Origin of the sequence: Tardiphaga sp. 709, assembly GCF_032401055.1 — a bacterium.
Lineage (GTDB): Bacteria > Pseudomonadota > Alphaproteobacteria > Rhizobiales > Xanthobacteraceae > Tardiphaga.
In genome coordinates this window covers 4,449,869-4,507,539 of the sequence record NZ_CP135529.1, presented here as the reverse complement: position 1 = coordinate 4,507,539, position 57,671 = coordinate 4,449,869, and the positions used below count along the sequence as shown (strand labels likewise).

51 protein-coding genes and 2 pseudogenes (1 of these 53 cut by a window edge) are annotated in these 57,671 nt (G+C 62.6%); 20 read left to right on the top strand and 33 right to left on the bottom strand.

What is annotated here, in order from left to right:
* Positions 1-69 precede the first annotated feature (69 nt).
* Together queE and RSO67_RS21895 are read left to right on the top strand one after the other, a co-directional pair.
* Entirely contained in the window at positions 70-702 is a 633-nt protein-coding gene (queE, locus tag RSO67_RS21900; protein ID WP_315840554.1) for a 7-carboxy-7-deazaguanine synthase, read from the top strand.
* Positions 703-733: 31 nt separating this feature from the next.
* Positions 734-1,099, top strand: a complete 366-nt coding sequence (locus tag RSO67_RS21895) for a 6-carboxytetrahydropterin synthase (protein WP_315840553.1) — start codon at positions 734-736, stop codon at positions 1,097-1,099.
* A gap of 80 nt (positions 1,100-1,179) precedes the next feature.
* Here the strand turns inward: RSO67_RS21895 and RSO67_RS21890 are convergent, their stop codons facing one another.
* On the bottom strand, positions 1,180-1,629 hold the full coding sequence (locus RSO67_RS21890; RefSeq protein ID WP_315840552.1) for a PaaI family thioesterase: 450 nt from the start codon (positions 1,627-1,629) through the stop codon (positions 1,180-1,182).
* Between the two features lie 98 nt (positions 1,630-1,727).
* Positions 1,728-2,207 (bottom strand): MarR family winged helix-turn-helix transcriptional regulator, encoded by a 480-nt coding sequence (locus RSO67_RS21885; protein ID WP_315840551.1) that lies wholly within the window; start codon positions 2,205-2,207, stop codon positions 1,728-1,730.
* Positions 2,208-2,236: 29 nt separating this feature from the next.
* On the opposite strand from RSO67_RS21885, the gene RSO67_RS21880 reads away from it, so the two are divergent.
* The 3 genes from RSO67_RS21880 to RSO67_RS21870 all read left to right on the top strand — a co-directional run bounded on the left by RSO67_RS21880 (position 2,237) and on the right by RSO67_RS21870 (position 3,775).
* Positions 2,237-2,611, top strand: coding sequence for a nuclear transport factor 2 family protein (locus RSO67_RS21880; protein ID WP_315840550.1), 375 nt, complete (start codon positions 2,237-2,239; stop codon positions 2,609-2,611).
* A 107-nt stretch (positions 2,612-2,718) separates the two neighbouring features.
* Positions 2,719-3,441, top strand: a complete 723-nt coding sequence (locus RSO67_RS21875) for an aspartate/glutamate racemase family protein (protein WP_315844328.1) — start codon at positions 2,719-2,721, stop codon at positions 3,439-3,441.
* An 82-nt stretch (positions 3,442-3,523) separates the two neighbouring features.
* Entirely contained in the window at positions 3,524-3,775 is a 252-nt protein-coding gene (locus RSO67_RS21870; RefSeq protein ID WP_315840549.1) for a YodC family protein, read from the top strand.
* Positions 3,776-3,822: 47 nt separating this feature from the next.
* On the opposite strand, the gene RSO67_RS21865 is transcribed toward RSO67_RS21870, so the two are convergent.
* The 5 genes from RSO67_RS21865 to RSO67_RS21845 are packed head-to-tail and all read right to left on the bottom strand — an operon-like array spanning position 3,823 to position 7,523.
* Entirely contained in the window at positions 3,823-4,686 is an 864-nt protein-coding gene (locus RSO67_RS21865) for a serine hydrolase domain-containing protein (RefSeq protein WP_315840548.1), read from the bottom strand.
* Between the two features lie 14 nt (positions 4,687-4,700).
* Entirely contained in the window at positions 4,701-5,954 is a 1,254-nt protein-coding gene (locus RSO67_RS21860) for a CCA tRNA nucleotidyltransferase (protein WP_315840547.1), read from the bottom strand.
* Positions 5,951-6,214 carry a DUF6111 family protein gene (locus tag RSO67_RS21855; protein ID WP_089262546.1) on the bottom strand — a complete coding sequence of 88 codons (264 nt, stop codon included), beginning with the start codon at positions 6,212-6,214 and terminating at the stop codon, positions 5,951-5,953. The genes RSO67_RS21860 and RSO67_RS21855 overlap by 4 nt, the downstream gene beginning before the upstream one ends.
* On the bottom strand, positions 6,211-6,876 hold the full coding sequence (locus RSO67_RS21850; RefSeq protein ID WP_315840546.1) for a CoA pyrophosphatase: 666 nt from the start codon (positions 6,874-6,876) through the stop codon (positions 6,211-6,213). Before RSO67_RS21850 ends, RSO67_RS21855 begins: the two co-directional genes overlap by 4 nt.
* Positions 6,877-6,911: 35 nt before the next feature.
* Positions 6,912-7,523 carry a DUF1285 domain-containing protein gene (locus tag RSO67_RS21845; RefSeq protein WP_315840545.1) on the bottom strand — a complete coding sequence of 204 codons (612 nt, stop codon included), beginning with the start codon at positions 7,521-7,523 and terminating at the stop codon, positions 6,912-6,914.
* Positions 7,524-7,785: 262 nt separating this feature from the next.
* Between RSO67_RS21845 and RSO67_RS21840 the strand changes: the two genes are divergently transcribed.
* The 6 genes from RSO67_RS21840 to RSO67_RS21815 all read left to right on the top strand — a co-directional run bounded on the left by RSO67_RS21840 (position 7,786) and on the right by RSO67_RS21815 (position 17,641).
* Entirely contained in the window at positions 7,786-8,790 is a 1,005-nt protein-coding gene (locus tag RSO67_RS21840; protein ID WP_315840544.1) for a MoxR family ATPase, read from the top strand.
* On the top strand, positions 8,790-9,734 hold the full coding sequence (locus RSO67_RS21835; RefSeq protein WP_175368681.1) for a DUF58 domain-containing protein: 945 nt from the start codon (positions 8,790-8,792) through the stop codon (positions 9,732-9,734). Before RSO67_RS21840 ends, RSO67_RS21835 begins: the two co-directional genes overlap by 1 nt.
* Positions 9,734-12,547, top strand: a complete 2,814-nt coding sequence (locus RSO67_RS21830) for a DUF4159 domain-containing protein (RefSeq protein WP_315844327.1) — start codon at positions 9,734-9,736, stop codon at positions 12,545-12,547. Before RSO67_RS21835 ends, RSO67_RS21830 begins: the two co-directional genes overlap by 1 nt.
* Positions 12,548-12,556: 9 nt before the next feature.
* Positions 12,557-14,620: a hypothetical protein gene (locus tag RSO67_RS21825; protein ID WP_315840543.1), complete on the top strand. Its 2,064-nt coding sequence runs from the start codon at positions 12,557-12,559 to the stop codon at positions 14,618-14,620.
* A 165-nt stretch (positions 14,621-14,785) separates the two neighbouring features.
* Positions 14,786-15,163: a DUF2946 family protein gene (locus tag RSO67_RS21820; protein ID WP_315840542.1), complete on the top strand. Its 378-nt coding sequence runs from the start codon at positions 14,786-14,788 to the stop codon at positions 15,161-15,163.
* 123 nt (positions 15,164-15,286) lie between these two features.
* Positions 15,287-17,641 carry a TonB-dependent receptor gene (locus RSO67_RS21815; protein ID WP_315840541.1) on the top strand — a complete coding sequence of 785 codons (2,355 nt, stop codon included), beginning with the start codon at positions 15,287-15,289 and terminating at the stop codon, positions 17,639-17,641.
* A 76-nt stretch (positions 17,642-17,717) separates the two neighbouring features.
* Here RSO67_RS21815 and RSO67_RS21810 read toward each other — a convergent pair whose 3' ends face one another.
* Entirely contained in the window at positions 17,718-18,233 is a 516-nt protein-coding gene (locus RSO67_RS21810; protein ID WP_315840540.1) for an N-acetyltransferase, read from the bottom strand.
* A gap of 57 nt (positions 18,234-18,290) precedes the next feature.
* Entirely contained in the window at positions 18,291-18,779 is a 489-nt protein-coding gene (locus tag RSO67_RS21805; RefSeq protein WP_068733059.1) for an NUDIX domain-containing protein, read from the bottom strand.
* Between the two features lie 138 nt (positions 18,780-18,917).
* Here RSO67_RS21805 and RSO67_RS21800 point away from each other — a divergent pair, with 138 nt between their 5' ends.
* Complete coding sequence (locus RSO67_RS21800; protein WP_315840539.1) at positions 18,918-19,802, top strand: metallophosphoesterase; 885 nt, start codon at positions 18,918-18,920, stop codon at positions 19,800-19,802.
* Between the two features lie 5 nt (positions 19,803-19,807).
* Here the strand turns inward: RSO67_RS21800 and RSO67_RS21795 are convergent, their stop codons facing one another.
* The gene (locus tag RSO67_RS21795) at positions 19,808-20,356 is read right to left on the bottom strand and encodes a hypothetical protein (protein ID WP_315840538.1); all 549 of its coding nucleotides are present in this window, start codon (positions 20,354-20,356) and stop codon (positions 19,808-19,810) included.
* 244 nt (positions 20,357-20,600) lie between these two features.
* The gene (locus tag RSO67_RS21790; RefSeq protein WP_068733054.1) at positions 20,601-20,810 is read right to left on the bottom strand and encodes a hypothetical protein; all 210 of its coding nucleotides are present in this window, start codon (positions 20,808-20,810) and stop codon (positions 20,601-20,603) included.
* A 211-nt stretch (positions 20,811-21,021) separates the two neighbouring features.
* Between RSO67_RS21790 and RSO67_RS21785 the strand changes: the two genes are divergently transcribed.
* The 7 genes and pseudogenes from RSO67_RS21785 to RSO67_RS21755 all read left to right on the top strand — a co-directional run bounded on the left by RSO67_RS21785 (position 21,022) and on the right by RSO67_RS21755 (position 28,528).
* Entirely contained in the window at positions 21,022-22,467 is a 1,446-nt protein-coding gene (locus tag RSO67_RS21785) for a short-chain fatty acyl-CoA regulator family protein (protein ID WP_315840537.1), read from the top strand.
* Positions 22,468-22,514: 47 nt separating this feature from the next.
* A complete protein-coding gene (locus tag RSO67_RS21780) occupies positions 22,515-23,414 on the top strand; it encodes an HNH endonuclease (protein ID WP_315840536.1) in 900 nt (299 codons plus the stop codon).
* 69 nt (positions 23,415-23,483) lie between these two features.
* Positions 23,484-24,704 carry a lytic murein transglycosylase gene (locus RSO67_RS21775; RefSeq protein WP_315840535.1) on the top strand — a complete coding sequence of 407 codons (1,221 nt, stop codon included), beginning with the start codon at positions 23,484-23,486 and terminating at the stop codon, positions 24,702-24,704.
* Positions 24,705-24,827: 123 nt separating this feature from the next.
* A complete protein-coding gene (locus tag RSO67_RS21770) occupies positions 24,828-25,331 on the top strand; it encodes a DUF1993 domain-containing protein (RefSeq protein ID WP_315840534.1) in 504 nt (167 codons plus the stop codon).
* 180 nt (positions 25,332-25,511) lie between these two features.
* A complete protein-coding gene (locus tag RSO67_RS21765) occupies positions 25,512-26,603 on the top strand; it encodes an alkene reductase (RefSeq protein WP_315840533.1) in 1,092 nt (363 codons plus the stop codon).
* A 130-nt stretch (positions 26,604-26,733) separates the two neighbouring features.
* Entirely contained in the window at positions 26,734-27,744 is a 1,011-nt protein-coding gene (locus tag RSO67_RS21760) for an NAD(P)H-quinone oxidoreductase (protein ID WP_315840532.1), read from the top strand.
* A gap of 261 nt (positions 27,745-28,005) precedes the next feature.
* Positions 28,006-28,528 (top strand): annotated as a pseudogene (locus tag RSO67_RS21755) (hypothetical protein).
* A 104-nt stretch (positions 28,529-28,632) separates the two neighbouring features.
* Here the strand turns inward: RSO67_RS21755 and RSO67_RS21750 are convergent.
* The 20 genes and pseudogenes from RSO67_RS21750 to RSO67_RS21655 form a co-directional block, all read right to left on the bottom strand.
* The gene (locus RSO67_RS21750) at positions 28,633-30,378 is read right to left on the bottom strand and encodes an ABC transporter substrate-binding protein (protein ID WP_315844326.1); all 1,746 of its coding nucleotides are present in this window, start codon (positions 30,376-30,378) and stop codon (positions 28,633-28,635) included.
* A gap of 109 nt (positions 30,379-30,487) precedes the next feature.
* Entirely contained in the window at positions 30,488-30,817 is a 330-nt protein-coding gene (locus RSO67_RS21745; RefSeq protein WP_315840531.1) for a DUF2160 domain-containing protein, read from the bottom strand.
* Positions 30,818-30,826: 9 nt separating this feature from the next.
* Positions 30,827-31,633: a carbohydrate ABC transporter permease gene (locus RSO67_RS21740; protein ID WP_315840530.1), complete on the bottom strand. Its 807-nt coding sequence runs from the start codon at positions 31,631-31,633 to the stop codon at positions 30,827-30,829.
* The gene (locus RSO67_RS21735) at positions 31,633-32,535 is read right to left on the bottom strand and encodes a sugar ABC transporter permease (protein ID WP_315840529.1); all 903 of its coding nucleotides are present in this window, start codon (positions 32,533-32,535) and stop codon (positions 31,633-31,635) included. Before RSO67_RS21735 ends, RSO67_RS21740 begins: the two co-directional genes overlap by 1 nt.
* Before the next feature lie 7 nt (positions 32,536-32,542).
* Positions 32,543-33,619: pseudogene (locus tag RSO67_RS21730) on the bottom strand (ABC transporter ATP-binding protein); the annotation flags it as partial.
* Position 33,620: 1 nt separating this feature from the next.
* Positions 33,621-34,709, bottom strand: a complete 1,089-nt coding sequence (locus RSO67_RS21725) for an ABC transporter ATP-binding protein (protein WP_315840528.1) — start codon at positions 34,707-34,709, stop codon at positions 33,621-33,623.
* A complete protein-coding gene (gene glpD, locus RSO67_RS21720; protein WP_315840527.1) occupies positions 34,706-36,250 on the bottom strand; it encodes a glycerol-3-phosphate dehydrogenase in 1,545 nt (514 codons plus the stop codon). The genes RSO67_RS21725 and glpD overlap by 4 nt, the downstream gene beginning before the upstream one ends.
* Positions 36,251-36,571: 321 nt before the next feature.
* The gene (locus RSO67_RS21715) at positions 36,572-37,369 is read right to left on the bottom strand and encodes a DeoR/GlpR family DNA-binding transcription regulator (protein WP_315840526.1); all 798 of its coding nucleotides are present in this window, start codon (positions 37,367-37,369) and stop codon (positions 36,572-36,574) included.
* A gap of 115 nt (positions 37,370-37,484) precedes the next feature.
* A complete protein-coding gene (locus tag RSO67_RS21710; RefSeq protein ID WP_093759633.1) occupies positions 37,485-37,679 on the bottom strand; it encodes a hypothetical protein in 195 nt (64 codons plus the stop codon).
* Between the two features lie 86 nt (positions 37,680-37,765).
* Positions 37,766-38,197 (bottom strand): acyl-CoA thioesterase, encoded by a 432-nt coding sequence (locus tag RSO67_RS21705; RefSeq protein ID WP_315840525.1) that lies wholly within the window; start codon positions 38,195-38,197, stop codon positions 37,766-37,768.
* 27 nt (positions 38,198-38,224) lie between these two features.
* Complete coding sequence (locus tag RSO67_RS21700) at positions 38,225-40,321, bottom strand: 3-hydroxyacyl-CoA dehydrogenase NAD-binding domain-containing protein (RefSeq protein ID WP_315840524.1); 2,097 nt, start codon at positions 40,319-40,321, stop codon at positions 38,225-38,227.
* Between the two features lie 7 nt (positions 40,322-40,328).
* Positions 40,329-41,612, bottom strand: a complete 1,284-nt coding sequence (locus RSO67_RS21695; RefSeq protein ID WP_315840523.1) for an acetyl-CoA C-acetyltransferase — start codon at positions 41,610-41,612, stop codon at positions 40,329-40,331.
* On the bottom strand, positions 41,612-43,888 hold the full coding sequence (locus RSO67_RS21690; protein WP_315840522.1) for an acyl-CoA dehydrogenase: 2,277 nt from the start codon (positions 43,886-43,888) through the stop codon (positions 41,612-41,614). Before RSO67_RS21690 ends, RSO67_RS21695 begins: the two co-directional genes overlap by 1 nt.
* A gap of 235 nt (positions 43,889-44,123) precedes the next feature.
* Complete coding sequence (locus RSO67_RS21685; RefSeq protein ID WP_315840521.1) at positions 44,124-44,747, bottom strand: flavin reductase family protein; 624 nt, start codon at positions 44,745-44,747, stop codon at positions 44,124-44,126.
* A 36-nt stretch (positions 44,748-44,783) separates the two neighbouring features.
* A complete protein-coding gene (locus RSO67_RS21680) occupies positions 44,784-45,383 on the bottom strand; it encodes a TetR/AcrR family transcriptional regulator (RefSeq protein ID WP_315840520.1) in 600 nt (199 codons plus the stop codon).
* 19 nt (positions 45,384-45,402) lie between these two features.
* Positions 45,403-48,543: an efflux RND transporter permease subunit gene (locus tag RSO67_RS21675; RefSeq protein WP_315840519.1), complete on the bottom strand. Its 3,141-nt coding sequence runs from the start codon at positions 48,541-48,543 to the stop codon at positions 45,403-45,405.
* Positions 48,544-48,570: 27 nt separating this feature from the next.
* A complete protein-coding gene (locus tag RSO67_RS21670; protein ID WP_315840518.1) occupies positions 48,571-49,677 on the bottom strand; it encodes an efflux RND transporter periplasmic adaptor subunit in 1,107 nt (368 codons plus the stop codon).
* Positions 49,678-49,790: 113 nt separating this feature from the next.
* Positions 49,791-51,137 (bottom strand): MFS transporter, encoded by a 1,347-nt coding sequence (locus tag RSO67_RS21665; RefSeq protein ID WP_089262608.1) that lies wholly within the window; start codon positions 51,135-51,137, stop codon positions 49,791-49,793.
* A 115-nt stretch (positions 51,138-51,252) separates the two neighbouring features.
* On the bottom strand, positions 51,253-51,834 hold the full coding sequence (locus RSO67_RS21660; protein ID WP_315840517.1) for a TetR family transcriptional regulator C-terminal domain-containing protein: 582 nt from the start codon (positions 51,832-51,834) through the stop codon (positions 51,253-51,255).
* 87 nt (positions 51,835-51,921) lie between these two features.
* Entirely contained in the window at positions 51,922-53,175 is a 1,254-nt protein-coding gene (locus RSO67_RS21655; RefSeq protein WP_315840516.1) for an Hsp70 family protein, read from the bottom strand.
* Positions 53,176-53,414: 239 nt separating this feature from the next.
* Here RSO67_RS21655 and RSO67_RS21650 point away from each other — a divergent pair, with 239 nt between their 5' ends.
* Complete coding sequence (locus tag RSO67_RS21650) at positions 53,415-55,757, top strand: Tex family protein (protein ID WP_276511307.1); 2,343 nt, start codon at positions 53,415-53,417, stop codon at positions 55,755-55,757.
* 55 nt (positions 55,758-55,812) lie between these two features.
* Here the strand turns inward: RSO67_RS21650 and RSO67_RS21645 are convergent, their stop codons facing one another.
* Positions 55,813-56,988 (bottom strand): amidase, encoded by a 1,176-nt coding sequence (locus RSO67_RS21645; protein WP_315840515.1) that lies wholly within the window; start codon positions 56,986-56,988, stop codon positions 55,813-55,815.
* Between the two features lie 32 nt (positions 56,989-57,020).
* On the bottom strand, positions 57,021-57,671 hold the 3' portion of the coding sequence (locus RSO67_RS21640) for an amidohydrolase family protein (protein ID WP_315840514.1). It continues 585 nt past the right edge of the window; only the last 651 of its 1,236 coding nucleotides appear in the window; the start codon falls outside the window, past its right edge — the gene reads right to left on this strand; it ends in the stop codon at positions 57,021-57,023.

Genomic DNA, 57,671 nt, shown 5'->3' with positions numbered 1-57,671 from the left:
CTTACCCCATATGGAACCGAGATGTGGCCCGAGCCGGATCGGGCATGCCGGTTTTAGAGAGCTGAGACAGTGAGTTACGCGGTCAAAGAGATTTTCCTGACATTGCAGGGCGAAGGCGCCCATGCCGGCCGCGCGTCCGTATTCTGCCGGTTTTCCGGCTGCAATCTCTGGACCGGCCGGGAACAGGACCGCGCGAAGGCCACTTGCCAGTTCTGCGACACCGACTTCGTCGGCATGGACGGCACGCTGGGCGGCCGTTACCCCACCGCCGACAAGCTCGCCGACACCATCGCCGCGCAATGGGTGGGCCCCTCCGACAATCGCTATGTGGTGCTGACCGGCGGCGAGCCGCTGCTGCAGGTGGATGCCGAACTGATCGACGCACTGCATGCGCGCGGCTTCGAGATCGGCGTCGAGACCAACGGCACAGTCGCGCCGCCCGCGGGCATCGACTGGATCTGCGTCAGCCCCAAGGCCGGTGCGGAACTGGTGGTGCACAGTGGACACGAATTGAAGCTGGTCTATCCGCAACCACAGGCGATGCCGGAGAAATTCGAAGGCCTCCCCTTCGAGCGTTTCTCATTGCAGCCGATGGACGGGCCGGACGCCATCAGCAATACCGCTGACGCGGTGGACTACTGCCTGCGCCACCCGCAATGGCGACTGAGCGTGCAGACACACAAGACACTTGGGATCCGCTAAGGACCAGGACTTCTAAGGACGACGACTTCCTATGTGGGAATTGACCAAATCGTTTCGCTTCGAGGCGGCGCATGCGCTGTCTCACACCACGCTGGGCGAAGTGAGCCAGGAAATCCATGGCCACTCCTTCCGCGCCGAAGTCACCATCCGCGGCGTGCCGGATCCCGTGACCGGCATGGTGATGGATCTCGGCTTGCTCGACCGCAGCCTCGATGAGTTGCGCAAGACGCTCGACCACAAGTTTCTCAACAAGATCGAAGCGATCGGCATTCCGACGCTGGAAAATCTCTCGCGCTTCATCTGGAACCGCGTCGCCGACAAGGCTCCGGTCGTCCGTGTCGGCGTGTTTCGCGACAGCTGTAATGAGAGCTGCGTGTATTTCGGGCCGAAGGGCTAGAGTCTCTGTTGGAGCATGATCTCTCGACAAACGAATTCGTTTGTCGGCGAAAACCGGTATCCACTTTTCGGGATGATGCTCTAGTCTTTTCCCGTGATCATGCAGGTGGCGGTGGCATGGGCGCAAAGCCTGCCATCCTTGTCGGTCAGCGTTCCCTCCGTCGCGGCCATCCTGCGTCCCATGTGAATGATACGGCCTTCGGCGCGGATCGGTCCTGATGCAGCCGTCATCGCGCGAATGTAGGTGACCTTGAGATCGAGCGTCGCGTAACCGGTCCCTGCTGGCAGTGAGGTCTGCACCGCCAGCGCGATGGCGCCATCCAGCATGGTCGCGGCGTAACCGCCATGCACCGTTCCGAGCGGATTGTAGTGATCCTCGCTCGGCGAGCCGACCAGCACGACCTTGCCCTGCTCTGCGGACTCACCCTTGATGCCGAGCGTCCGGCCGATACCACGGGCAAATCCGCCTGCGGCGAAGGCCTGCTGCACAAGCTTCAGGCCGCTGCTCGCGTCACCGATCTCAGTCGTCATGTTTGCCTCCGCCGTCCCGTGAACATCCTTGTTATGGGACCGGGATGGCAGAGCTTGCCTTTCAAGTCAACATTGTTGACCTTAATATCTGGACTTGGCTAGTCGCGCGCCGCCTCCGCCATCACCGCCGACCAGGCGGCCTGGCTGCCCGCCCCCGCCTTCTTGAAGGCGCGGGCCATGATCTTGCGCTCATGACCCGATGCGATGCGCTCGACAGTACGGCCGGCGGGCGTCAATTCGAGAATCTTGAAACGATGCCGCGCCGGATCGCGCTTGACAGCCACATAGCCCTCATCGAGCAATTGCTTCATCGGGCGATGCAGCGCCTGTTTCGAAATCTGCAGGATTGCCAGCAGATCCGACATCGTGATGCCATCGCCGCGCAGCACAGCATAGAGAATGCGATGGTGGACCCGCGACAGGCCGACCGTTGCCAGATATTCGTCAGCCGCGCGCGTCATCCCGCGCCATCCGAAATACATCAGCGCCAGCGCGTCATCGAGCGGATCGAGCTTCTTCAGGTCAATATTATCGACTTGATCGTTGGTCGTGTTAGGCTTTCTGGCAGATGGGCTCATCGAAGGCTCACGACAGGGAGACGGGACGCATGTTGACGCGGCAGGACGCGATGGCATTCGCGCAGCAATGGGCTGCAAACTGGAATCGGCTTGCGATCGATACGATCGTTGATCATTTTGCTCCCGAAGGTGAGATGCGCAGCCCGCTGGCAACGAAACTGGCGGGATCATCCACCATAAAGGGACGCGACGCCATTCGCACCTACTGGCACGCGGCCTATGGTGGGCTATCCGAGCCACGCCTCACCCTGGAAAGCACCGCCTGGGACGATGAGTTACAGCGCCTGACGGTCTGGTGGAGTGCGCCGCTGCCCAGTGGACCGACCAGGGCGTGCGAGATGATGGATTTCGACGCCAGCCACCAGATCATCCGCAGCGAAGCCTATTACGGCGCCGGCAGCTAGGACCACCGCGGGCGGCACGGCACGTGCGTTCCCGCATGCGTTTCGATGATCGCCGTGCATTTCCCGCACTGGCGCCTATAGTGGACGGACTCATCGAGAGCCCATCCGTGCGCATCCTGCTGATCAATCCCAACACAACCGAGAGCGTCACCACGCTGGTGAAACGGCATGTCGAGGCCATCGCCGGCGATGCCGCGACCTTTGTGCCGGTGACCGGCCGGTTCGGCGCCCGCTATATTTCGACGCGCGCCTCGGCGGCCATCGCCGGACATGCGGCGCTCGACGCCTATGCTTCTCATGGCGCCGGCTGCGATGCAGTCTACCTCGCCTGTTTCGGCGACCCTGGCCTGCTGGCTTTGCGCGAGATCGCTGATGTCCCCGTGGTCGGCATGGCCGAAGCGTCCTGCATCGAAGCATCCAGACGCGGGCGTTTCGCCATCGTCACCGGCGGCGCGCTCTGGGGGCCGATGCTCCGGGAGTTCGTCGGAAGCATTGGCTTGGCCGACAAGCTCGCCAAGGTGCGCACCATCGCCCCGACCGGCGGCGATATCGCGAGAAATCCCGATGCAGCACTGGCCGCACTCGCCAGCGCCTGCACCGCCTGTGCCACGGACGACGGGGCCGAGGTCGTGATCCTTGGCGGCGCTGCGCTCGCCGGCCTTGCGTCTCGCATCCAAGCTGACGTGCCGGTACCCGTCTTGTGTTCCGTCGAGACCGGGACGCGTGCCGTGATCGCCGCAGCAGCGAAAGGTCTCGACAGCAGCCCACCGCCTGCGCTGGAGAGTGTCGGCCTCGGCGCGGAACTCGCAAAACTGCTTCAACAAAAATAGCTGACAGAAACATCCCCGTGTTCGGCCTGTCATGACGCGCAGCTAGACTCAGCGCGTGTCACACACATTTCGGGAGCCGACCATGGAATTGAAATCAGGCGATGTCGTCATGCTGAAGTCGGGCGGTTGCCCTCTGACCGTGGCCGACGTTGACGGCAACGATATTGAATGCATCTGGCTGGGCGAAGAAGGCGATTTGTTCCGCGAGACCCTTCCGCGTGCTGTGCTCGAACTCGCGCTCGTCATCCCGCATGACGACGAAGACGAGAGCGAAGAAGACGAAACCGAAGAACACGACGAAGACGAAGAAGAGCACAAGAGCAAGGTAGCCTGATCAGGTCATCCGCCGCCGGGCGCAAATGTCCGGCGGCAGCTTTTTGCTCACCTCTGCAGACCGAGTTTGAACGCGTCCGCCTCGATATTGCCTGCAGCACCGCCGGTTGCGAAGACCGCAACGGTTGCCTGCGCATGTTCGGGACAATGATAGACGGCAATGCCGCTGCCCGGACCTCCGCCGGTGTGACCGACCACCCGCAGACCGTTGACGGCCGTTCCGGTCATGACGCCGAGTCCGTAGGCTGCGCGCCGCCATGGACGCCCCGTACCAGGATCGCTTACGGCAAGCCCGTCACACATTTGATTGCGCAGTGCCGCTGGCAGCAAGTCCGTCGTCATTAATCGGTGCAACAGCATTGCGGCATCGCGCAATGTCCCGACCGCCAGCCCGTGATAGACCCAGCGCGGATCGTAAGACTGAACATCTCCCATCCGGACATCGGCGAGATCGCTGCGTTGACTGGCGATGCGCGGCCCAACCACGCCGAGCGGTTCGAACAATCGCCGTCGCATCACTACGTCAAGCGTCAACCCGCTCATTTGTTCAAGATGCTGCCGGACCAGCAGATAGCCAACATTCGAATAGGCGAAATGGCCCGGCTCAATTCCGGCATGCAGAGCAGAAACTGAGTGCAGCAGCCGATCTACCGGCCACGCGTCTTCACCCGCAGCGACAGCCGCGTGGTAGGCGGGAAGTGAACCGTAATCCGCCAGACCTGCGCGATGCTGCAGCAACTGGCGCAGCGTGAAGGTCTGGCCTGGCAAGCTCTCATCCAGCGCCAATTGATGATCGCGCACCATGGTCAGTGCCGTGGCGGCAATCAGCGTCTTGGTGAAACTCCACCACGGCACGACGACATCCGCATCATCGCAGACATCGGCAGAACCGGGGCGAATGACATGCTTCATGGTAGCATCGAGACTTAGAGCTGATGGTCGTGCTTGAATCGCGCAATCGTCTGGTCGGCGATAACAGTCAACACATCGACCTCCATCGGAAAGTCCAGCGCCAGCCAGGCATCTTCCGCCAGCGCCAGCACATGGCCGAGCGCCGGGCCCTTGGCGATGCCGCGCGCCATGAAGTCGGCGGCCCTGAGCGGAAATACCGGCGGGGTCCACCGCTCCGGCAAAGTTACGAGCGCCTTCCAGGCCTCGCTGTCGGCTTCGCGGCCGGCGCGCGCCCAGGCGAGCATCATGCGATTGCGATAACGGGCTTCGCCGAGCCGATAGAGTCGACGCCGGGCGTGGGATTCATCCATGCCCTTCAGCCGCCACCAGCGATGGCCCATCGAATCCAGTGCCTTGGTTTCGTCATTGGACAGCCGCAGCTTTTGAGCAAGCCGCCGCGCATCCTCGGTGACGGCCACGCCGAGCGCGCCAAGCCGCAGAACCGCATCGGGTTTTTGCCCAAGCACCTGCTCGATGGCGATCATCGCCGCGAATGGTCCCTTGTAGGTGACGCCGCCCGCGATCCGTAGCATCAGGCCGGCATCGACCATCGCATCCACCGCCGCGAAGGCGCCATCGGCCACCAGCAGCTTCAGCAACTCCATCCTGATACGTTCGGCCGATATTCCCGCCAGTCCATCGCGGCCGCGAATGCTGGCGAGATAGCCCTCGCGATCCGGCGCCCCGGCGCCATAGGCGGCATGAATGCGGAAGAACCTGAGAATGCGCAGATAGTCTTCGGCGATGCGCCTATCGGGATCGCCGATGAAGCGCACCCGCCGGGCATCGAGATCGGAGAGCCCGCCGACATAATCGTGCACTACGCCGTCGATAGATGCGGAAAGACCGTTCATCGTGAAATCACGTCGTTCGGCATCGCGCTTCCAGTCGCGCCCGAACGCCACCTTGGCCTTGCGGCCAAAGGTCTCGACGTCTTCGCGCAATGTGGTGACCTCGAACGGCGCGCCGTCGATAACCAGCGTCACCGTGCCGTGCTCGATGCCCGTCGGCACGCTCTTGATATGGGCCGCCCTGGCGCGGCGGATCACTTCGTCAGGCACCGCCGTCGTGGCGATATCGATTTCGCCCACCGGCAATTTCATCAGCGCGTTGCGCACAGCGCCGCCGACCGCGCGGGCTTCCTCGCCGTTGCCATTAAGCAGCGCCAGCACCTGCCCGGACGGTCCTGACGTGAGCCACGGCGCGTCGTGCAGTTTGCGCACGCTCATTTTTCGACCCCGGGAACGAGCCTGCCGTTTTCGATGTGCGCCGGGACATAGGTCGATCCCGGCGGCGCGCCGGAGAATTGAGCCAGCAGCACAAGGCTGACGATTACCAGCACGGCGGCGGCGATGGCGAGCCTGATCATTACCGGCATCGGCCACGACGATTTCAGTGTCACGCCATTCTTGGTCGCGATCAGGAAAATGGCATAGAGCGCAAACGGGATGAGGAAAATGCCGACTTCGGTCAGAACCGGACGGATCATGTCAGCACGATCCGTTCATACAGTACGCGCAGGATGCCTGCGGTGGCGCCCCAGATGTAACGTTCGGCGAACGGCATCGCGTAGTAGGACCGCTCCATGCCGCGGAATTCCTTGCTATGCAGCTGATGATTGGCGGGGTCCATCAGAAACGCCAGCGGCACCTCGAACGCGCTTTCGACTTCGTTCTCGTTGATCGTGAGACTGAAGCCTGGCTTCACCCGCGCCAGTGTCGGCAGGATTCGAAAGCCGAAGCCGGTCGCATACAGATCGAGATAGCCGATCGGCTCGACGAAGGAGCGATCGAGACCGATTTCCTCCTCGGCCTCGCGCAGCGCGGCGTCCAGCGGCGAGGCATCGGTCGGATCGATCTTGCCACCGGGAAACGAGATCTGTCCGGCATGATCGTTGAGATGGGCGGAGCGCTGGGTGAGCAGCACGGTTGGCTGTTCGTGTTCGACGATGCCGATCAGGACCGCGGCCGGACGGATCGGCCGCTCCTGCGCCACGATCTGGATCATGCGGTCGTTGCCGGCATCGCCGGTGACGGGAATGACGCTCGCGTCGGTGAGCCCCTCGGGCACATCGAAATTCAGGCGTGCCTTCGCCCGCTTGAAAAACTCAACTGAACCGATATCCGCGGCATCCGCGTCGGTCTTCAGCATCGGCTCATTCGCCCGGCTCACTTCAATCGGCTCACTTATGTAGCTTCCCTGACCTGTTCCGCATCGGCCATGGCGAAAAACGCGCCCGCGGAGGCGATGCCGAACATCGCAGTACCATCGACCATCCGCTCCTCGCCCATGTCAACCAGATCGTAATAGATCGCCCGCGTCACCTTGGCCCACAGGTCACTGCGGACATGCAGATACGGCGTCAGCCCGCCGTCCTCGGCCATCTCGAATCGCAGCCGGTGTATGCTGTCACACGCCACCCAATCGTCCACATTGGTGCGAAACTTCAACACCGTGCCACGCGCATCCTGCTCGCTGAGCATCTCGACGGCGAGAAAAGGGGCATCGTCGACGGTGATGCCGACCTTCTCCACGGGGGTCACGAGAAAGTGCTTGCCGTCCTCGCGCTTCAGAATGGTGGAGAACAATCGCACCAGTGCCGGCCGGCCGATCGGCGTGCCCAAATAGAACCACGTACCATCGCCAGCGATTCGCATGTCGAGATCGCCGCAGAATGGCGGATTCCACAGATGCACCGGCGGCAGGCCCTTGCTGGCTTTACCGTTGGCCGCCGCATCCTTCGCCGCAGTGGTCAGGCCATCCAGCCCCTGATTTGCGATCTGCCCTTGCTTCGCCATTGTTTGCCCTGACTTTACCACTGCCATTTGGCACGTTTGGTGCAAGTCTTGAACCTCAAGTCTTGAAACGTGCGGTGTCACATTCAAACTCGCCACAACGTGATGCAGTTCATAGCCGCATCCCGATATTGTGGGGATAGTTTAATTCAACAAATACATGGCCTTCGCTTAAGTTTAGCATCAGGTCCATGGAATACATAAGATGGCGTGACGACAAATGCGGCGGCGTATTTCAGGCGCCGTTCACCCGAAGGAGCAATGGATGGCTGGCGCTGACAGTGTCGAGAAACTCGAAGACGTGATTGTTCGCTCCGCGGAACAGGTGGCTGGCCAGATGCGCGCCGCCAAGGACGCGATCTCCACTGTCATCTTCGGCCAGGAACGCGTCGTCGAAAACACGCTGGTGACCATCCTGTCCGGCGGCCATGCGCTGCTGATCGGTGTTCCGGGCCTCGCCAAAACCAAGCTGGTGGAAACGCTGGGCGTCACGCTCGGCCTCGATGCCAAGCGCATCCAGTTCACCCCCGACCTGATGCCTTCAGACATTCTCGGCGCCGAAGTGCTGGATGAGAGCGTCGCCGGCAAGCGCTCGTTCCGCTTCATCTCGGGACCTGTGTTCGCACAGCTTCTGATGGCCGACGAAATTAACCGCGCCTCGCCGCGCACGCAATCCGCATTGCTGCAGGCGATGCAGGAACAGCACATCACCGTCGCCGGCGCCCGGCACGATCTGCCGAAGCCGTTCCATGTGCTGGCCACGCAGAATCCGCTGGAACAGGAAGGCACCTATCCGCTGCCGGAAGCGCAGCTCGATCGCTTCCTGATGGAGATCGACGTCGATTATCCGGATCGCGAAGCCGAACGCCGCATCCTGTTCGAAACCACCGGCGCCGAAGAAACCATCGCCAAGGCTGCCGTGACCGCTGAAACGCTGATTACCGCGCAGCGCCTAATCCGCCGTCTGCCGGTCGGCGACAGCGTGGTCGAAGCGATTCTTACATTGGTGCGCTCGGCACGTCCGGGACCGGACGCAGGCGATGCCAGCAAGCTGATCGCCTGGGGCCCAGGTCCTCGCGCGTCACAGTCGCTGATGCTGGCAGTGCGTGCCCGTGCATTGCTCGATGGCCGTCTCGCGCCGTCGATCGACGACGTGCTCTATCTCGCCGAACCGATCCTGAAGCATCGTATGGCGCTGACCTTCTCGGCGCGTGCCGAAGGTCGCACAGTCCCCGACGTTATCCGTCAGCTCAAGACGCGGATCGGTTAATGGCCGCAGCGCCGGATCACGCCACGCAGGAGATCATCGCAGTCCGCCGCGCCGATGGTGAAAGCCGTTCGCTTGCTGCGTCATTGCCGCGTCTGGTGCTGGAGGCCCGGCGCATTGCTGCGACCGTCATCCATGGGCTGCATGGTCGGCGCCGCGCGGGCCACGGCGAAAGCTTCTGGCAGTATCGTCGCTTCGTCTCCGGCGAGCCGTCGCAGAATGTCGACTGGCGTCGCTCGGCGCGCGACGATCATTTGTATGTCCGCGAGCAGGAATGGGAAGCCGCGCACACAGTTTGGCTGTGGCCCGACCGGTCGCTGTCGATGGCCTTTGCCTCCAAGGGCGCGCGCGACAGCAAGCTCGAACGCGCGCTGATCGTGACCTTCGCGCTGGCCGAACTGCTGGTGGCCGGCGGTGAGCGCGTCGGCGTACCCGGCCTGATGAATCCAACCTCGAGCCGCAGCGTCATCGACAAGATGGCGCAGGCGATGCTGCACGACACGACAAACCGCGCCAGCCTGCCGCCGTCCTTCGTCCCGTCCGCGCTGGCGGAGATCGTGGTGCTCGGCGACTTCTGGTCGCCAATGCCGGAGATCAAGGAAATGCTGGCGGGACTGTCGTCGTCCGGCGCGCATGGCGCACTGGTACAGGTCGTCGATCCCGCCGAGGAGAGCTTCCCTTATTCCGGCCGCGTCGAATTCGTCGAGCCCGAAAGCGGCAATGTCATCACCGCGGGCCGTGCACAGACCTGGGCCGAAGACTATGTGGCCCGCGTCGCCGCGCATCGCGAGGAAATCCGCGCCGAAACCGCCAAGCTCGGCTGGCTGTTCTCGACACACACCACCAGCCGCTCGGCGGCTGAGCTGCTGCTGTTCCTGCATGGCGGCATGATGGTCAACAAATCTGCCGGCGGCGGCAGCATGGTCAAGGCAGGACGTTCAGCATGATTCCTGGCTTTCCGCTCGCCTTCGCCCAACCGCTGCTGCTGCTCGGCCTGATCAGTCTTCCGGTGCTATGGTGGCTGCTGCGCGTGATGCCACCGCGTCCGCAGCGCATCGCGTTTCCGCCGACACGTCTGCTGTTCGATATCACGCCGAAGGAAGAAACCCCGTCGCGCTCTCCATGGTGGCTGACGCTGCTGCGCCTGCTGGCTGCGGCGCTCATCATCTTCGCTGCCGCCGGCCCGATCTGGAATCCGCAGACCGGTACGGCCGGCAGCAATGCGCCGCTTACGATTTTGCTGGACGATGGCTGGAGCGCCGCGGCGAGCTGGGACGCTCGCGTCAAGGCGGCGGATGAGCTGATTGCCAATGCCGACAGCAATCGCCGCGGCGTGGCCCTTGTTCCGCTGTCGGAACCGAACCGCGACATCACAATGCTACCCGGCGGCACCGCACGCGTCGCGCTGCGTCAGCTCTCGCCGAAGCCCTATGCGATTGACCGCGTCGATACGCTGCCCGCGCTGGAGCGCTTTTTGAAAGCCACCGGCGACAGCGAGATTGTCTGGCTCTCCGATGGCGTCGACACCGGCCGTGGCGCGGACTTCACCCAGGGCCTTGCAAAGACCATCGGCGACCGCACGCTGACCATCTATGACGGTGGCGCCACGCCGGCCCATGCGCTTGTCGCAGCGGAAAACGCCGCAGCAAAGATGACCGTGAAGGTGCTGCGCGCCAACAGCGGTGGCCCGGACGGCGGCGTGGTGCGCGGTCTCGACCAGAAGGGATCGCCGGTTGGCGAGGCCAAGTTCCTGTTCACGCCGAACGACCGCGAGACCGAAGCCTCGTTCGATCTGCCCGTGGAACTGCGCAACGACATCGCGCGGCTTGAAATCACCGGCGAACGCTCCGCCGGCGCCGTGCAACTGCTGGACAAGCGCTGGCGCCGTCGCGCCATCGGGATCGTGTCGGGCGCGACCAACGACACGGCCCAGCCGCTGCTGGCTTCGACCTTCTATCTGACGCGCGCGCTGGCGCCATTCGCCGACGTCCGCCTCGGCGATCGCGGCGCGCCGCAGCAGGCGATCACCCAGTTCCTCGATCAGAAACTGCCGATGATCGTGCTGGCCGATGTCGGCACGCTGTCGCCGGAAATCCGCGAGCGTCTGAATGCCTGGATCGATGCGGGCGGCGTGCTGGTGCGCTTTGCCGGCCCACGCCTCGCGCAAGGCGACGACGATCTCGTCCCGGTCAAACTGCGCCGCGGCGACCGCAGCCTCGGCGGCAGCCTGACCTGGGAGAAGCCGCAACATCTGGCATCCTTCGCCGCCGATGGACCGTTCGCCGGCCTCCCTGTCCCGAAGGACATCACCGTGAACCGCCAGGTGCTCGCCGAACCCAACGCAGCGCTGGCATCGAAGAGCTGGGCGTCGTTGGTCGATGGCACACCGCTGGTCACCGGTGAGCGTCGCGGCAAGGGCCTCGTGACCTTGTTCCATGTCAGCGCCGATATGCGCTGGTCCGACCTGCCATTGTCTGGCACCTTCGTTGAAATGCTGCGCAGGGTCGTCGATATCTCCGGCTACACGTCCACGCCCGGCGCAGGTGTCGCGGGCGAGACCGGCGCGGAAACGGTTGCGCCACTGCGCACCCTTGATGGTTTCGGTGCTTTCACCCCGCCACCATCAACGGCCAAGCCGCTCGCCGCTGACTATCGCGACCGCGCCACACTCGATCACCCGCCGGGCTTCTATGGCCCTGCCGATGGTCCGCTCGCGGTGAATGCACTGGCATCGGCTGATCGCATTGAGCCTATCGATTTCTCAGGCCTGAAGGCCAACCGCGCCAGCTACACCAATGCCGAACCGCGCGACCTCCGCGGCATCCTGCTCTCCACGGCACTGGCGCTGTTTTTGGTCGACGCGATCATTGTCGCGCTGCTGGGGGGAGCCATCGCCGCGATGTTTCGTCGCCGGGCTGTGTCGGCCGCACTCGCCGTGGCACTCGCGCTCGGCACCGTCATAGGATCGCTGGCGCCATCGCGGGCCGATCCGGCCAGTGACGATTTCGCCGTCAAGGCCGTGTCGCAGACCCGGCTCGCTTATGTCGTTACGGGGAATGCCGACGTCGACTCGATCGTCAAATCCGGTATGACCGGACTGACGCTGTTTCTCGCGCAGCGTACCGCGCTGGAAGCCGGTGAGCCCGTCGGCGTCGATCCTTCTCGCGACGAACTGTCATTCTTCCCGCTGATCTATTGGCCGATCATTCCCGGCGCGGCCAAGCCGCCGCAGGAAGCCATCAACCGCATCGACGCCTATATGAAGCAGGGCGGCACGGTGCTGTTCGATACCCGCGATGCCGTCGAGGCGCCGCCCGGGCCGAACGGCGAGTCGCAAACGCCGGGGATGCTGACGCTGCGCAACATCCTGTCCTCGCTGGATGTGCCGGAGCTCGAGCCGGTGCCGCGCGAGCATGTGCTGACCAAGACCTTCTATCTGCTGCGCGACTTCCCCGGCCGCTTCAATTCCGGACCGACCTGGGTCGAAACGCTGCCGCGCGACGACGGCGATGACGCCGCCTCGCGTCCCGCCCGCGGCGGTGACGGCGTGTCGCCGATTATCATCACCTCGAACGATCTCGCCGGAGCCTGGGCAATGCGGCCGGACGGCCAGCCGATGCTGCCGCTGACGCCCGGCGAACCGCGGCAACGCGAATTCGCGTTCCGCGCCGGCGTCAACATCGTGATGTACACGCTGACCGGCAACTACAAGGCCGATCAGGTCCACGCGCCCGCGCTTATCGAACGTCTCGGACAGTAGGAGCGCGACATGCAATACGGCATCGCGTTTACGCCTCTCGTTCCGACCATCGTGCTGTGGATCGGCCTCGCCGCCATCGTGGTGATATCGGCGCTGCTGTTGCTCGGCCGCGCGCGGGGCGCTGCGGTGCGCGTCGCGGCGCTAGCGCTGATCCTGCTGGCGCTGGCCAATCCATCCTTCACGCGCGAGGAGCGTGAACCGCTCACATCGGTCGCCGCCGTCGTCATCGACAAGAGCCCGAGCCAGAATTTCGGCGAGCGCACGAAGGAGACCGAAGAAGCGCGGAAGCAGCTCGTCGACCGACTGAAGCAGGTCAAGGGTCTCGAAGTCCGTGTCGTCGAAGCCGGACAGGCTGATGGCGAAACCGATGGCACCAAACTGTTCGGCGCACTGTCCTCCGCTCTCTCCGACGTGCCGACCGACCGTGTCGCCGGCGCCTTCCTGATCACCGATGGCCGCGTCCACGACATCCCGGCCAATGTCGCAGGTCTCGGCTTCAATGCGCCGGTCCATGCGCTGATCACCGGCCGCAAGGACGAGCGCGATCGCCGCATTGCCATCACTGCCGCGCCCCGCTTCGGCATTGTCGGCCAGTCGCAGCGCGTCACGTTCCGCCTCGACGATCAGGGCGTCACCGGCGAACGCGCCCGGGTCGCCATCCGCCGCGACGGCGATACGCTGAGCGAGCGCACAGTGCTGTCCGGCCAGACCGTGTCGGTCGATATCGACATCAAGCACGCCGGCCCGAATATCGTCGAGATCGAAGCCTCGCCGCTCGACAACGAACTCACGCTGGTCAACAACCGCGCCGTGGTTGCCATCGATGGCGTGCGCGACAAACTCCGCGTGCTGCTGGTCTCCGGCGAACCGCATTCCGGCGAACGCACCTGGCGCAACCTTCTGAAATCCGACGCGTCCATCGATCTCGTGCACTTCACGATTCTGCGTCCGCCGGAGAAGCAGGACGGTACGCCGATCAATGAGCTCTCGCTGATCGCGTTTCCGACCCGCGAACTGTTCCAGCAGAAGATTCACGAATTCCAGCTGATCATCTTCGATCGCTATGCCCGCCAGGGCGTGCTGCCGATCGCCTATTTCGACAATATCGCGCGCTATGTCCGCGCCGGCGGCGCCGTGCTGGTCTCGGCCGGCCCGGACTATGCGTCGAACACGTCGATCTGGCGCACACCGCTGGATTCGGTGCTGCCCGCCGAACCCGTCGGTGTCAGCGAGAAGCCGTTCTATGCGCATCTCAGCGATATCGGCAAACGTCACCCGGTGACGCGCGGGCTCGAAGGCTCCAATTCCGAACCGCCGAAATGGAGCCGCTTCTTCCGCACCGTCGAGACCCGCAACACCACCACCCCGCCGGTCATGACCGGTGCCGATGGCCAGCCGCTGCTGCTGCTGTCACGCTCCGGCGAAGGCCGCGTCGCGCTGCTGCTGTCGGATCACATCTGGCTCTGGGCGCGCGGCTATGAAGGCGGCGGCCCGCATCTCGATCTGCTTCGTCGCACGTCGCACTGGCTGATGAAGCAGCCGGACCTCGACGAGGAAGCACTCAAGCTGCAGAGTCAGGGCAAGGATCTCGTTGTGCTGCGCCAGACCATGGGCGACGCCGTGCAGCCCGTGACGGTGACCTCGCCATCAGGCAAGACCCGCGAACTGACGCTGTCAGCCGGCGAGCCGGGCCTGTGGCGTGCAACCACGCCAGCCGACGAACTCGGCCTGTGGCAGGCCACCGACGGCACACTGAAGGCGCTGATCAATGTCGGCCCGATCAACCCGAAGGAATTCTCGGAGGTCACCTCGACCACCGAGATGTTGAAGCCGCTCGCGCAGGCCTCGGGCGGCGATGCCCGACGGATCAATGAAGGCTCGGGCATCGACCTGCCCCGCATCGTGCCGGTGCGCTCCTCGACCGTGTTCCGCGGCGATGGCTGGATGGGCGTGCATATGCGCGACGCCAGCGTGGTCCGCGGTGTCGGCGTGCTGCCGGTGTTTGCCGGCCTGATCGGGCTGCTGCTGCTGCTCGGCGCCTTTGCCGCGACGTGGCTAAGAGAGAGTCGGTAAGACCTGCCTCCCTGCACCAGCGTTGCCGTAATCCCACAGCCTGCCCGGTTTCTATGTCCGGCGATGACTGGCCGTTGACACCCGGCCGCCTGTCGCGCGATGTTACATTATAACATCGGTACTGGCAGACCTCTCCGCCAGCCGATGCCGGGGCGGCCGGTCGGCATGAAGTGGTTTCGGACGAATATCAGGAATGGGGCAAAGCTGGCGCTGTTCGCGCTGGCGGTGCAGCTCGTTTTGTCGTTCGGCCATGTCCATGGCGGAACGGTCCATGCCGCCCCTCTCGACTCGACCATCGCGCAAGCGGCCAGCGATGCAACGCAGACACCGGCCGCTCCAGATACTGACCACCATCACCGCGCCGCCGATCCCTGCGCCATCTGCGCCGTCATGGCGATGGCCGGTACAGCGCTGTTCGCCGCGCCGCCGGTCCTGCTGTTGCCGCAGGCTGCCGTCCTGCTGCAGCGGATCACCGAAGCCGAATTCGAGCATCTCGACGCCATCAGCGGCGCATCGCAGCCGCGCGGCCCTCCTGTTTCCTGACACGACCTTTGACAATCGCTGCCGCGAATTCCTCGCGAACAGCGTAACCGAAGTGAGATTCGCATCACCGCGAGTCCCGGCCCAAGCGCCCGAGCGCGCAGCCGGTGAAGTCAGGACAAACCTATGTCGATTCAATTCAAGCGCGCCCTCCTGCTCGGCACATCCGCCGTGGTGGGACTGAGCTGCCTCCCGCAATCCGCGCACGCGCAGACGCAGCTTCCCGCCGTGGAAGTCACCGCGCCAAGCCCGATCGTGCGCCGCAAGCCGGTGCCGTCACGCACCGCGCATACCCATGTCACGCGCTCCGCGCCGAGCCGCAATGCCGCGCCGGTACCCGTAGAGGCAGAGCCAGCCGTGCAGGCCCAGCAGGGCGAACTCCCGATCGTCACCGATCAGTTCGCCACCGTCACCGTGGTGCCGAATGACGAGATCCGCCGCTCTGGCGCCTCGACGCTCGGCGACCTCCTCGCCAACAAGCCCGGCATCACCGGCTCCGGCTACGCGCCCGGAGCCTCGAGCCGGCCGATCATCCGCGGCCTCGATGTCAATCGCGTCGGCATCGTCGAAAACGGCATCGGCAGCAATGGCGCATCGGATCTGGGCGAAGATCATTTCGTTCCGGTGGATCCGTTTGCCGCCAATCAGGTCGAGGTGATCCGCGGCCCGGCGACACTGCGCTACGGCTCGCAATCGATCGGCGGTGTGGTCAGCGCCAGCAATAATCGCATTCCCGATGCGCTGCCGAACTGCGCCGTGGCAGCGCCGTTCCAGAGCTACGGCATGCCGGTGAAGGCGCCGGCCGCCGGTCTCGCCGCACCCGGCTGCATGAATGCGGAGGTCCGCACCTCGTTCAGTTCGGTGGATCGCGGTGTCGATGGCGGCATCCTGCTCGATGCCGGCGGCGGCAATGTCGCCGTCCATGCCGACGTCTATGGCCGCAAGGCTGGCGACTACAATGTGCCGAGCTATCCCTATGCGGAGCCCGGCCTTGCCTTCAACGGCAAGCAGCCGAATTCGTCGAACCAGTCGGCTGGCGCCTCGGTCGGCGGATCGTATTTCTTCACCGGCGGCTATATCGGTGCTGCGATCACGCAGAACAACACGACCTATCGCATTCCCGGCGTTGAAGGCGCGCAGGTCGGCACGCGCATCGCCGGCCAGCAGACCAAGTTCACCGCCAAGGGCGAATATCGTCCGGATGCCGCGGCGGTCGAGGCGATCCGCTTCTGGGTCGGCGCGACGAACTACAAGCACAACGAGATCGGCCTCGCCGATGCCACCGATCCGACCAGCGATGGCGTCCGACAGACCTTCACCAACAAGGAGCAGGAAGGCCGGCTCGAAGTGCAGATGATGCCGTTCAATGCGCGCTTCGCCACGATTACTTCGGCCTTCGGCCTGCAGGTCAATCATCAGGAGCTGACGGCACCGAGCCCTGACGACATCGGCAGCCCTCTCAATGGTCTGTGGGACCCGAACAAGAACACCCGGGTCGCGGGCTACAGCTTCAACGAGTTCAAATTCACAGAAACCACAAAGGCCCAGATCGCCGGCCGCATCGAGCATGTCGAGCTCTCCGGCACGACGCCATCGTCGATCCCGAACGAGTTTGATCTCAATGCAGATCCGGGCGCGATCGGCCCGGCTGTCGGGCGCAACCTGACCTTCACGCCGAAGAGCGGCAGCATCGGTCTGATCCAGGATCTACCCTGGTATGGGCTCTCCGCCAGCATCACCGCGCAATACACCGAGCGCGCACCGAAGCCCGCCGAACTGTTCTCGCGCGGCGGACATGATGCGACGGAGACCTTCGATATCGGCAATCCAAATCTCGGCATCGAGACGGCAAAGTCGGTCGAACTCGGCCTGCGCCGTGCCGCCGGTCCGTTCCGCTTCGAGCTCACCGGCTACTACACGCAGTATGACGGCTTCATCTATCGCCGCCTGACCGGCAACACCTGCGGAGACGGGGTCTGCCAGGCGGGGCTTGGCCTCGAACTGAACCAGGCGATCTATTCGCAGCGTGACGCCACCTTCCGCGGCGGCGAATTCCAGAGCCAGCTCGATGTTGCGCAGATCTATGGCGGCACATGGGGCATCGAGACCCAGGCCGATATCGTACGCGCGACCTTCAGCGACGGCACCAATGTGCCGCGGATTCCGCCGGTGCGCGCCGGTGGCGGATTGTTCTGGCGCGATGCCAACTGGTTTGCCCGCGTGAACCTGCTGCATGCCTTCGCACAGAACGACATCGCTGACATCGCCGAGACGCCGACATCGGGCTACAATCTCCTGAAGGCCGAAGTCAGCTACAAGACGCTGCTCGACCCGCGCATCTACGGCGCCAAGGAAATGACGCTTGGCGTGGTCGGCAACAATCTGCTCAACGAGAACATCCGCAACGCGGTATCTTATAACAAGGACAATGTGCTGCAGCCCGGACTGAACGTGCGGGCATTTGCGAGTGTGAAGTTCTGAGAACACACGCGTCATTCCGGGATTCCGGGTTCGCTCGCAGCTCACGCTGCACGCGCCCCGGAATGACAGTTTGTGGCTACGACTTCACCGCGTCCCAGTCCGGCCGGACAGCGCCGGCGAGCCCCGCAGCAGCGCCTTCCACCAGCTCCAGCACCAGCAGCCGGTTCTGATCGACCGGACCCGGCATGGTCACATTGCCCTTCGGGATCGCCTTGAAGCCGACCCGGCGGTAATAGGGCTCGTCGCCGACCAGCAGGATGAGCTTGTGGCCCTTCTTGCGCGCATCGGCGATGGCGCGGTCCAGCAGCTTGCGGCCGACGCCGCGGCTGCGGAACGGCGGCTCGACGGTCAGCGGCCCGAGCAGCAGTGCCGGCGTATCGCCCACACAGATCGGCAATTGCCGGACCGAGCCGACCAGCAGCGTGCCGATCCGTGCCGTGAAAGACAGATCGAGCAGATGACCGACATGTTCGCGCAGCCGGTAGGCTGATAGCACGTAACGGCCCGGGCCGAAGGTGCGGGCATGCAGCCGCTCGATGATCTGGGCGTCATTGGCGGTTTCCGCCAGGATGGTCAGAGAAAGGTCATTCATGTCGGGAGGCGGGATAGCATTTGGCGGGCGCGCGGTCCATTGCCCGGGCGGACGGGATCAGACCCGCCAGGTGGCGCTGATCGGCTTGCCGTCGAAGATCTCGGCCAGCCGCAGCCTCGTGCCCTCGGTGGTGTCGTGAGGCAGGGCATCGAGGGCGAAGAAACCGGTTTCGGCGATTTCGCGATTGGGCTCGGGCAGCCGGTCCTGCCGGAACTGCCTGACCACATAGACCGCCACATGATCCCGGATCGAGACGTGACTGTTGAGAAACACACCATGCAGAACCGGTTCGCCGGTGAGTTCGATGCGCCCCTCTTCCCGCAGCTCCATGTCCAGCGCCTCGCGAAAGGTCTGGCCGACCTCGACGCCGCCGCCGGGCAGATACCAGCCGGTGACATAAGTATGCCGGACCAGAAACACGCGATTGTCGGCGTCGAGCACCACGGCGCGGACGCCCAGCGTCATGCCGCGCGCGAAGCGGAAATACAGATGCACGAATTTGCGCAAGGTCGGCTCCAGCCGCTGCCGCAACGTCGGTGAGGTCATCGCGGCAAATTCCTGGCTGGCGACACGGTGGGTGCTTGCGTCATATGCCCCACCTTGCCAAAACATGCAGGGATTTCACAGGCATGAGGGCGCATTGAGCCGGCTTGTTCACATACGCGCAGGGGCAGATCGCTTCTCATGACCGCTTTCACCCTCGCCCATCTGTCCGATCCGCATGTTCCGCCGATGCCGGAGCCGCAATGGCGCGAGCTCTTGGGGCAGCGCGTGCTCGGCTACCTGAACTGGCGGCGCAACCGGCACCTGATCCACCGCCGCGACATGCTGGATGTCATCGTCAGCGACATGCAGGCGCAGCAGCCGGACCATATTGCCGTCACCGGCGACCTCGTGAATCTCGCCCTGGATGCCGAATTCCCGCGTGCGCGCCGCTGGATCGAAAGCGTCGGCACACCGGACAAGGTCTCGCTGGCCCCCGGCAATCACGACGCCTATGTGCGCGGGGCACCGGAGCGCTTTGCGGAAACCTTCGGCGACTATATGCGCAGTGACGGCACCCCCGATATGCGCTTTCCGTTTCTGCGTATCCGCGGCCCGCTGGCACTGATCGGCGTGTCTTCAAGCGTGCCGACTGCGCCGTTCATGGCGACGGGCTCGCTCGGTGACGCGCAGCTCAAGGCACTCAACCTTATGCTTGGCGCTCTCGCAGAAGCGCATCTGTTTCGCGTATTGCTGATTCATCATCCGCTGCGCTCAAAGCAGAAGATGAAGCGACTGACGGATTCAGATGCGTTGCAGGCCATACTCAAGCGCCACGGCGTCGAGCTGATCCTGCACGGTCATGACCACATTCACTCGACCATGTGGTTCGACGGCCCGCAGCGGCGCATTCCTGCCATCGGAGTGCCGTCGGCGTCAGCGGTTGCACACGGCCACAAGCCAGCAGCCGCCTACAATCTGTTCGCCATCGAACGCGACGGCGAGCGCTGGCGCTGCGAGCAAACCGTGCGGGGCTTCGGGGGCAGCAATATGGTGCATGAGCTGACGCGAACGTTGCTGGTGTAGCGTGACTAATGTCCGCGCACAGACACGAACAGCGCGAGCGCAAATAGTCCCACGACGCCGACAATCACACCGAACACAAAACTCCAGAACCGGCTGTGCGGCTTCTTCACCGGCGGTGGCACCTCCGGCGCCGGCATTGTCACCAGCGCGTGCTCGCGCTCAATCATGCGGCGCGCGATATAGTCGGTGACCGCCTTTACGATGGTCGGAACGTCATGCGCCTCGGCCAGCACCACGCGACCGTGGCGGGTGTCCTGCACGAAGCGATACATGCGCTTGTCGCGGCCCATGGCGACATGGGCAACCATGTCAATCCACAGCCGCGGCGTGTCGCCCTGGCTGATGCCCCGGTCGAACATCTCAATGCCAACAGGGATCTCGGCGAACAGCGGATCGAGCGCTTCATTGAGGATCTCCAGCCGCGCCACTTCGGCATCGCGCAACTCGACGACGACACCGGTGCGATCGGCCGCCTCGATGCGGGCCTGACGCAACGCGTCGCGCAGCCGCTGCGGCCTGGCTTCCTCGACAGGCTTCGTCCCGTTACTCGCCACGCTGGACCTCTTTCTGGCTGCCTGAGCGCGCCATCCACCGGGCAGTAACCTATCAGTAACCACGAGTGCCGGAAAGGCCGTTTGTTTCCAGAGGCTTGGCCGCTAAACGCATCAATGGCCCCACCCGGTTTCCCGGATGAGGCCGCTGATATCCTTGGACGTCTTCTTATGGGCAAATCAGCGACAGGCTTGAGGCGATCCGGCGGCACTGGCGCCGATCTCAGCTTCAGGCGACTCGTCGGTCCTAAGCGACCTGGCGGCTCGGCTCTTCGACGATGGAGAAGCGGACGCCCGCACGGTGGCGATTCTCTTCCGACACGGTCTTCCAGGCTTCTTCGGCCTGCTTGCGCGTCTTGAACGGGCCCTGCACCTGGGCCGAGCCTTCAACCAGCTTGTGGAAGTTCATCGAACCGAACTCGCCGCCGATGACCCAGAAATTGCTACCGTGTGACATGTCGTGCTCCTGTTCATTCCTTATATCGACATTCGTGACATGCGATGCATTCACCGTGTGAACAGATAACGCCATGTCAGACAAAACCGCCAGATGCCTTGTGTTTGAATGGTGATGTAATGTAACATCACGATTGTAATAAATGTCATTTTGTCAATTTTGTCACAATTAACGACCGAGTGGTGACTCGGGGAACCAGGAATTGGCGCGGATGGCGGGCGAGTCTGGCAAGAAGCTGTTCGTGGGGCCGCGCTTCAGGCGGATCCGGCAGCAACAGGGCCTGTCCCAGACCCAGATGGCGGAGGGGCTCGGGATTTCGCCGAGCTACATCAATCTCATCGAGCGCAACCAGCGGCCGGTCACCGCGCAATTGCTGCTGCGCCTCGCCGAGACCTATGACCTCGATCTCCGCGATCTCGCGACGGCTGATGAAGATCGCTTCTTCGCGGAGCTGAACGAGATCTTTTCCGATCCGCTGTTTCGCCAGATCGATTTGCCGAAACAGGAATTGCGCGATCTCGCTGAACTCTGTCCCGGCGTCACGCATGCGCTGCAGCGGCTCTATGCGGCCTATACCGAAGCGCGGCGCGGCGAGACCATGGTGGCGGCGCAAATGGCCGATCGGCATGAAGGCGCGCCATTCGAAGCCAATCCGATCGAACGCGTGCGTGATTTGATCGAGGCCAACCGCAATTACTTCCCCGAACTCGAAGCGGCCGCCGAAGGCCTGCGCGACGAGATCAACGTGCCGTCGCAAGACCTGTTTGCGGCACTGAGCGCGCGACTGCGCGACAAATATTCGATCGTCACCCGCATCATGCCGGTGGACGTGATGCGCGAGACGCTCAGACGTTTCGACCGACATCGCCGGCAATTGCTGATCTCGGAAATGGTCGATGCGCCCGGCCGCGCCTTTCAGGTCGCGTTCCAGATCGGTCTCGTCGAGTGCTCGTCAAATTTCGAGAGCATCGTCGGCCGCGCCGGCCCTCTCGACGACACGACGCGGCGACTTTATCGCATCACACTGGCCAACTATTTTGCAGCGGCGGCGCTGATGCCCTATGCGGCGTTCCATACCGCCGCTGAAGCGCTGAGCTATGACGTGCAGGTGCTCGGCCAGCGCTTCAATGTCGGCTTCGAGCAGATCTGTCATCGCCTCACCACGCTGCAGCGGCCGAATGCGCGCGGCGTGCCGTTCTTCATGCTGCGCGTCGACAATGCCGGCAACGTGTCGAAGCGGTTCTCGTCAGGCACCTTCCCGTTCTCGAAATTCGGCGGCACCTGTCCACTGTGGAACGTGCACTCGACCTTTGACACGCCGGACCGTTTGCTGAGCCAGGTGATCGAACTGCCCGATGGAGGCCGTTACTTTTCCATTGCGCAGACGCTGCGCAGGCCGGCGGCACCACACCCGCAGCCGCAACCGCGCTTCGCTATCGGCCTCGGCTGCGAGATCCGCCATGCCGGCAAGCTCGCTTATTCGGCAGGCATCGATCTGGAAAAGGCCGAAGGCACGCCGATCGGCGTCAACTGCCGCCTGTGCGAGCGCGAAAACTGCAGCCAGCGCGCCGAGCCGCCGATCACGCGGAGTCTGATTCTGGACGAAAACACGCGGAGGGTGTCGAGCTTTGCGTTCAGCAATGCGCGGGAGTTGTGAGGCGCCCTGAGCCTTTGCAGTAGAAAAAGCCGTGCTATACAGATCGCATGGGATTTGGGGTTTTCATTCACCGCACAGATTCGATCTACGACGACAGCCCGGCCGAGCAGTATCAATTTCCGAGTCAGTACCTCAGCCGGGCACAGACCTTCGTTGGCGACTGGATCATCTATTACGAACCGCGCAAAGTCGAAGCGACACGTGGCTACTTTGCCATTGCCAAGGTTGAGCGGATTATCCCAGACCCTTCAGCAGCAGGCATGTATCTCGCACTAATCGAACCATCGAGCTACCTCGATTTCGCGACACCTGTCCCCTTCAACGATGCTGGCGGCGTCATTGAACGTGGCGTCCTAAACGAACAAGGTCGGATTTCGGGTCGAGCCCAGTCTGCCGTGCGGCCGGTTAGTCCAACAGATTTTGAACGTATTGTAGCGCTGGGGCTCGATGAGAGCGTTCAAATACTGCCAAGAATTGGTGACATCTCAGCGACCCCACAATTCGACGAGGTGCAAGCGCCCTTCGTCTTCGAAGAAACGCGGGATCGGCTGAACTACCTCACCTCGAGAATCGTCCGAAACCGCGCCTTTCGTCGCGTCATTCTGGATGCTTACGACCGACGCTGTTCTGTGACGGGACTCAAGCTTATTAACGGTGGCGGCCGCGCCGAAGTAGACGCGGCCCATATTAAGCCAGTGGAAGCAAATGGCCCCGACATCATCAACAATGGGATCGCTCTTTCAGGTACAGCTCATTGGATGTTCGACCGTGGATTGATTAGCCTCTCCGACGAACTTGAAATCCTCATTTCTCGTCACGTGAATGATTTTGAGAGCGTCCGCGCTCTAGTCAACAAGAATGGCCATGCGCTTCCGCCTCAACGAACGTCACAGCGGCCGCACCCACATTTCTTAGGTTGGCATCGCGACAATTGCTTCAAACAATAACTGTCCATAAGGATGCCCGAGACAGGCTCGGGCATGACGACCGAAAGGGCCTTCATGCTGCGAATTTTTATGTCGATTCGATTTGTAATCCTGCTCGCAACATCAGCCCTGATCGCCCTCGCCTCCCCCGCCTCCGCGCAGCGCGCAGCGTCCTGTCACAACGGCCAGAGCTTCGATCAATTCCTTGCCGGCCTGAAGCAGCAGGCCGTCGCCGCCGGCGTATCACAGCGCGCGATGGCGGAGGCCTCACCCTACCTTGTCTACGACCAAGGCATCGTCAATCGCGACCGCGGGCAGCGCGTATTCGGGCAGTTGTTCACGCAATTCGCCGGCCGCATGGCGGCGGATTACCGGATGCAGAACGGGCAACTCAAGATCAAGGCGAATGCCGCAGCCTTTGCGCGCGCCGAGAAGGAATATGGCGTGCCGCCTGCCGTCATCGCGGCGTTCTGGGCACTGGAGAGCGACTTCGGCGTGCAGATGGGCAATCTGCAGACGCTCCGTTCGCTGGTGTCGCTGGCCTATGACTGCCGGCGCTCGAAGATGTTTCAGGACGAGACCATCGCTGCGCTGAAGATCATCGATCGCGGCGATCTGTCGCCCGCCGAGATGATCGGCTCATGGGCCGGCGAACTCGGCCAGACGCAGTTTCTACCGACGCATTACTTCAACTATGCCGTGGACTATGACGGCGACGGCCATCGCAATTTGCTGCGCAGCCCCGCCGACGTGATCGGCTCGACCGCTCACTATATTTCCACCGGTTTGAAATGGCGACGCGGCGAACCGTGGCTGCAGGAGGTGCGGGTCACCGACAACGTGCCGTGGGATCAGGCCGATCTCACCATCCAGTTGCCCCGCGCGAAATGGGCGTCATTCGGCGTCAGCTATCCCGACGGACGGCCACTGCCGAACGACACCATGCCGGCATCGCTGCTGCTGCCGATGGGACGGCACGGCCCCGCCTTCCTCGCTTATGCGAATTTCGCCGCCTATACCGAATGGAATAATTCGCTGATCTATTCGACGACAGCAGCCTATCTCGCCACCCGCATCAATGGCGCCTCCAAGATGCGGCAGCCCTCCGCCCCTGTCGCGCAGCTGTCACATCCTGAATTGCGCGAGCTGCAGCAACTGCTGGTGAAGCGCGGCTTCAATGTCGGCAAGATCGACGGCATCCTCGGCCAGCAGAGCCGCACCGCGGTGAAGGCCATGCAGGTCAAGTTCGGCCTGCCCGCGGACTCCTGGCCGACGGCTGAATTGCTGGCGGCGCTGAAATCCGGGCGGTAAATTTCTTCTCTTTTGTGAGGCCGGGGCGGTTGAAATCAGCCAGCCGCGCCCCAACTCCATGCAACAGCATCTTTCTCGACCTGCCGCGCTGTGCCTCGAAACGCATCACAAAAGAGCATCCTCATGCCGTTCTATGATTCCGTCGTGCCCGCCTATCTACAGATGCTGGCCAGTCTGTCCGCTGGACTGAAAAAGGCCGAAGCCTATGCTGCCGCAGAGAAGATCGAGCCCGCCGTCCTGCTCGGCACGCGACTTTTCCCGGACATGCTGCCACTGAGCCGGCAGATCCAGCTCTCCTGCGATTTCGCCACCAAGGGCAGCGCGCGCCTATCCGGCAGCGAAGTGCCGGCGGTGCCGGATACCGAAACGACCTTCGATGAATTGCAGCAGCGAATCGGCAGGACCGTCGATTACCTGAAGAACTACAAGCCCGCCCAATTCGACGGCGGCGAGACCCGGGAGATCACCTTCCCCACCGGCCCCGGCAAGACCACCACCATGTCCGGCCAGCAATTCCTCACCAGCTTCTCGCTACCGAGCTTCTATTTCCACGTCACCACTGCCCACGGCATCCTGCGGATGTGCGGCATCGACGTCGGCAAGCGCGACTTCCTCGGCGCGCAGTAAGCCGCGCTGTCACCGCAGGATATTCGACTGCACGCAGGCCGATGGAGAGATCATGATCATTCAATCCATCACTGCCACGATCGTTTTATCCTGAACCGACGACATGCAGCGCAGCGGTATTGCCAATGCGCTGCATGATGCCCAATTCGATTTCACCTTTCATCGACTGGATCATTCATCATGAGCACGTCCAAACTCTTCGAACCCTACAAGCTTGGTGCGAACACGCTGACCAATCGCACGGTGATGGCACCGCTGACGCGCAATCGCGCATTGCCTGGCAACGTGCCGAACCCGCTGGCGATCGAATATTATAGCCAGCGTGCCAGCGCCGGCCTTCTGGTGACGGAAGGGACGCCGGTGTCGCAGCAAGGCCAAGGCTATCAGGACGTCCCGGGCATCTACACCAAGGAACAGATCGCTGGCTGGAAGAAGGTGACCGAGGCCGTGCATGCCAAGGGCGGTCATATCTATATGCAGATCTGGCACGTCGGCCGCATCTCGCATGTCAGCCTGCAGCCGAATGGCGGCGCGCCGGTGGCGCCTTCCGCGATCCGCGCCAACACCAAGACTTTCGTCAACAATACCTTCACCGACGTCTCGGAACCCCGCGCGCTGGAGCTGGGTGAAATTCAAGGCGTCATCGACAGTTTCGCACGCGGCGCAGCCAATGCGGTCGAAGCCGGTTTCGACGGCGTGGAGATCCATGGCGCCAATGGTTATCTGCTTGAGCAATTCGCGCGTGACAGCACTAACAAGCGCACCGACGCCTACGGCGGCTCACTCGAGAACCGCGCCAAACTGATGCTGGAAGTGGCCGCGGCAGTTGCCAAGGAAATCGGCGGCGACAGAACCGGCATTCGCATCTCGCCTGTGACGCCGGCCAACGATGCCGCCGCCGACACGCAGGCGCAAAAGCTGTTCGACTACATCACTGACGGGCTCAGCGCCGAGAAGCTGGTCTATCTGCATGTCGTTGAAGGCGCGACCGGCGGCTCGCGTGACAACGCGCCGTTCGATTATGCCAGCCTGCGCAAACGTTTCAGTGGAACGTATATCGCCAATAACGGCTTCGACCTCGCGCTCGCCAACAAAGTTCTCGAAACGAACGCTGCTGACCTGATCGCGTTCGGCAAGCCGTTCATCTCGAATCCGGATCTGGTCGAGCGCCTGAAGACCGGCGCACCGCTGAACGAGGCCGACAAGGCGACGTTCTATGGCGGCGGCGCCAAGGGCTACACGGATTATCCGGTGCTGGCAGCATCGAAGTAAGGCGCGCTATCAATAAAATGAAAAGGCCGGGATCGCCCGGCCTTTTTTCTGTTATTTGCACATTCGCAACGCGCTTCGCACTTACATCCATCCCGCCGCAAAGACGCGGTGACGTCTCGACAGGTTCGACATGACGCAGTCCACATATCCCGCTTCCATGAAGGCCGTTGCCTTCGACCACTTCGGCGGGCCGGAGGCCTTGCATTATGTCGAGGTACCCTCGCCGTCAGTGAGACCGAACGACCTGATCGTGCATGTCGCGGCTGCCGGAATAAACCGGGCGGACATCAACTATCGGGAGGGACGGTATGGCAAGGAGCCGAACTTCGGCGATTCCGACCTGGCAGGTCTGGAAATTGCGGGAACGGTGGTCGATGTCGGTGGCGCCGTCACACAGTTCAAGCCGGGCGACCGCATTATGGGCATCACGGGGGGCGGCGGCTATGCAGAGCTTGCCCGCATCGATGTCGGACTCGCGATGCCAGTCCCGTCCTGGATAACGGATATCGAAGCTGCAGCCATTCCCGAAGCCTTCGTGACGGCGCATCAAGCGCTCTTCCATCTCGGCGGCCTGCAGAAGGGCGAGCGGGTGCTGATCCATGGCGCGGGCGGCGGCGTGGGCTCCGCAGCGGTGCAACTGGCCATTCTATCCGAGGCCGGCAAGGTCATCACCACGAGCAGCGCGCAGAAGCAAGACAGGCTGCGGGCGCTGGGTGTTGATCTGGCGATCGATTACCGCGGCGAACAATTCGATGAAGTCCTCGCGCGATTGTCGCCCGATGCGGGAGTCGATGTGATCCTCGACTTCGTGGGCGGCCCCTATCTCGAGCGCAATATACGATCGCTGAGACCCGGCGGGCGCCTGATCCAGATCGGCGTATCCGGCGGATCGCAAGCGACGCTCCCTCTCGATCTCGTTCTTTTCAGGCGGCTGCGGATCGAAGGAACCGTGATGAAATCCGTTTCGCTGACGGAGAAGCGGAACATCGTCGGGCGATTTGCAGAGCGGTGGATGCCGGCACTCGCGAAAGGTGAATTGAAGCCGATCATCGACCGGACGTTTGCCTTGCGCGAGGCCAGCGAGGCGCAGCGGCATTTCGAGCGCGCCGAGCATTTCGGCAAGATTCTTTTGGTCCCCTAGATCGCGCAGAAATTGCGTCCCGGCCCGATGCGGGCCATCGCGCGACTTTGTGAAGCCGGGATTTCACGAATGCCGCCGCGGCAGGCCGGACAAACATACGTTCGTTTATGCCGCACCAATGCAAGCATGAGAACCGCAAGCTCTCGCGCAATGGAGGCGCGCGCGGCCTGTTGTCACAACAGTGGTGCCGTTCACGACCAAACGGCAGATGGAATGCACTCCGATCCTGGACTGCCTGCCCGCCACTGCAAAGGACACAACATGAAGATCCTCCTTGATCAGATTCTCTCTCAATCGGCCTATTCGAGCGAGATCGACGTTCCCATCGAGAAGATCGATATCGCTGACTGGCTGTTCAATCTGCCGGAAGCCGAATATCAGCGCTGTTGCCCGCCGGACCACATCTCCGCCGGAACGACCAGCACCGACGATGGCCGACGGATGTCGAGCCGGGCTGGTAATCCAGCACTATGTGGCCGAACAGGCAACACCGACCTATTGCCGGATGAATTCGCTGTCGGACGTGTTTACGGCGAGCGGGCGCACGCAAGTCAATGTCATCTGGGAATTGATTGCGGAGCCATTGGACGCCGGCCGCACGCGCTACACCAATCGCGTCACCTGCCACCCGACTGATGCTTTCATGGCGTTCATCGCCGAGCACGGCCAGACCTTCGAGCCGGCAGCAGCCGCACGGCAGGCCGCTGGAGGCGACCACAACAGCCGGGAGACGCCGCTGTTCGCGGCCAGCATCGCCCGCAAGGCGCTATCGGCCAAGAGATAAATTGAAGGTCGTTGTTGCGTGTGTTGTCGTCGCGACGGCGAGAATGCGGATAAGCGAAAGGCCGGGATCGCTCCCGGCCTTTTTGTTTGTTCAGGAAGCTCGCCTCAGTTCGCCGACGCGCGCTTCTGCGGCGGGGTCGCGGGCCACGACTTGATCAGCGTGTCGTAGTCCACCGTCTCGCCCTTCGGCTTCTCGTTGGCCAGCTTGCGCTGGGGCGCGATGTTGCCGTCCTTCGCCGACTTGTTGTACCAGAACTCGGCGGTCTCCTTCTTGTTCAGCTTCGGTCCGCATTCGCCCTGAACCTTGGATCGTTCAAGACGTTCGAGCACCGAATCCTGAGCTGCGGCCAGCGAGTCCATCGCCTGCTGCGGCGTCTTTGCACCGGACGAGGCGTCGCCGATGTTCTGCCACCACAACTGTGCCAGCTTCGGATAGTCCGGGATGTTGTTGCCGGTCGGTGACCACTGCACGCGGGCCGGCGAGCGATAGAACTCGACCAGACCGCCGAGCTTCGGCGCGCGTTCGGTGAACGACTTGTCCCAGATATCGCTCTCACGAATGAAGGTGAGTCCGACATGGCTCTTCTTCAGCGACACTGTCTTCGAGGTGATGAACTGCAGATAAAGCCAGGCTGCCTTGCGGCGATCCGCCGGGGTCGACTTGAGCAGCGTGCCCGAACCGACGTCCTGATAGCCGAGCTTCATGCCTTCCTTCCAGTAGGAGCCATGCGGCGACGGGGCCATGCGCCACTTCGGCGTTCCGTCAGCATTCATGACCGCGAGACCCGGCTTCACCATGTCGGCGGTGAAAGCGGTGTACCAGAACATTTGCTGGGCGATATTGCCCTGTGCTGGCACCGGCCCCGACTCCGAGAAGGTCATGCCCTGCGCCTGCGGCGGGGCATACTTCTTCATCCAGTCGAGATATTTCGCGATCGAATACACGGCGGCCGGACCGTTGGTATCGCCGCCGCGCTCGACGGAGGAGCCGACCGGACGACAGCCTTCCATACGAATGCCCCACTCATCGACGGGCAGACCATTCGGAAGACCCCTGTCGCCATTGCCGGCCATCGATAGCCAGGCGTCGGTGAAACGCCAGCCGAGCGACGGATCCTTCTTGCCGTAATCCATGTGGCCATAGACCTTGACGCCGTTGATCTCCTTGATGTCGTTGGTGAAGAATTCGGCGATGTCTTCATAGGCCGACCAGTTCACGGGCACGCCGAGATCGTAGCCATACTTGGCCTTGAACTTGGCCTTGTAGTCGGGATTGGTGAACCAGTCGTACCGGAACCAGTAGAGGTTGGCGAACTGCTGGTCGGGCAGTTGATACATCTTCTTGTCCGGCGCGGTGGTGAAGGACGTGCCGATGAAGTCCTTGACGTCGAGCGTCGGGCTGGTGACGTCCTTGCCTTCCGCGGTCATGTAGTCCGACAACGCGATGGTCTGGCCGTAGCGGAAATGCGTACCGATCAGATCGGAGTCGTTGATCCAGCCGTCATAGACGTTCTTGCCGGACTGCATCTGGGTCTGCAGCTTCTCGACCACGTCGCCTTCCTGGATCAGGTCGTGCTTCAGCTTGATGCCGGTGATTTCGGAGAACGCCTTGGCCAGCGTGCGCGATTCGTATTCGTGCGTGGTGATGGTTTCGGAGACGATATTGATCTCCATGCCCTTAAACGGCTGCGCGGCCTTCTCGTACCACTGCAGTTCTTTCAGCTGGTCAGCCTTCGACAGCGTGGATGGCTGGAATTCGCTGTCGATCCACTTCTGAATGGTGGCTTCGTCGGCCTTGGCCGGCGCGGCGAGCAGCGCAGTCGCCGTGATCAACGCAGCAGCGCTGGTCATCATGATATGGCGCGTCGGGCGACGTGCCTGTGTCGTCAGGTGCCTCATAGCTTCCTCCCTCACTTCTGTTTCAGGCCCGGGTTCATCCCGGGACTGCAGTCCATGCCGGTCAGACGGTGCGAAAAATTGCCACCGCCGAGACCAGCGAAATCAATGTCCCGAACCACAGGTTCGAAATTTCAACTCCTTCCTCGCCGATCGGCAACGTCGCGATCGGATCGGAACCGACGAAGCCGATCCACAACAGGTGGATGACGGCGGCCGCGATCAGCGACAGGAACAACCGGTCGCCGCGCGTGGTGGGAATGCGCAGGATGCCGATGCGTTCGGCTTCGGGATAAGCGACTGCGAGCCATGTCATGGTGCCCAGCGTGATCGCCAGCAGGCCGAAGAAGATCGCCGTCGGCGGCGTCCAGGCCATCCATGCGATGTTTTCCATGACGACCTCCTAGACCCGGCCAAGCGCGAAACCGCGCGCGATGTAATTGCGGACAAACCAGATGACGAGCGCGCCGGGGATGATGGTCAGCACGCCGGCGGCGGCGAGCAGACCCCAATCCATGCCCGAGGCCGATACAGTGCGCGTCATGACCGCCGAGATCGGCTTGGCATTCACCGACGTCAGTGTACGCGCGAGCAGCAGTTCGACCCAGGAGAACATGAAGCAGAAGAACGCGGCGACGCCGATACCAGATGCAATCAACGGCACGAGAATCTTCACGAAGAACTTCGGGAACGAGTAGCCATCGAGAAACGCCGTCTCGTCGATCTCGCGTGGCACACCTGACACAAAGCCTTCGAGGATCCACACCGCCAGCGGCACATTGAACAGGCAATGTGCCAACGCCACGGCCCAAGGCGTATCGAACAGGCCGATCGCCGAATAGAGATTGAAGAACGGCAGCGCGAATACCGCGGGCGGCGCCATCCGGTTCGACAGCAGCCAGAAGAACAGGTGCTTGTCGCCGAGGAAACGATAGCGCGAAAACGCGTAAGCTGCCGGCAGCGCGAAAGAGATCGACAGGATGGTGTTGATGATGACGTATTTCAGCGAATTGATGTAGCCCGAATACCAGCTCTCATCGGTGAAGATGCGGATGTAGTTGGCCAGCGTCGGCTGATGCGGCCACAGCGTCATCGTCGAGACGATCTCGGTATTGGTCTTGAAGCTCATATTGACGAGCCAATAGATCGGCAACAGCAGGAAGATCAAAAACAGCGTCAGGATAATACGGCGTCCGGGGATCGTATGCATCAGACCGCTCCCTCGGATTTGGTGTGATCGACGCCGGCATTGGTCATCACGGTGTAGAACACCCAACACACGATCAGCACGATCAGATTATAGACCAGCGACAGCGCGGCGGCCTTGCCGAGATCGAACTGGCCGAGCGCGATCTTGACGAGTTCGATGGAGACGAAGGTGGTCGAATTGCCAGGCCCGCCGCCGGTGACGACGAAAGGCTCGGTGTAGATCATGAAACTGTCCATGAAGCGCAGCAGCACGCCAATCAACAGCACGCGGTTGAGCTTGGGCAACTGGATGGCGCGAAACACCGCCCAGCGCGACGCGCCGTCAATCTGCGCTGCCTGATAATAGGCGTCGGGGATCGACTTCAGGCCGGCGTAACACAACAGCGCGACGAGGCTGGTCCAGTGCCAGACGTCCATCACGATGACGGTGGCCCAGGCATCGAACTCGTTCGACACGTAATTGTAGTCGATACCCATGTGATTGAGCGTGTAGCCGAGCAGACCGATGTCGGGACGCCCAAATATCTGCCAGATGGTGCCAACCACGTTCCATGGAATCAGCAACGGCAGCGCGAGGATCACGAGACACACCGCAACGCGCCAGCCATCGCGCGGCATCGACAACGCGACGAGAATGCCGAGCGGGACTTGAATGGCGAGGATGATCGCCGAGAATGCGAGATTACGCGCGAGCGAGGCGAAGAAGCGCCCGCCGAGATCGCTGGAGGGATCCAGCAATTCCTTGAACCAGCCGACGCCGTTCCAGAAGAACTGGTTGTTGCCGAAGGTGTCCTGCACCGAATAGTTCACCACCGTCATCAGCGGCAGCACGGCGGAGAACGCCACGATGAGAAACACCGGCAGGACGAGGAACCAGGCCTTTTGGTTGACGGTCTTGTCCATCACGCCCCCCTTCGACAAGGCGGCTGTCGGCATAAACGTGCACCCGCGACGGGTCGAACACCAGCCCGACATCGTTACGCGCAACAGAAAATCCCTGGGGTACGCGTGCAGCGAATTTGACGCCGCCGATGCGGACGCGCGCAAAACTGACGCGGCCGAGATCGTCGACGCGTTCGACTTGCGCCAGCAGCAAGCCCGGCGCGGGCGTCGCAACATGGACGAATTCGGGGCGAACGCCGATTTCGATTGTGGCACCTGCTGGCAACTTGTCGTAGCTGCGCTGCAGCGCGATGACGTGCCCCCCAATGCGCGCTTCGCGACCGCTCACTTCGGCAGTTACAATATTCATGCCGGGCGAGCCGATGAAATAGCCGACGAATGTATGCGCGGGCTTGTCGAATAGCTCTTGCGGCGTACCGGACTGCACGACGCGCCCGTCATGCATCACCACCACCGTATCGGCAAAGGTCAGAGCCTCGGTCTGGTCGTGGGTCACGTAGATCATGGTCAGGTCGAGCGCGCGATGCAGCGCCTTCAGCTTCGAGCGCAATTCCCATTTCAGCGCGGGATCGATCACTGTCAGCGGTTCGTCGAACAGCACGGCGGCGACATCGGAGCGCACCAGACCGCGGCCGAGCGAGATTTTCTGCTTGGCGTCGGGTGTCAGCCGCGTCGCCTTGCGATTCAGATAGGGTGTGAGATCGAGGAGTTCGCCGATCTCGGCGACGCGTGCATCGATCTGCGCCTTCGGCACGCCGCGATTCCTGAGAGGGAAAGCGAGATTCTCGCCGACCGTCATGGTGTCGTAGATGACCGGGAACTGGAACACCTGCGCGATGTTGCGCTTCTGCGTCGACAGCGGCGTGATGTCTTTGCCGTCGAACAGGATCTGGCCACGCGTCGGCGTGACGATGCCGGAGATCAGGTTCAACAGCGTGGTCTTGCCGCAGCCGGACGGGCCGAGCAGCGCATAGGCGCCGCCCTGCCGCCAAGTCATGGAGATCGGCTTGAGCGCGAATGATTCCGGATCGGCATCATTGCCACTGTAGGATTGCGCGAGATCGACGAGATCGATGCGGGCCATGTTACGCTCCCTGCGTGCTGTCGGGAGCGGCAACCAGACGGTCGCTGCCATCGAAGACGAACAGATTGGCGGGATCGAGCACGGCGTCGAGCATGTGGCCGGGCAGGAATTCATGCACGCCCTGCAGCACAGCAACCCAGTTCGACGCATCGCGCTTGAGATGGACGAAGCTTTCCGACCCGGTGATTTCGGTCACGGTCACTTCCGCAGGAAATGCATGCCGTCCGGCGAGACCACTGGCGACTTCGAGCTGATGCGCACGGAAGCCAACGCGATAGCTGCCGTCGGAGAGATTTGCATAGAGCCCGCTCGCGGGCGCCGTCGCGCCACCGGCATAGTGCACATTTCCGTTCTTCTTCTCGATCACCACCAGATTAAGCGGCGGATCGGAGAACACTTCGGCGGCTTTCAGGGTTTCCGGATGGCGATAGACTTTGGAGGTCTGGCCGACCTGCAAAACCTGGCCTTCCCACAGACACACGGTGCTGCCGCCCAACAAAAGCGCTTCGGAAGGCTCCGTCGTCGCATAGACGAAGATCGCGCCGGAGGCCTCGAATATCTTCGGCAATTCGGTGCGCAATTCTTCGCGCAGCTTGTAGTCGAGATTGGCGAGCGGCTCATCGAGCAGCACGAGATCGGCGCCCTTGACCAGCGCGCGGGCAATCGCCGTGCGCTGCTGCTGGCCACCGGAGAGCTGCAGCGGCGTGCGTTTCAGATAGGGCTCAAGCTTGAGCAGTGCAGCCGCTTCATGCACGCGCATCTCGATCTCGGCCTTCGGCTTGCCCTGCACGCGCAGCGGCGAGGCGATGTTCTCATAGACCGACAGCGAGGGGTAATTGATGAACTGCTGATAGACCATCGCCACCGAACGCTTACGGATATCGAGGCCTGTGACGTCCTTGCCATCGACCAGCACGCGGCCTTGGGTCGGCTTGTCGAGTCCGGCCAGCAGCCGCATGATCGAGGTCTTGCCGGCCAGCGTCGGCCCGAGCAGCACGTTCAGTGTGCCCCTTTCCAGCGTCAGCGAGACGTCACGGATCGTCGTGACGCCGTCCACCATCTGCGAGACGTGATCGAGCGCAACACTCATGACCGCGCTCCCGCTTCACGCATTGGATTGGCGGGCTGGGCGCGATTAGCCTGCAGCCATTGATCGAGAGCTGCTATCTCTTCCTTCGACAGGCGCAGACCAAGTTTGGAACGGCGCCACACGATATCCTCGGCACTGACGGCCCATTCATTGGCCATGAGATAGCGCACTTCGCGCTCGGTCAGCGTTGCCCCAAAGGCCTGACCGAGATCGGCCGGCGACTTCGCAGTGCCCAGCATCTTCGCGGCGCGCGTGCCATAGGCATGTGCCAGCCGATTGGCATGGGCCGGCGTCAGGAACGGATAGTCGCGCAACAATTCGGCGATCAGAGGGTCGACCGCCGAGACATCGAAATCACCACCAGGCAGCGTGGCATGGGCCGTCCAGCCTTCCTTCGCCTTAGTGCCCTTCAGATAGGGCGCGAGTTTCTGCAGCGCCTCTTCGGCAAGGCGGCGATAGGTCGTGATCTTGCCGCCATATATCGACAGCAGCGGCAGGCCGCCGGGCAGATCGAGCTCGAACACATAGTCGCGCGTCGCCGCCTTGGCCTCGTTGGCGCCGTCATCATAGAGCGGGCGCACGCCGGAATAGGTCCACACCACGTCTTCGGCCAGCACGGGCCTGGCGAGATATTCGCTGACCGACTTGCAGAGATAATTGATCTCATCGGCAGAGATTTTCACATCGGCGGGATCGCCGTCGTAATCGATATCGGTGGTACCGATCAGGGTGAAATCGTCCTGATAGGGAATCGCAAACACGATACGACCATCGGCATTCTGGAAGATGTAGGCACGGTCGTGGTTGTAAAGTTTCGGCACCACGATATGCGAGCCCTGCACGAGGCGGACTTTCGCTTTCGCATTGACGCCGGCACCGACCGCCAGAACATTCTCAACCCACGGACCACCGGCATTGACCAGCGCGCGCGCGCTGATGGTCGAACGGTCGCCCGTCGCCGTATCCTGCACCGTGACCTGCCACATCCCGTCGGCCTGCCTAATCTCGGTTGCGCGCGAGCGCGTGCGGATGTCAGCGCCCCGGTCGGCGGCATCACGCGCAGTGAGCACGACAAGGCGCGCATCATCTACCGAGCAGTCGGAATATTCAAAGCCACGTTTGAACCGGCCGGGCGCCAGCGGCTTGCCGGTCTCGTCGCGCGTGAGGTCGAGCGTGCGCGTCGGGGGCAGAAGCTTACGGCCACCGATATAGTCGTAGAGGAACAAGCCCAAGCGTAGCAGCCAGGCCGGCCGCAGACCGGCGTGATGCGGCAGCACGAAACGCAGGGGACGGATGATATGCGGCGCGATCTGCCAGAGCACTTCGCGTTCCAGCAGCGCGTGGCGCACCAGTTTGAAGTCGTAATATTCGAGGTAGCGCAAGCCGCCATGGATCAGCTTGGTCGACCAAGACGACGTGCCGCTGGCCAGATCGTTCATCTCGCAGAGGAACACCGAATTGCCGCGGCCAACCGCATCGCGGGCGATACCGCAACCGTTCACGCCGCCGCCAATAATTGCGAGGTCGTAGATCTGACCCACCCCGTCTCCCCTCCTGCGCCAATTGTCTGGCGCCTTCCTTCGGACGCGCCATCTTCGCTTTCAGCGATTTGTCTTTCGTTTTTGATTAAAGCACAACCTAAAACGAAAGCAACTGGCATTTTCGCGGTCTAAACAGGCTCTAAAAGGGCCGATTTGGGTCACACCCACCGGCTGTCACCCGCCGCGAAAGCGGGGATTCGATCACCGCTAGCGCCTGCAATCTTGCCGAGGGGGCCGGTGACGACGGGATCGCCCGGTCCAAGCGCGCAATTGCGCGCCAGGCCGGCGACGACAGCTCGTGGTGAGCGGAAGAGGGTGGACCTACCCCTCCTCGGCCTCATCCGCCGACCCCGGCAAAGCCGCGATCACCTGCACGCCCCGGCTCCGGCAGATCTCCTGCAAGGAGGGCGGCAGCGGGACGTCGGTCACGAAGGTCTGGATCTGGCTGATATGGGCGATGCGCACGGCCGCGCTGCGCCGGAGCTTGGTCGAATCGCAGACCAGCATGACGCTGCGGGCATTAGCGATGATCGCCTGCGCCGCTTGCACCTCGCGATAATCGAAGTCGAGCAGCGCGCCCTCCTCGTCGATCGCCGAGGCGCCGATGATGGCGTAATCGACCTTGAACTGACCGATCAGCTTGATCGCCGTGGAGCCGATCACCGCACCATCGGAGCGGCGCACGGTGCCACCGGCGACAATCACCTCGATATGCGGGTGACGATAGAGCATCATCGCCACATTGAGATTGTTGGTAATGACCAGCAGGTTTTCGTGATTGATCAGCGCACTCGCGACTTCTTCCGTCGTAGTGCCGATATTGATGAACAGCGACGAGCCATTGGGAATCTGCGCGGCGGCGGCGACGCCGATCGCCTTCTTCTCTTCGGCGGCCACGAAGCGTCGCGCTTCATAAGCGAGGTTTTCCACGCCGGAGGCGACGATGGCGCCGCCGTGGATGCGCGTCAGCAGGCGCTGGTCGCAGAGATCGTTGAGATCCTTGCGGATGGTCTGTGCGGACACCTCGAAGCGGCGCACCAGGTCGTCGACCATCACGCGGCCAAAGGCGCGCGCGTGATTCAGGATTTCGGATTGGCGATGGGTCAGTCCAGCAGTCACGACAGCACCTCGGATCGAACGGTTCCATGGTGCGGGTGTTGGCGGCAATGGTCAACGCATCACCGGCGCAGGCGCCATGCGCTTCGCCGCGGCGATGTCGTAAGAGAGTCGCCCTCTAGGGCGTCACAGCTGCTTGGATACCCTGCGCGAACTGAAAGGCAGCGCGTTCAGCTTCGCGCGCATTGCGAAACAGCTGGCCTTCCATGGGGTTGAAACGGTGAGACGCGGCGAAGAACCTGTACCCACCGGGATCGCGAACCACGATGCCGGCAGCCTGCGATGAGACTTCGATGATGTAAGTGTCTGACATGGCGGCCCCCTACGCGACAGGCGATGCATATTCCGGGCCACCAACTTGGAAGGGGGTATTTTGTTCCCGCCGGTGTTTAGAATTGCTCAGGTCGAGATCGTCGCGTCCGGGCGCTTAATCGGCTGCGGACGGCCGGCCTCGTCGATGGACACGAAGGTGAAATTGCCATCGGTGACCAGGATCGGGGCGCTTTCGTTGCGGCGAAGCACCCAGGCCTCGATATGCACGGTGAGTGACGTGCGGCCCATCCGCACCAATTCCGCATGCACGGACACGACGTCGCCGACATGAACGGCCTTGCGGAAAGTCATCGCCTCGATGGCGACCGTGACCGTGCGCGTCTTCGCCACCTTGGCGGCAAAGATGCCGCCGCCGAGATCCATCTGGCTGAGCAGCCAGCCGCCAAAAATATCGCCATTGGCATTAGTATCTGCCGGCATTGCGACCGTGCGGATGGTGAGATCGCCGGTCGGTTCCGCATCCAGCCCCGTCACTGGCTGCGTCTTTGATTCAGTCATGAGCAAAGCCTGCCGCAAATTGAGTCATCATTTAAAGGTTTCCCAGCCGGCATCCGGCGCGAAGCGATCGCCGAACCGGGCCGCCAGCGTGCGCAGCGTGGCAGTGATATTCTCGGTTCCACGCGTCCGCGCATAGTTCAGCGGGCCGCCGCGGAATGGCGCGTAACCTGTTCCGAAAATCATTGCGCCATCGACCACATCGGGGTTGTCGACGATGCCTTCGCGCAGACAGGCGACGCAGACATTGGACATCGGCAGCACCAGGCGATCGATCATCTCCTGGGTCGGCCGCGCGGTGGCGACCGCGCTGGAGCTCTTCTCGGCCTTGCCGTCGCGCCACGTATAGAAGCCCTTGCCGGTCTTCTTGCCGAGCTCGCCCTTGTTGACCTTCTCGCGCAGCCAGGCCGGCGTCGGTGGCAGCAGGTCGCCGAACTTCGAGCGCAGCATGTCGCCGACGGCGAGGCAGATATCGAGACCGACCTGATCGGCCAGTTCAATCGGTCCCATCGGCATGCCGAACTGTTCGGCGGCAGCGTCGATGGTTTCCTTGTCGACCTTCTCCTCCATCAGCATCATCGCCTCAAGCATGTAAGGCGTCAGTGCGCGGTTGACGAGGAAGCCCGGCGACGACTTCACCGGCAGCGGCAGGCGATCGATCGCGCCCACAAAGGCCGTGGCCTTCTTCAGCATCTCCTGATCTACGCCGTCATGGCTGACGACCTCGACCAGTTGCAGGCGCGAGACCGGGTTGAAGAAATGCAATCCCAGCAGCCGCTCCGGCCGCGCCAACGTGCTGCGCAGATCCTGCAGCGGAATGCTCGACGTGTTGGTGGCGAGGATCGCATTCGGTTTCATGCGCGGCTCGATGCCGGCATAGACCTTCTGCTTCAGCTCGAGCTTCTCCGACACGGCTTCGATGATGAGATCGGCGGTGCGCACGCCCTCGCCGTCCATATCGGGGATCAGGCGATCCAGCGTATCGCGCTGATCGGTGCGCTTGCGGATGATCTTGCTGTAGAGATCGGCGGCGCGCTTGATGGCGCCCGCGATCGGCTCGGGCTTCATGTCGGCCAGCGTGACGCGGATGTCCTGATGCGCACACCAGGCCGCGATGTCGCCGCCCATGGCGCCGGCGCCGATGACATGAACATGTTTGATGGTGTTGCCGTCACCGGCGAGCTTCTTCATCTGCTCGCGCAGGAAGAAGACGCGGATCAGGTTCTGCGCCGTCGGCGTCACCATTAGCCGGGCGAAGGACGCCTTCTCGGCATTGAGCATCGCCGCGCGGTCGCCGCCATGTTTCTCCCACAGCTCGATCAGCGCATAGGGCGCGGGATAATGTTCGCGCGGCGCCGCCTTGCCGGCCTCGGCCACCATGCGCGAGGCGAGAATGCCGCGCACCGGCGAGAAGTTCATGATCGGGATCAGCGCACTCGGCTTGGCGCGCTTGAGCTTGCCGAACACCGCATCGCGCACGGCGTTACGGACATGGCGTTCCTCGGTCACCGCATCGACAAGACCGATCGACTTGGCCTTGCGTGCGTCGATGGTCTTGCCGGTCAGCATCAGCGGCATTGCCTGCATCGGATTGACCAGATGCGTGAACCGCGCGGTGCCGCCCAAACCTGGATGCAGGCCGAGCATGACTTCCGGGAAACCAAACCGCGCACCATCGATCGCGATGCGCATCTGGCAGGCCAGTGCTACTTCGAGACCGCCGCCCAGGCAGAAACCATGAATGACGGCCACCGTCGGAATCTTCAGCGCCTCGAAACGATCAATCACCGCGTGAGCGCGGCTGATCTGCGTTTCCACTTCCAATGGGTCGCTGGCGCCGCGAAATTCATTGACGTCGGCGCCGGCAATGAAGCCGGACGTCTTGGCCGAACGAACCACGATGCCGGTCGGGCGCTGGGCTTCCAGCGCGTTCAGCACCTGATCGAATTCTTCCAGCACCACAGCCGACAGCGTATTGGCGCTGGCATCGGCGCGATCAAACAACAGCCACGCGATGCCATCGGCATCGCGCGTCAGCTTGAAGTGGCGATAGGCGCCTGATGTGTCAGGAGCCGGCCCGAGTTCGAGCACGCGATCCCCAAGAACGTCCATGATCTTGCTGTCCATGACGCCCTCACACCGTCTCGATCAACATCGCGCCGCCGAGGCCGCCGCCGATACATTCGGTGGCGATTCCCCGTTTGGTGCCGAGCCGCTTCATTGCATTGACGAGATGCAGCACGATGCGGTTACCGGACGTGCCGACGGGATGGCCGAGGCTGATCGCACCACCATCGACATTGAGCCTGGTGCGATCGATCTCGCCGGCGGCGCCATCGAGGCCGAGCACCTCGTGGCAGAATTTTTCGTCTTTCCAGGCGGCGAGACAGCCGAGCACCTGCGTGGCGAAGGCTTCGTTCAACTCCCAGGTCTCGATGTCCTGAATCGTCATGTTGTTGCGCTTCAACAGATCGTTCGACGACAACACCGGACCGAGCCCCATGATCGACGGATCGAGCGCAGACCACTGGCTGTCGACGATCACCGCCTTCGGCGTGAGACCATGTTTCGCCACCGCGTCTTCGGACGCAAGGATCGTCCATGATGCGCCATCGGTGATCTGCGAGGAATTGCCGGCGGTGACCTGCCCCCACGGACGTTCGAATACCGGCTTCAGTGTCGCGAGCTTGTCGACCGACGAATCCGCGCGGACGCCGTCATCGTGGTCGTAGAAATTGCCCTTGCGATCGAAGACGGTCTCGACTTCGCCCTTCAGCCAGCCCTGTTCCTGCGCATGCGCAAGGCGCTTGTGGCTTTCGACGGCATAGGCATCGGCCTGCGCGCGGGTGACGCCAAACAGATGCCCGACCTTCTCGGCAGTCTGCCCCATATTGAGGTCGGTGATCGGGTCGGTGAGACCACGCTCGAGGCCGATGATCGGCTTGAAATAAGCCGGCCGGGCCTTGGCGATCGCCGCCACCTTGCCGAGCACGCCCTTGGCCATGGCAAGCCCGGCGAACCAGCGTACGCCGTTCTGCGGCCAGACCAGCGGCGCGTGGCTGAGCGCCTCGGCACCGCCAGCCAAAATCAGATCGGCATTGCCTTCGCGGATATAGCGATAGCCGGTGTCGATCGACTGCATGCCGGAGCCGCAATTGATCTGCACGGTGAAGGCCACCATCGCCTCGCCCATGCCGAGCCGCAGCGCGGCGACGCGCGCCGGGTTCATCTCGTCGGCGATGACATTGACGCAGCCGAGGATAACCTGATCGAAGGCATCGGGTGCGAATGGCTGCCGCGCCAGCAGCGGGCGGCCACATTGAACGGCAAGATCGACAGGAGTGAAAGGGCCGGGACCGCTGCGCGCTTTCAGGAACGGCGTGCGGCTGCCGTCAACGATATAGACTGGTCTTGCCATCAGCTTGCTGCCCGCTGCTCACCAAGTTCCTGGAAGAACTGGTGCACGTTATCGGACTTCTTATAGCCGGGCGACAGCTCTTCCGGCGCGAAGTGATCGACCTCGATCACCAGCTTGACGGCTTCCTGCGCCGCGGCGAGCTTCTCGCCTTCCGCCTGGGTAATCACGCCCTGTGTCACTGCGTCCTTCCAGCTCTTCAGCTTTGCCGTGCGGATGCGCTTGGCAATATCGTCACTCGATGTCACCAGTTTGAACGCTTTCTCCAGCCGCGCCAGACCGCGGTCATCATCCACATGCGACAGGTCCGGCGTCAGGCGATCGCGCGTCGCCGATGGCTCCAGGATCATCTGCGCGCAGCGATGCACCACTCGATCCGAAGGACCGAGCACCGATGCACCATATGGCTGCACGATGAATTTGAGGATGCCGGCGACAAAGCGGTTCGGCAGGTTGGCCAGAATCTCCGCAAAGCGGTTCTCGATGGTCTTGAAGCCGGACGCCATACACCATTCAAGCGCCGGCAGGTCCTCCTGCTGACGGCCTTCGTCCTCCCAGCGCTTCAGCGCAGCCGAGAGCAGATAAAGCTCGGAGAGAATATCGCCGAACCGCGCCGACAGCATTTCCTTGCGCTTCAACGCTCCGCCCAGCGTCAGCAACGCCATGTCGGCGCACAATGCGAAGGCCGAGGAATAACGCGAGAGCTGGCGATAGAACTGTGTGGCATCGCCGGCATCCGGCGCAGGCGCGAATACGCCACCGGTCCAGCAGCGGCCCCAGGCGCGGAACAGCGTGGTGACGCTGTGGCCGATATGTTTCCAGAACGCGGCGTCGAAGGCATCGAGGCCCTTCGCCTTGTCGGAATCGCCGAGCGCATTCATTTCCTGCAGCAGATAAGGATGCGCGCGGATGGCGCCCTGCCCGAACACGATGAGATTGCGCGTCAGGATGTTGGCGCCTTCCACCGTGATGCCGACCGGCACCGCGCGATAGAGATTGCCCATATAATTCTGCGGCCCGTCGATCACCGCCTTGCCGCCATGGATGTCCATGGCATCGTCGATGGCGACGCGCATACGCTCGGTGGCATGCAGCTTCATGATGCCGGAGATAACCGCGGGATGATGGCCCAGATTGAGCGCCGCCGAGGTCAGTCGCCGTGCAGCGTCGAGCAGATAGGCGGTGCCGGCGATACGGGCCAGCGGCTCCTCGATGCCTTCGAACTTGCTGATCGAAATGTTGAACTGTTCGCGGATGCGGGCATAGGCACCAGTGGTGCGCGCGGCATAGGCGGCGCCGGCAGCAGACAGCGACGGCAATGAGATGCCACGGCCGGCGGCGAGCGCTGACATCAGCATCTTCCAACCCTGACCAAGCCGCTCCTGACCGCCGATGATGTAGTCGAGCGGGATGAAAACGTCGCGGCCCCAGTTCGGGCCGTTCTGGAACACCTGCATCGACGGTAGATGGCGCTGGCCGATCTCGACGCCCGGAAGATCATGGGGGATTAGCGCAACCGTGATGCCAAGCTCGTCCTGTGAGCCCACGAGGTGATCGGGGTCATAGGCCTTGAAGGCGAGACCGATCAGCGTCGCGACCGGGCCGAGCGTGATGTAGCGCTTGTGCCAGTTGAGACGCAGGCCCAGAACCTCCTGGCCTTCGAACGTGCCCTTGCAGATGATGCCGCTGTCGATCATGGACGCCGCGTCCGAACCCGCTTCCGGGCTGGTAAGGCCGAAACAGGGAATGTCACGGCCGTCGGCAAGGCGCGGCAGCCAGCGCTGGCGCTGCGCGTCGGTGCCGAATTTCATCAGCAGCTCGCCGGGGCCGAGGGAGTTGGGCACCATTACCGTGACGGCGGCGACCACCGAACGCGACGAAATTTTGCGCACCACTTCCGAATGCGCATAAGGCGAGAAGCCGAGACCTCCGAATTCCTTCGGAATGATCATGCCGAAGAACTTTTCGCGCTTGATGAACTCCCAGACGTCCGGCGGCAGATCGCGCAATTCCCAATTGATCTTCCAGTCGTCGATCATCTCGCAGAGACGATCCACCGGCCCGGTCATGAAGGCCTGTTCTTCATCCGTTAGTGTGGCCGGCTTGATGGCGAGCAGCTTGGCCCAGTCCGGATTGCCGGTGAACAGGTCCGCATCCCACCAGACGTCGCCGGCTTCCAGCGCCTCGCGCTCGGTGTCCGACATCTTCGGCAGCACGCCCTTGGCCCAGCCGAAGATCGGCTTGGTGAGATAATCGCGGCGCAAGCTGGACGAGCTCATGGAGGCTTCCTCTCGATCGAGGCAACCGGCAGTCCGGGCGGACCACGGGCGCCCAAAGGCAGACGCTCTTAGCAGGACGGTGTCGGTGTCACCTTAGCTTTCGCATTGAAATTCAAGCGAAATTTGACAGCATCGAGCCATCATTAACGACAGGATACCGCAACGGTTCCCGAAAGGCGATTTCCCGCCGCGTGACCTGTGGTCGCGCGACCGATGCGCCGGACTGCTAGCGGGCTCAGTCCGGGCGGGCCATCTCGAACATGGCGTCCTGCTTGATGTGGAAGTAATCGCCGCGGCGACCGGCGCGCAGGATCGGGCCGGCCAATGCAGTCTGGTACACCCCATCCACGATCAGGGTCTTGTCGATATGGACGGCGACGACCTCACCCATGGTGAGGAAGGCGTTGGCCGAGGCACCGTTGGCGCCCTTGAGCTCGATGATCTGGGTTACCTTGCACTCGAAAGCAACGCGGGCTTCGCCAACCCGTGGCACATTGACAAGCTTGCTCGGCACCGGCGTCAGACCGGCAAGCTCGAATTCATCCACTTCCGGGCCAACACTCGCGGCCGTCGCGTTCATCTGCTTGGCCAGATCCATGGTGGCCAAATTCCAGACGAATTCCTTCGTCGCCTGCATGTTACGGGCGGAGTCCTTGATCCCGATGCTGGAGAAGCCGATCAGCGGCGGCGTGTAGTTGAAGGCGTTGAAGAAGCTGTACGGCGCCAGATTAACGTGGCCATTGGCATCCCGGGAGGAGACCCACCCGATCGGACGTGGACCGATGATGGCATTGAAGGGATCGTGCTTGAGGCTGTGGCCGTTGACGGGCTCGTAAGAATGCAGATCGAATGCGGTCACGCGGAAGATCCCCTGAATTGACGTCAGAGAGATCGTCTAGCCCCGCGGGGCCAACCCGGCAAGAACGAAGTCGATCATCTGGTCCAGGGTCGGGCCAGGTTTCGTCGCACATTGCGCGATCATCTGCGGGTGAAAGAACCGCATCATGGCGGTGCAGGCGCACATGGCTGCCAATTCGACGTCCGGGGCATGAAACTCACCCTTGGCAGCACCGTCCGCGATGACACCGCCGATGGTCACGGTGATGCGCTCCATATGGGCGGTGCAGACGTCCCAACTCTCTTCCATGGCGATGGCAACCATCTCATGCAGCTTGGCATCGCCGACATAGCGTTCGGCATTCATCTCATGGATCGACGTCAGCAGTTCGCGGAGCCGCGCGGCGGCCGGCTGCGGATTTTCAGCAATCGCTCCAGCGGCCTCTTCAACTTCCCCCATCAGCCGCTGCGCCACGGCCGAGATGATCGACTTCTTTGAATCGAAGAAGCGATAGACGTTCGCCGGGCTCATCCGCAGCACCTTGGCGATATCAGCCACGGTGGTCTTCTGGTAGCCGATTTCACGAAACAGCTTTTCCGCGACCAGAACGATGCGGCCCCGCATATCGGCTTCGACGTGATCAGAAATCAGAGTCATCTCGGAGTGCAGTCTTCAGTTATTCGGCAGCAAGCGGAAATGCCTGTTTCTTGTCGTGATGGTGCGGTGCGTGATGATCCACATCCTCACCCGATCCGCGTTCATCCAGGCTCTTGCGAAACCATAGGGCATAGAGACCCGGGAGATACAACAACGTCAAGAACGTCGCCACAAACAATCCACCCATGATGGTGACCGCCATCGGGCCCCAGAAGGCCGAGCGCGACAGCGGGATCATCGCCAAAATAGCTGCCAGCGCCGTCAGGATGACCGGACGCGCACGGCGCACGGTCGCCTCGACGATGGCTTCGCGGCGGGTCAGGCCGTGCTGCACGTCGGTTTCGATCTGATCCACCAGAATAACGGCGTTGCGCATGATCATACCCGCCAGCGCGATCAGGCCGAGCAGTGCCACGAAGCCGAACGGCTTGTTGGCAACGTTCAGGGCCAGCGAGGCGCCGACGATGCCGAGCGGCGCCGTCAGGAACACCAGGATCAGCCGCGAGAAGCTCTGCAACTGCACCATCAACAGCGTCAACATGATGATCATCATCAGCGGAAACAGCACGGCAATCGAGGCATTGCCCTTGCTGGATTCTTCCACCGCGCCACCAATCTCGATGCGATAGGCGGGCTCCAGGCTGTCGCGGATCTGCTGAAGTTGCGGCCAGATCTGGTTGGTGACATCCGGCGGCTGCACACCATCGACAACGTCGCCGCGCACTGTGATCGCCATGTCGCGGTTGCGGCGCCAGAGGATCGGCTCCTCATGGGCGTATTCGATCTTCGCCACCTGCGACAGCGGCACCGGGACGCCGTTGCGTGAGATGATAGTAAGATCGCCGACGCGGCCAAGATCGAGGCGTTCCGACGGAACGGCACGGGCGACGACGCCAACCTTCTCGATACCGTCACGCACAGTCGTGACCGACGCGCCGGAGATCAGCATGGCCAGGGATTGCGACAGCTCCTGCGGCGTCAGGCCAAGCGCACGGGCGCGGTCCTGGTCGACCACCAGCCTGAGAGACGGCGTCTGTTCGTTCCAGTCGAGCTGCGGATCGACCATATTCTTGTTGGCGCGCATCACTTCGCGCACCCTGTAGGCAATATCGCGCACGGCCGCGGTATCCGGCCCGATGACGCGGAACTGGACGGGGAAACCGACCGGCGGACCGAAATTGAAGCGATCGACGCGCACGCGCGCTTCCGGCAGCTGGCCATCGGCGACGGCCTTCTCGATCTTGGACTTGATGCGCTCGCGTGCCTCGACATCCTTGGACACGATCACGATCTCGGCGAAGGCCTCGTTCGGGAGCTGCGGATTGAGGCCGAGCCAGAAACGCGGCGAGCCGCGGCCGACATAAGCCGTATAGGTGGCGATGTCCTTATCGTCCTTGAGCAGCTTTTCGGCTTCCTTGACGGCCTTTTCGGTGACGCCGAAGGCCGTGCCTTCCGGCAAGCGAAGCTGGAAGAACAGTTCGGGACGTTCCGACAGCGGGAAGAATTGCTGCTGGACATGGCCGAAACCGACGATGGCAGCAATGAAGATACCGACGGTGGCGGCCACCACCTTGATACGATGCGTGACGCACCACTGCACGACGCTGCGCAGACCGCGATAGATGCGCGTCTCATAGACCGCATGCGGATCGTGATTGGCCTTGCCGTGAGTAGCAAAGTTCGGCAGCAGCTTGACGCCGATATAGGGCGTGAAGATTACCGCGACGAACCATGAGGCGATCAGCGCAATCGCCACCACCCAGAAGATGCCACCGGCATATTCGCCGACTGCGGAATTGGCGAAGCCAATCGGCAGGAAGCCGACGGCCGTGATGAGCGTGCCCGTGAGCATCGGAAATGCCGTGGACTCCCAGGCGAAGGATGCCGCGCGCACGCGGTCCCAGCCTTGCTCCATTTTCACCACCATCATCTCGACCGCGATGATCGCGTCGTCGACCAGTAGGCCGAGCGCGATGATCAACGCGCCGAGCGTGATGCGATGCAGATCCATGCCCATCGCATTCATGACCATGAAGACAATACCGAGCACCAGCGGCACCGAGAGCGCCACCACGATGCCGGTGCGCCAGCCGAGCGCAAGGAAGCTGACGAACAGCACGATCCCCAGGGCCTCGATGAACGAGTGCGTGAATTCGCCAACGGCGTGTTCGACCACCAGCGGTTGATCGGCGATCTGTTCGACATTGATGCCCTGCGGGACCGCGACCATGAACTCGTTCTTGGCCTTTTCGACGTCCTTGCCGAGTTCGAGAATGTTGGCGCCGTTCGCCGTCACCACGCCAATGCCGAGTGCGTATTGGCCCTTCTGCCGAACCTTGAAATCCGGCGGATCGACGAAGCCGTGACTCACTGTCGCAATATCGCCGAGGCGGAAGGTGCGTCCGTTGCTCTCGACCGGCGTCTCCGCCACCGTCTTCACGCCATCGAGCGCGCCGGTAACGCGCAGCGGCACGCGCTGCGACGAGGTTTCCACCGTACCTGCCGGCTGGATCGCGTTCTGCTTGGCAAGTGAGTCGAATAGCGTCTGCGGCGTGATGCCGAGCGTTGCCAGTTTGGCGTGGGAAAATTCGACGAAGATGCGCTCGTCCTGGGTGCCGTAGAGATTGACCTTGGTGACGCCCTTCACCTTCAACAGGCGCTGGCGCAGGCCTTCGGCAACCTTCTTTAGCTGCGCAAAGTCGGCGCCGTCGCCGGTCATCATGTAGAGGATCGAGTCGACGTCGCTGAACTCGTCATTGACCGTTGGCCCGACCAGATTGGCCGGCAAGCTGCCCTGCACGTCGGCAAGCTTCTTGCGCAGCAGATAGAACAGGAATGGCACGTCCTTGGCCGGCGCGTTATCCTTGAACGTGACCTGCAGCGCCGTGAAGTTCGGCTTCGAATAGGTCTGCACCTTGTCGAAGTAAGGCAGCTCCTGCATCTTTTTCTCGATGGGATCTGCAACCTGCTCCTGCATTTCCTTGGCCGTCGCGCCCGGCCAGATCGCCGTGACGTTGACGACCTTCACCGTGAAGGACGGATCTTCGGCGCGACCCAGCTTCTCGTATGAGAAGAAGCCGCCGACGCCGAGCGCGATGATCAGAAACAGGATCAGCGCGGGATGAGCGACGGCCCAGGCGGAGAGGTTGAAGCGATGCATCGGCTTCGTCCTTTGAATGCGAGCGTCTTAAAACGACAATGCGGAGACGACGTGGACCTTCAGCGCAGGGTCCAGTTTCTGCACCCCGAGCGTCACGATCTTGGCACCTTCATCGACGCCACCTGATATGATGACGTCGTTGCTCTCATAGGACTTCACCTTGACGGGCTGCAGCGCAACGTCGCCCGATGCGCTCACAACATAGAGCGAAGGGTTGTTGCCCTGGCTGAACAGTGCCGAGAGCGGCACGCGCGCAACGCGTTCGGTGGCGGGATCGGACAGCGTCAGCGTTGCCGTCATGCCGAGCGACACTTTGTCGTCGGCCTCAGGCAGCGAGAACTTGGCGAGATAAGTGCGCGTCGCGGTGTCGGCATTAGGCGCAAGTTCACGCAGCTTGGCGGCATATTGCTTGCCGGGCTCGGACCACAGCGTCACGCTGGCTTTGCCTTCCTTGGCGCGGCCAACCAGCGTTTCCGGAATGGAAACCACCGCCTCCTTCTCGCCGAAACGCGCGACACGGATGGCGGCCTGCCCGGCGACGACGACCTGACCGGCATCGACCAGCGTCGCGGTGACAACGCCGCGGGTGTCGGCGATCAGCGTCGCATAAGAGAGGCTGTTCTTGGTAAGTTCGACCGAGCGTTCGGCGCGATTGAGACGCGCGCGGGCTTCGTCGCCCGTGGCTTTGGCCTGATCGAGCTGTGCCTGAGTGGACCAGCCCTTGCTGCGCAATTCGGTGGCGCGGCCCTCGGCTGCAGTGGCATTGGCCAGCACACCCGTGGATGCGTTGAGTTCGGCGACCGCCTGCTCGGCCTGCAGCTTCAGATCGACCTCGTCGAGCGTAGCCAGCGGCTGGCCGATCTCGACATTCTGGCCGACCTCAACAAGGCGCTTGGCGACTTTGCCGGTGACCCGGAAGCCCATATCGGTCTCGATCCGCGGGCGGATGGTGCCGACGAAACTGCGCTGCGGCGATTCCGGCTCGTAATGCACGGTCGCGACCAGCACGGGGCGGGTTGGCTTGGCTTCCGCCTCGGTTTTCTTGCCGCATCCGGCCAGAGCAAGAGCCGGGATCAGCAAAAGCGCGGCGGCGAGTGGCTTGCGGAAAGCGCTGACGTGGGTGTGGCCGGGCATCGCGAGGAGTCCTTCGAATGACTGTTCGAAGGGAACCTAGGCGTGATCACTGACGAATGTCAATATTCGTCAGTGATCACAATTTCGCTAGATTGCCGCACCGCATCACGGCCTTATTTCACCCGTGCCGGTTTACCGGTAGCTGCGAACTCCGTGGCTGTCCCGTGATTGCCGACCAGCACGAGAATGCCGGCAACCAGCGGCATGGCCGCCAGGACCAGAAGCCCGGTCGAGGTGCTGCCGGTCAGTTCCTTGACCCAGCCGATCAGATAGGGACCGCCGAAGCCGGCGAGATTGCCGATCGAGTTGATCAGCGCGATGGCGCCGGCCGCCGCCGTGCCGCTCAGCCACGCGGTCGGCAGCGTCCAGAACAGAGCGAAAGTGCAGAACACGCCGATCGCAGCGACTGTCAGTGCGACCATGGTCAGGGTCGGATTGGTGGAGATGCCGGACAGCGCGAGCGCCACGGCGGTCAGCAGCAGCGGCAGGCCGACATGCCAGACGCGTTCACGGGTCTTGTCGGAATGCTGTGCCCACAGCACCATGGCAATGGAGCCAAACAGATAGGGGATCGCGGTGACGAAACCGGTCTGCAGGTTGGTGAAGCCGAACGCCTTCACGATCTGCGGCAGCCAGAACTGCATGCCATAGAGCGCGCCGACAAAGCCGAAATAGATCACGCTCAGCATCAGCACCTTCGGCGACGACAGCGCCTGCCCCAGTGTCATGCCATGGGCGCTCTCCTTGGCGAGACGCTCGCCTTCGAGCTTGTCGGAGAGCCACATCTTCTGGTCGGGCGTCAGCCATTCGGCCTTTTCAGGCTTGTCGGTGAGGTAGAACCAGGTGACGACGCCGAGAATGACCGAAGGAATCCCTTCGATGATGAACAACCACTGCCAGCCCTTCAGGCCCATGACACCGTCGAGCCCCAGCAGCATGCCGGAGATCGGCGCGCCAATCACCGTGGATACGGGAACCGCGATCGCAAAGGCCGCGAGGAAGCGCGCGCGATATTCGGCCGGAAACCAGTAAGTGAGATAGAGGATAATGCCGGGGAAGAAGCCGGCCTCGGCTACACCGAGCAGAAAGCGCAGCGTGTAGAAGCTCCATGGGCCACTGACGATCGCCATCAGCGCGGAGATGATGCCCCAGCTCACCATGATGCGCGCGATCCAGCGGCTGGCGCCGAATTTCTCCAGCGCGATGTTGCTGGGAACTTCAAAAATGAAATAGCCGATGAAGAAGATGCCGGCGCCCCACGCAAAAACGGTGGGCGAGAAATTCAGCTCGGCATTCATGGTGAGCGCGGCGAAGCCAAGATTGACGCGGTCGAGATAGGCCAGGAAATAAGCCAGCACCAGAAACGGGATCAGCCGCCAGGAAATGGCGCGGATGGTCGAGGTTTCGATGTCGGATTTTGCGCTGCGCGTGGCGCGCGCCCCGACGGCGGTCTGGCTCATGGTTCACTCCCGGTCGCTTGTTGTCGGCGACGGCCTCTGCGGGCCGCGCTGTCATGTCGCACGGTTTAGCGAAAGAGCCGGGAAGCGGCAATGTCTGTGCAGAGCAGCAATCAGCTCAGCGTAACACCTGCGTGAACAGCACCTGCGCAAAGCGCTCGATCGGCGCCGGGCTGCGTTCGGCCTTCGACAGCAGGTTGGCGCCCTGCAGCGAGGAGACGATGAAACCCGCAACCTCCGCGCATTTGAAGTCGGCCGGCAGCTCGCCGGCTTTCACCGCGGAGGTCAGGCATTCGGCAATGCTCTGCTGAACATCGGCGAAGATCGTCAGCAGCCGGTCGCGAATGAGGTCGCTATGGTCGCTGGCTTCTGCCGTGAAGTTGCCGAACAGACAGCCATTGCACATCTGGTCTTCGGTCAGCCGGGTCACATTGGCATCGATATAGGCGCGCAGCCGCGCCAGTGGCGACAGGCTTTCATTGCGCAGCGTCTGCGCCATCAGCTCGCGGCCCTTCGCGAAATAGAGATCGATGATCTCGAGGCCGAATTCCTCCTTGGAGGTAAAATGGTTGGTGAAGGTGCCTTGTGGCACGCCGGCGGCATGCACGATGTCGCGGACGCTCGCGCCCGCATAGCCGCGCGCATGCACGACCGCGAGGCCTGCGGTGAGAATCCTGTCGCGATTCGAGAGCTTCGCCATGGGCTTAATATGGCTGCGCCGGGCGCCGGATCAAGCGACGGCCACGCATAGCCACAAGGCGTTCGGGCCTTGTCCGGCCCTCGGCGTCTAACCCTGCCCGTAGCGTCGGGCCGCCTCGACAGTCAGACCCTTGCCGACGGCCCCGAACGTGTCGCCATCGATGGCGCGGGCGGCCGGCAGCGCCGCCGTGATCGCCTTGCGGACATGGGCGAGCTGCACCGAACCGCCGGTCAGGAACACGGCATCGATCGCTTCGGGCTTCAATCCGGTCTGGTTCAGGCAGATCTTGATCCGCGCGGTGATCCGATCGGCGAGCAACTGGGTATGGCTGACGAGTTCATTACGGGCGACGCCGGCGGCAAGGCCAGGCTCGATCCAGTCCAGCGCGATACTCGATTTCGGCTTGTCGGACAGGCCAATCTTGGCGCCCTCGACTTCCATGGCCAGGGTATGGCCGCGCTGTTCGTCCAACACACGCACCAAGCGATCCAGCAGCTCCGGCTGTTGCGCCTCATAGCGCACCTGTTTCACCTCGTTCATGACCTTGGAATCGTACATCCGGTTGATGCTCGACCAGGTCGCCAGATCGTGGAAATAGCCCGACGGCACATCGAGCCCCGCGCGCTTCATCGCCGAACGATAGCCCAGCAACGGCATGATCACACCGAGACTGAGATGCCGGTCGAAATCGGTACCGCCAATCCGCACACCGTCATTGGCGAGGATGTCATCCTTGCGGTCGGCATGGTGATGCCGCTGAGGCGACAACCGCACGATCGAGAAGTCTGACGTGCCGCCGCCGATATCGGCGATCAGCGCGATCTCCTCCGAATTGATCTGCCGCTCGTAATCCAGCGCCGCGGCAATCGGCTCGAACTGGAATGTGACGTCCTCGAAGCCGACGTCTTTCGCGATGGCGCGCAGCGTAGCTTCGGCCTTGGCATCGCCCGCCGGATTGTCATCGACGAAATGGACGGGACGGCCATGGACGACCTGGCGGAGTTCAAGCCCTGTGGCCTGTTCCGCACGCCGCTTCACCGCACCGAGATAATAGGCGATGACATTGCGGAAGCTGACGCGCTCGCGGCCGACGCGCGTCGTCTCATCGATCAGCGACGTACCGAGCACGGATTTGAGGCTGCGCATCAGGCGGCCAGGCGCGCCCTCGACATAGGCCTCAATCGCCTTGCGGCCAATGAAGGCGCCGGTATCGGCCTTGTAAAAGATCGCACTCGGAATTGTGACATGATAGTCTTCGAGCGCCGCCAGCACCGGAACATCATTGATGACCGTGCCGAGCGTCGTGTTCGACGTTCCAAAATCCAGACCACAAACCGACATTGCCGCTCCCGAAAGGAACGTCCGTCTACACAGTTCGCAGGCCGCGATCTAGCATTATATTTTTGCACAGCCGCACTGTCATGAAGCGCATCAAACACTGCAATTTTCGAAGCAAAACAACGCGATCCACAGAACAATCGACTGCATCCGCCGGGGTTGATGAATCGTGCGGCATCGGTCCATAAGCGTTTTGCGACGGCGGTATGACCCGCCACGGAATTTCGAAGGAATCTCTACGCGTGGCAAACATCAATCAGAAGATCGCAGACGAACTTGGCGTGCGCGAACAGCAGGTCGCGGCGACGGTAGAACTGCTCAACGGCGGCGCAACGGTGCCGTTCGTGGCACGCTACCGCAAGGAAATCACCGGCGGTCTCGATGACGCACAACTGCGCACGCTGGAAGAGCGCCTGACCTATCTGCGCGAACTCGAAGAACGCCGCCTCGTGATTCTGGAATCGGTGCGCGAACAGGGCAAGCTCGATGCCGCGCTCGAAACGGCGATCATGACCGCCGACACCAAGGGTCGTCTCGAAGACATCTATCTGCCGTTCAAACCGAAACGCCGCACGAAGGCCGAGATCGCCAAGGAAGCCGGCCTTGAACCGCTGTCGGAACTGCTGCTCACCGAGCCGCAGAACGATCCGAAGAAAGTTGCGGAAGCTTTCGTCAATGCCGAGAAGAACGTCGCCGATGTCGCCGCTGCGCTCGACGGCGCGCGCGCCATTCTTGTCGAGCGCTTCGCCGAAGACGCCGATCTGATCGGCGCCCTTCGCGAACAGATGTGGTCGAACGGCTTGATGGCCTCGACCGTGCGCACCGGCAAGAAGACCGAAGGCGAGAAGTTCAAGGACTATTTCGACTTCAGCGAGCCGCTGCACAAGCTGCCATCACACCGTATCCTGGCGTTGTTCCGCGGCGAGAAAGAAGAGATCCTCGATCTCGCGATGCAGCCCGAGCCGGTGCCCGCGACGCCCGCCCCCACCACCACACCGAGCTCCTATGAACTGAAGATCATGAATCGCTTCGGCGTTTCCGATCAGGGCCGCCCCGGCGACAAGTGGCTGACCGAAACCACGCGTTGGGCCTGGCGTACCAAGATCCAGGTGCATCTCAACATCGACCTGCGCATGCGGCTGTGGACCGCGGCGGAAGAAGAGGGCGTCCGCGTCTTCGCATCGAACCTGCGCGACCTGCTGCTCGCAGCGCCTGCCGGCGCGCGCGTCACCATGGGCCTTGATCCAGGCTTCCGTTCGGGTGTGAAGACCGCGATTATCGACGCCACCGGTAAAGTCGTTGCAACGACCACGATCTATCCGCATGAGCCGCAACGCCAGTGGGATGCGTCGCTCGCCATGCTCGGCAAGCTCGCCGTGCAGCACAAAGTCGACCTGATCGCCATCGGCAACGGCACAGCCTCGCGCGAGACCGACAAGCTGGCGATGGAGCTGGTCAAGCTGCTACCGGACCTCAAGATGTCGAAGATCGTGGTGTCGGAAGCCGGCGCGTCGGTCTATTCCGCCTCGGCCTTTGCCTCCGAAGAGCTGCCTGAGCTCGACGTCACGCTGCGCGGCGCGGTGTCGATCGCGCGCCGCCTGCAGGATCCGCTCGCTGAACTGGTGAAGATCGATCCAAAAGCGATCGGCGTTGGCCAGTATCAGCACGACCTCGGCGAGAGCAAGCTGGCGCGGTCGCTCGATGCCGTCGTGGAAGACTGCGTGAACGGCGTTGGCGTCGACGTGAACACGGCATCCGCACCGCTGCTGGCACGCGTGTCGGGCATCGGCACCGGTCTGGCGCAGAGCATCGTGCAGCACCGCGACGCCAACGGCCCGTTCAAGTCACGCAAGGCGCTCAAGGAAGTGCCGCGGCTTGGCCCGAAGGCATTCGAACAATGTGCCGGCTTCCTGCGCATCAATGACGGCGAGGATCCGCTCGACAAGTCCGGCGTGCATCCGGAAGCCTATCCGCTGGTGCGCAAGATTCTTGAGGCCACCAAGAGCGATATCAAGGCGCTGATCGGCAATGCCGAGATTCTGCGCAAGGTGCAGCCCAAGACCTTCGTCGATGACACCTTCGGTCTGCCGACGGTCACCGACATCCTGAAAGAACTCGAAAAACCCGGCCGCGACCCCCGCCCCGCCTTCAAGGCTGCGGTGTTCATGGAAGGCGTCGAGAAGCTCAGCGATCTCAAGCCCGGCATGGTGCTCGAAGGCACCGTCACCAACGTCGCCGCCTTCGGTGCCTTCGTCGATATCGGCGTACATCAGGACGGCCTCGTGCACATCTCCGCGATGTCCAAGACCTTCATCAAGGATCCGCGCGAGGTCGTGAAATCAGGCGATATCGTCAAGGTGAAGGTGCTGGAGGTCGAAGTCGCCCGCAAGCGTATCGCGCTGACGCTGCGCATGGACGATCCTGTCGGCGCCAAGGCCGACCGTCCGCAAGCCGATCGCGGCCCGCGCTTCAACGAACGCCAGATGACATCGCGTGCTCCGGCGAAGCAGGAGAGCAGTGGCGGTGGTGCATTTGCAGAGGCACTGCGCCGCGCGGCCGAGAAGGGCGCGGGGAAGGCGAAGTAGTCTTACTTAACCTCTCCCCGCGCAGAGCGGGGAGAAGGAGCGCACGGCCGGCGCGTTACTTCGCCAACTCCACCGCCAACTGCAAAATATCCTCGTCGCAATCGCGCGCGCCCATGATCGACAGGCCGATCGGGCAATCGTCGAACTTGGCGACAGGCATTGAGACCTGCGGCGTTCCGGCATGGCCGGACACACAGAGCAATTCGATGGCGCGGGCGCGGAACACATCGAGCGTCGCATCCGGCGTGTTGCGCAGCGGCGCAATGCCCGGCGCGGTCGGCAAAAGCATGACCGTGTCAGGGGCCAGCAGCGACAGCACGCGCTCAACGATGACTTTTCGCATGGCCCGCGCAGCCGCGATCTCCGCGGGATCGAGAACCGCCGCAGCCGCGAAACGCTCCTTCACGCCGGGGCCGAGCTTCGGCTGGGTCGCCTTGATCCATTCGCCCTGCGCGGCCCAGGCTTCTTCCGACTGGACTACACGGAAGGTGTTGCGCCAGGCATTGAGTTCACCGCTTGCGACATCCACATCCTCGCTCGCACCAACGAGCGCCTTGATGCGATCGACCGACGGCTGCAGCAGGTTGCGAACCTTCTCATCGACGGCGCCAAACAGGTCGCTTGCGATCAGAACCTTCTTCACCCGACGCGGAGCACGGGCCTTGTCGAGCAACACCTTGCCGACCTCCGCCATCAATTCGGGCGTGCGCGCAAACCAGCCGACAGTGTCGTAACTCGGCGCCAGCGGCACCGCGCCATCGAGCGGAATGCGACCATGCGTGGTGCGAATGCCGTAGACACCGCAATAGCTGGCGGGCAGACGCACTGAGCCGCCGGTGTCGGAGCCGATGGCGAAGTCGACCAGCGCGCCAGCGGTCGCAGCGGCCGACCCGCTCGACGAGCCGCCGGGAATGCGGCCGGGCGCAGCCGGATTGATCGGCGTGCCGTAATGCGCGTTCTCGCCGTTGAGGCTCCAGGCCAGTTCATCCGTATGCGTCTTGCCGACCAGTTTCGCTCCGGCATCGAGCAGGCGATCGACGACCGGCGACGATTTTGTCGGCACCGGATGCGTCGCCAGCCATTCCGGGCTGCCGGCGCCGGTCGGCACATTGGCGAGATCGAAGAAATCCTTCAGTGCAAAGGTCAAACCCGCGAGAGGCCCCTCTGTCGTGGTCTGCACTTCGATGTGGCCATGATCCACAAAGGCGTTGAGCGTGTCATTGATCGGCATCGAAGTCTCCGTACGACAAAAGGACGCCCGCCTCAGTGGGGCTTGAGCAGACTCGCAGCCGGCCTGATGAAGGTCCTGATGCCGTTCTTGAAACCGAACAGTGGCTGCGCAATCTCGCATACCGCCTCTGCCTTGGTCTCGCAATCGAGCACCACGAGATCGGCGGAATTGCCGACGGCGATGCCGTAGTGCTTCAGGTTGAGCAGCTTCGCCGAAGCCGACGTCACGAGGTCGAGACATCCGGCAAGGTCGTCCGTGGCGCCGACCTGCATCACATTGGCATAGAGATTGATCATGCGGATCAGCGAGACATCGCCGAACGGCGTGAACGGATTCAGCACATTGTTGGTGGAGATATTCGCATTCACACCCAAAGCACGCAGTCTGTGCGCCGATGTCACGCCGCGCGGCACGTTGTGATCGCTGTCACGGCCGGTGAGGAACAGGTCGGTCGCAGGCAACACCGTAACGGCGACACCGGCATCGGCGAGCCGCTTTGCAGCGGCCTCGAAGGCCGCAGGCGGCATCGCCGACAGTTTCGTGGCATGGCCGATGGCCACGCGACCGCCCCAGCCGATGGCTTCGGTCATGCGGCACACTTCCTCGTAGTCGGATCGCGTGGGGTCGAGATCGAAATCGAGATGGAAATCGATATCGACGCCGAACTCCTGCGCGATGCCGAA

Coding starts and splice junctions, on each gene's coding strand:
- RSO67_RS21745 (WP_315840531.1), bottom strand. CDS start 30,817: ATGGAAAACATCGCATGGATGGCCTGGACGCCGCCGACGGCGATCTTC.
- RSO67_RS21800 (WP_315840539.1), top strand. CDS start 18,918: ATGACCGCTTTCACCCTCGCCCATCTGTCCGATCCGCATGTTCCGCCG.
- RSO67_RS21645 (WP_315840515.1), bottom strand. CDS start 56,988: ATGCCGATCAATGACACGCTCAACGCCTTTGTGGATCATGGCCACATC.
- RSO67_RS21665 (WP_089262608.1), bottom strand. CDS start 51,137: ATGAGCCAGACCGCCGTCGGGGCGCGCGCCACGCGCAGCGCAAAATCC.
- RSO67_RS21735 (WP_315840529.1), bottom strand. CDS start 32,535: ATGGACAAGACCGTCAACCAAAAGGCCTGGTTCCTCGTCCTGCCGGTG.
- RSO67_RS21725 (WP_315840528.1), bottom strand. CDS start 34,709: ATGAGTGTTGCGCTCGATCACGTCTCGCAGATGGTGGACGGCGTCACG.
- RSO67_RS21865 (WP_315840548.1), bottom strand. CDS start 4,686: ATGAAGCATGTCATTCGCCCCGGTTCTGCCGATGTCTGCGATGATGCG.
- RSO67_RS21790 (WP_068733054.1), bottom strand. CDS start 20,810: ATGTCACACGGTAGCAATTTCTGGGTCATCGGCGGCGAGTTCGGTTCG.
- RSO67_RS21785 (WP_315840537.1), top strand. CDS start 21,022: ATGGCGGGCGAGTCTGGCAAGAAGCTGTTCGTGGGGCCGCGCTTCAGG.
- RSO67_RS21760 (WP_315840532.1), top strand. CDS start 26,734: ATGACGCAGTCCACATATCCCGCTTCCATGAAGGCCGTTGCCTTCGAC.
- RSO67_RS21810 (WP_315840540.1), bottom strand. CDS start 18,233: ATGAATGACCTTTCTCTGACCATCCTGGCGGAAACCGCCAATGACGCC.
- RSO67_RS21740 (WP_315840530.1), bottom strand. CDS start 31,633: ATGCATACGATCCCCGGACGCCGTATTATCCTGACGCTGTTTTTGATC.
- RSO67_RS21670 (WP_315840518.1), bottom strand. CDS start 49,677: ATGCCCGGCCACACCCACGTCAGCGCTTTCCGCAAGCCACTCGCCGCC.
- RSO67_RS21770 (WP_315840534.1), top strand. CDS start 24,828: ATGCCGTTCTATGATTCCGTCGTGCCCGCCTATCTACAGATGCTGGCC.
- RSO67_RS21695 (WP_315840523.1), bottom strand. CDS start 41,612: ATGGCAAGACCAGTCTATATCGTTGACGGCAGCCGCACGCCGTTCCTG.
- RSO67_RS21820 (WP_315840542.1), top strand. CDS start 14,786: ATGAAGTGGTTTCGGACGAATATCAGGAATGGGGCAAAGCTGGCGCTG.
- RSO67_RS21690 (WP_315840522.1), bottom strand. CDS start 43,888: ATGAGCTCGTCCAGCTTGCGCCGCGATTATCTCACCAAGCCGATCTTC.
- RSO67_RS21680 (WP_315840520.1), bottom strand. CDS start 45,383: ATGACTCTGATTTCTGATCACGTCGAAGCCGATATGCGGGGCCGCATC.
- RSO67_RS21815 (WP_315840541.1), top strand. CDS start 15,287: ATGTCGATTCAATTCAAGCGCGCCCTCCTGCTCGGCACATCCGCCGTG.
- RSO67_RS21885 (WP_315840551.1), bottom strand. CDS start 2,207: ATGAGCCCATCTGCCAGAAAGCCTAACACGACCAACGATCAAGTCGAT.
- RSO67_RS21870 (WP_315840549.1), top strand. CDS start 3,524: ATGGAATTGAAATCAGGCGATGTCGTCATGCTGAAGTCGGGCGGTTGC.
- RSO67_RS21750 (WP_315844326.1), bottom strand. CDS start 30,378: ATGACCAGCGCTGCTGCGTTGATCACGGCGACTGCGCTGCTCGCCGCG.
- RSO67_RS21675 (WP_315840519.1), bottom strand. CDS start 48,543: ATGCATCGCTTCAACCTCTCCGCCTGGGCCGTCGCTCATCCCGCGCTG.
- RSO67_RS21890 (WP_315840552.1), bottom strand. CDS start 1,629: ATGACGACTGAGATCGGTGACGCGAGCAGCGGCCTGAAGCTTGTGCAG.
- RSO67_RS21880 (WP_315840550.1), top strand. CDS start 2,237: ATGTTGACGCGGCAGGACGCGATGGCATTCGCGCAGCAATGGGCTGCA.
- RSO67_RS21780 (WP_315840536.1), top strand. CDS start 22,515: ATGGGATTTGGGGTTTTCATTCACCGCACAGATTCGATCTACGACGAC.
- RSO67_RS21840 (WP_315840544.1), top strand. CDS start 7,786: ATGGCTGGCGCTGACAGTGTCGAGAAACTCGAAGACGTGATTGTTCGC.
- RSO67_RS21710 (WP_093759633.1), bottom strand. CDS start 37,679: ATGTCAGACACTTACATCATCGAAGTCTCATCGCAGGCTGCCGGCATC.
- RSO67_RS21895 (WP_315840553.1), top strand. CDS start 734: ATGTGGGAATTGACCAAATCGTTTCGCTTCGAGGCGGCGCATGCGCTG.
- RSO67_RS21835 (WP_175368681.1), top strand. CDS start 8,790: ATGGCCGCAGCGCCGGATCACGCCACGCAGGAGATCATCGCAGTCCGC.
- RSO67_RS21775 (WP_315840535.1), top strand. CDS start 23,484: ATGTCGATTCGATTTGTAATCCTGCTCGCAACATCAGCCCTGATCGCC.
- RSO67_RS21845 (WP_315840545.1), bottom strand. CDS start 7,523: ATGGCGAAGCAAGGGCAGATCGCAAATCAGGGGCTGGATGGCCTGACC.
- RSO67_RS21855 (WP_089262546.1), bottom strand. CDS start 6,214: ATGATCCGTCCGGTTCTGACCGAAGTCGGCATTTTCCTCATCCCGTTT.
- RSO67_RS21765 (WP_315840533.1), top strand. CDS start 25,512: ATGAGCACGTCCAAACTCTTCGAACCCTACAAGCTTGGTGCGAACACG.
- RSO67_RS21705 (WP_315840525.1), bottom strand. CDS start 38,197: ATGACTGAATCAAAGACGCAGCCAGTGACGGGGCTGGATGCGGAACCG.
- RSO67_RS21860 (WP_315840547.1), bottom strand. CDS start 5,954: ATGAGCGTGCGCAAACTGCACGACGCGCCGTGGCTCACGTCAGGACCG.
- RSO67_RS21825 (WP_315840543.1), top strand. CDS start 12,557: ATGCAATACGGCATCGCGTTTACGCCTCTCGTTCCGACCATCGTGCTG.
- RSO67_RS21660 (WP_315840517.1), bottom strand. CDS start 51,834: ATGGCGAAGCTCTCGAATCGCGACAGGATTCTCACCGCAGGCCTCGCG.
- RSO67_RS21850 (WP_315840546.1), bottom strand. CDS start 6,876: ATGCTGAAGACCGACGCGGATGCCGCGGATATCGGTTCAGTTGAGTTT.
- RSO67_RS21805 (WP_068733059.1), bottom strand. CDS start 18,779: ATGACCTCACCGACGTTGCGGCAGCGGCTGGAGCCGACCTTGCGCAAA.
- RSO67_RS21655 (WP_315840516.1), bottom strand. CDS start 53,175: ATGTCGGTTTGTGGTCTGGATTTTGGAACGTCGAACACGACGCTCGGC.
- RSO67_RS21700 (WP_315840524.1), bottom strand. CDS start 40,321: ATGGACAGCAAGATCATGGACGTTCTTGGGGATCGCGTGCTCGAACTC.